We start from the raw sequence: 57671 nt of genomic DNA, 5'->3' as shown, positions 1-57671 counted from the left end.
GAACCCCACCTGCGAGAGGCAGGTCTTGAATATATGGGCAAACGGCATATTTGGGAATTTATTATGAAATTAAGATACCTCTTAGGAGGTATTTTTTTATTTATACAGAGAAATAAAAAGATTAAAAAGGGATTAAAGTATAATTAACCCCTTGTAAATTTTATATCTAATATTATGCAACAAGCATTTTTTCTTTCTTTAAAGTTGACATATGTTTACGCTTATAAAATTTGTATAATCTTTTTTGATAAAGGGAAACATCTTTATCTAAACTTTCGGAAAGATAGACAGCAAATTTATTAGTTGGATTTATTAGTAAAAGTAGCTTGTTTAATAAATTTTTTTTAAATCTTATTTTTCGTCGTAATTTTTTTGTTGTCATCAATTTACACCCCCAATTTATAAAGAATAGATAACTTTATAGTCATATTATAACAAAATTTGGGAGAAAAGAAAGAAATATCATTCTTACTTTTATTACAAGAAGTGTCAGGAAAATAGAAAAAATAAGATATATACCTATAAATAAAAGAATTATATGTAATAAATGATAAAGAAGTGTCGAAAAGTAAACAAAGATTTAAAAAATATAAAATTATAGAAACTAAGATAAGTTGAGTATATAATTAAATAAAGATAAAATATTATTTAATAAAGAAAAAGTGAGGAAGATATAAATGGAAAATATAAAATTATCAGATATACAAACTTTATCAATTGATGAAGTTACAGCTAAAATAAATGAGTTATATAAGAAAAGTAAAGAATCAGGATTATCTGATGAAGAAAAAGAATTACAAGGTGCATTAAGACAAAGATACATAGATGCAGTGAAAGGAAACTTAAAATCACAATTAAGTGGAATAGAATATAATAAGAAAAAATAGGGGGACACTTATATGGCAGTAACTGTAAAGAAATTAATAAAAGATTTTGAACTGGAGACCATAGTTGAAGGAGCAAAAGATGAAATTATAGAGTTAAGTGATATAAATAGACCAGGACTTCAATTATCGGGATTTTATAATTATTTTACTCCAGAGAGAATACAAGTAATAGGAAAAGCAGAGTGGAGTTTTTTAGACGATATGCAAGTAGAGCTTAGAAATAAGCGTATAAAAAAATATTTTAGATTTAATATAAAATGTATAATAATTGCTAGAGGGCTAGAACCACATGAGGAATTTTTAAAATATGCAAGAGAAAAAAAGATATGGGTATTAAGAACTAGTCTAGTTACTACTAAATTTATAAGTAAGCTTACTGTTTATATGTCAGATAAGTTAGCACCAGAAACAAGATTACATGGAGTATTAGTAGATGTATATGGAATAGGTATACTTATTACTGGAGAAAGTGGAATAGGTAAAAGTGAAGTTGCATTAGAGCTTATAAAAAGAGGGCACAGGTTAGTAACAGATGATGCTGTAGATATAAAAGAAATAGATGGAGATCTTATAGGATTTTCACCTAGGATAACTATAGGAATGTTAGAGGTTAGAGGTATAGGAATAATAGATGTATCTTCATTATATGGATTAAGTTCAATACTTCAAGAAAAAGATATAAAACTTATTATGCATTTTGAACATTGGAAAGATGATGGAGATTACGATAGACTTGGAACAAACAATGATTTCATGGATATTTTAGGGGTGCCAGTTAAAAAATTAACTGTACCAATAAGACCAGGAAGAAACATTGCAGTTATTGTTGAAGCGGCAGCAGTAAACTTTAGATATTCGTTAATGTCTAAAGAAACACCGGTAGATATAATAGAGAGCAGAATGAATCAAATTAGTGATAATGTAGATTAGGCTGCTTATTTATATAAAATTAAATTTTAAGGAGGACATATTTCATGGAAAATAAAAATGCTTGGAATAAGTATGATGAAAATGGAATAAAAGAAATATTCTCATTTTGTGATGGATATAAAGAGTTTATGTCAAACTGTAAAACAGAAAGAGAATGTGTTGAAGAATCAATTAAAATAGCAGAAAAGCATGGTTTTATTGATTTACAAAAAGTTATAGAAAAAGGTGAAAGCTTAAAAGCTGGAGATAAGGTTTATGCTAATAATATGGATAAAGCTTTAGCACTTTTTGTAATAGGAGAAGAGCCTCTAGAAAAAGGATTAAAAATATTAGGTGCACACATAGATTCACCTAGATTAGATTTAAAACAAAATCCTTTATATGAAGATTCAGAATTAGCACTTTTAGAAACACATTATTATGGTGGAGTAAAGAAGTATCAATGGGTAACATTACCTTTAGCTATTCATGGAGTAGTTGCTAAAAAAGATGGTAGTAAAATAAATGTAGTAATAGGTGAAGATGAAACTGATCCTGTAGTAGGAATTTCTGATCTTTTAATACATTTATCAGCAGATCAACTTGGAAAAAAAGCAGCAACTGTTATTGAAGGTGAAGACTTAAATGTTCTTGTTGGAAGTATTCCATTAAAAGATGAAGAAAAAGATGCAGTAAAAGCTAATGTATTAAAATTATTAAAAGAAAAATATAACTTTGAAGAAGAAGATTTTTTATCTGCTGAATTAGAAGTAGTTCCAGCTGGTAAAGCTAGAGATTATGGATTAGACAGAAGTATGGTTATGGCTTATGGTCATGATGATAGAGTATGTTCATATGCATCACTTTTAGCATTATTAGAAGTAGAAAAAATAGATAGAACAGCAGTATGCTTATTAGTGGACAAAGAAGAAGTTGGAAGTATTGGAGCAACAGGAATGCATTCAAAATTCTTTGAAAACATGGTAGCAGAAGTTATGGATAGAAAAGAAGATTTCTCAGAATTAAAAATGAGAAGATGCTTAGCTAACTCAAGAATGCTTTCATCAGATGTTAGTGCTGCATTCGATCCTAATTATCCATCAGTTATGGAAAGAAAAAATAGTGCTTTCTTTGGAAAAGGAATAGTATTTAATAAATATACAGGAGCTAGAGGAAAAGGCGGATGTAATGATGCAAATGCTGAATATATGGCAGCTCTTAGAGATATGATGGAAAAACATGATGTTTCATACCAAACAGCAGAACTTGGAAAAGTTGATCAAGGAGGCGGTGGAACTATCGCTTATATCCTAGCTCAATATGGAATGGAAGTTATTGATTGTGGTGTTGCACTTCAAAATATGCATGCACCTTGGGAAATAGCTTCAAAAGTTGATATATTTGAAACTAAAAAAGGGTATGTAGCTTTCTTAAAAGAAGCTTAAAATATAATGAAAACTGGCTTATGCCAGTTTTTTTTCTTTTATCTATAAAAAATAATGGCAAAAGTTTATATATTCATTAGATGGTATAAAGAATTCACAGTTTAAAATATGGATTCATATAATAATATTAAAAGGAGGAATGATATATGAATTTATCGCGTTTTAAAAATTATGGGTTATGGGTATCTATAGCAGCACTTGTACCAATGGTATTGCAGGGGTTTGGATTAAAAGTATTACCAGATAATTATAGTGAAATTGTAACAGCAGTCTTAGGAATTTTAGTTATGGCCGGAATTTTAAATAATCCAACAACAGGAAATAAAGGATATTTAGATGATAAAACACAAGACCAAATAGAAAATACAGGAGAAAATAAATAAAAGCCATAAAATAAGAGAGCATACGAAATGTATGCTCTCTTATTTTGATTATAATGTTATACTTAATGCATTCAAAAAATTTTCTAAATATTCTGTTGGAATAGGCATATCCCCAATATCACCATGTCTATCATCATTTATAAAATCACCATGGCAATCAGAACCACCTGTAATTAAAAGATTATGATTATTAGCAAAGTCCATAAAATAATCTTCATCTTTTTTTGTGTTTTGGAAGTAGACAGCCTCAATTCCATCTAGATTAAAAGGTAAAAATTCAGATACATTAGAATTTTTAATTAAAACTGGGTGAGCTAAAATAGCGATAGCATGGAAGTTATGTAAAATCTTTATTCCTTCCTCAGTTGAAAGTTTATTTGTTGGAACATATGCAGGACGATCTTTACCAATAAAATTGTCAAAGATATAATCAAAAGAGTAATCATAGCCAGCAGCGATAATTTCTTTTGCAATATGAGGTCTTGCAATGATTTCTTTGCCATGTTTTAAAACATTTTCAAAAGAAATATGGATATTACAATTAACTTTAAGTTTTTCTACCATTTCTTTTGCTCTCTCAACCCTACGATTTTTTATACTATTTAAAATATTAATAAATTCTTCTGATTTATAAGAATCATCTTTAAAGAAACCTAGTACGTGAATACTTTCACCTTCAAAATTCGTTGAAAGTTCAATTCCAGGAATAATAGTTAATGAATATTTCTTTGCTTCATCTTGAGCTTCAGAAATACCTGAAATGGTGTCGTGATCAGTTATAGCTAAATAAGATACGCCATTTAAATGAGCTCTCTTTACAACCTCTCTTGGGGATAATATTCCATCGGAAGAACTAGTGTGAACATGAAAATCTGATTTTAACATCAAAAACTCCTCTCTTATATCTCATGATATAATTATATATATTAAAAATATTTTATCATAAAAATACCTTTATTTTAAAATAAAAATATAAGAGAATAGAAATAAGATAAATTTATGAAAAAAAATGAGATAAAAGGGGGAGCAAAATGTTAGTGATGATAGATAATTATGATTCATTTGTTTATAATCTAGTAAGATATTTTAATGAATTAGAAGAAGAAGTTAAAGTTTTTAGAAAAGATAAAATAAGTATAAATGAATTGAAAAAGATAAAGATGAATGGGATTGTTATATCACCTGGACCTAAAGCACCAAAAGATTCAAAAGAAATTATAGAAATTATAGAAGAGTTTAAAGGAAAGGTTCCTATATTAGGCGTATGTTTAGGACATCAATGCATTGGATACGCATTTGGTGGAAAAGTGATAAAAGGGGAAAAACCCATTCATGGGAAAGTATCTAAAATAATTAATAATGGTGAAGGAATATTTAAAAATTCTAAAAAAGAATTTAATGTAACAAGGTATCATTCGTTAATAGTAGATAAGAAAACATTACCAAAGGAACTTATAATTACAGCTGAAACTGTAGATGGGGTTATTATGGGTCTTCAGCATAGAGATTATAAAATCTATGGAGTACAATATCATCCAGAAGCGGTTTTAACTGAGGAAGGACATACAGTGCTTAAAGAGTTTATAAAAGTGTGTAAGGAGGATTAAAATGAATTTTAAGATAAGAAAATTTCAAACAAAATTAACTGAAATTGAAATGTTTGAAGCATTAAAAGATAATAACTCTATTTTTTTAGATAGTTCTAAGGAGGATGAAAGACTTTCGAAATATTCTTATATTGGAATTAATCCTATAGAGAAATTTGAATGCATAGAGGGGAAAGTTTTTATAAATGGAATATTAAAAGAAGAGATGGACCCTTTTGATGAATTAGAAAGAAGAATTGAAAAAAATAAAATTTTATATCCATCTGATTCACCACTTTTAGCAGGATATATTGGCTATATAAGTTATGATACAGGAAGATTGTTAGAAGAATTACCAGATAACAGTTCTTTAGATATTGAGATACCTAATATGAGGTTTTTCTTATATGAAAATATTGTAATAATAGATCTTATAAATAAAAATACTTATATTACAGCTATTGGTAAGGAAGATTTAAATATAAGCATTGATAAAGTAGTAGAAAAAATCTCTAATTATAAAAAGATAGAGATAGAGGAAATAAATGAATCAATAGAGTTTAATAGTAATTTTACAAGAGAAACCTATATAGAAGCAGTAAAAACTATGAGAAACTATATTGAAGAAGGAGACATATATATAGCAAATATGACACAACGATATATATGCCAGACTAAAAAGAAAAGTTTTGATATATACAAGAAACTTAGAGAGATAAACAAAGCACCATTTTCAGCATTTGTAGATTATGGAGATTTTCAAATTATAAGTTCGTCACCAGAAAGGTTCATGCAAATTCAAGATAGAAGAGTTGTTACAAGACCTATAAAAGGAACTAGACCTAGAGGAAATAATTCCAAGGAAGATGATTTTTATAGAAAAGAACTTGAAAATAGTGAAAAAGATAAATCAGAACTTTTAATGATAGTAGATTTAGAAAGAAATGATTTGAGTAAAGTTTGTAAAAAAGGTAGCGTTAATGTAACAGAACTTTTTAAGATTGAAGAATATGAAACAGTATTCCATTTGGTTTCAACTATTGAAGGAGTTTTAAAAGATAATATATCAGCAGTTAAGTGTATAAAAGAATGTTTTCCAGGAGGATCTATAACTGGAGCTCCTAAAATTAGAGCTATGGAAATAATAGAAGAGCTTGAAGGGATAAAAAGAAATTTATATACAGGTTCTATTGGATACTTTGACTTGCGAGGTAATAGTGATTTTAATATTGTAATAAGAACAATATTAAAGAAAGGTGATAAAGCTTATTTGGGTGTTGGAGGGGGAATTACATATGAATCAGATGAAAAAGATGAATATGAAGAAACACTTCAAAAGGCAAAAGCTTTAATGGAAGTCCTAAGATGAGAGAAATAATTATTCAAAATAATAAAATTGAGCAAGATTCAGGAGTCTATTTTGGGCGAGGTGTGTTTGAAACAATACTCATAAAAGAAAAAATAGAATTTTGGGATTTTCATTTAAAAAGATTAAATGAAGGACTAAAAAAAATTGGATTAGAGGAAGTACAAGAGAATTTAAAAGAAATAGTAGAAGAATTAAATTTAAAAAATATTGTTTTGAAAATTATAGTAACAGAAAAGAATGTTATAATTAAAAGTAGAAAAATACCTTATAAAAAAGAGGATTATGAAAAAGGATTTAAATTAACTAGAAGTAAAGTTTTAAGAAATTCAACATCAGTATTAAATAAAATAAAATCTTTAAATTATTTAGAAAATATTTTAGAGCGAGAAAAAGCTATAGGTGAAGGTTTTAATGATTGTCTTTTTATAAATGAAAAAGGAAATATTTGCGAAACATCTACAGCAAATATATTTTTTGTGAAAAAAAATGAAATTTATACACCAGATATAAAAGAAGGATTGCTAAATGGGTGTTTAAGAGAGTTTATAATAAAAAATTTTGATGTGAAAATAAAGAATTTTAAATGGAAAGATTTAAAAGAAATAGATGAAATTTTTATAACTAATAGTATAATAGGTATAATGAAAATAAATTCTATTGATAATTATATGTTCACTAAAGAAAATATTGGGAGTTTAATTAGAAAAGAATATTTAGAAATAGATATAGTAGAAAAAGAATAGATGATTAAACAAAACAATATTTGCATAATTAAATAGAAAATTAGGAACAAAATTTAGAAAAAAACATATAGAGGTATATTGAAGGAAAATAGGATAGTGGGTTGAAAACTTTAAGTTTATTAAAGTAGGTGTTTAGATGGAAAAAGTAAATCAAATTTATAATAATACTGTATATAAAAAGCTTTTAGATGAGTTGGAATATATTGAGAAGGACAGAGTGTTTTGTAAGCATAACTTAGAGCATTTTTTGAATTTTTCAAGAATCGCATACATTAAAGTTTTAGAAGAAAAATTAGATGTTTCTAAGGAAGTTATATATGCTGTTGGGCTTTTGCATGATATAGGACGAGTTAAAGAATATAAAGAAGGAATAGAACATCATAAAGCAAGTATAGAGATAAGTAATGAAATTTTAAAAGAAACCACTTATACAAAAGAAGAAAAAGAATTGATTTGTAAATTAATTTTCTCTCATAGAGAAGTTAAAGACGATAAACTTTTAGAAATAATATATAAAAGTGATAAACTATCTAGAGAGTGCTATAAGTGTAAAGCAGAAAAAGAGTGTTATTGGGAAGATGAGAAAAAAAATAAAACTATAAAATATTAAAATCAAAGGAGAGAATGAAAATGAAAATTGGAAATAAGGAATTTGATTTAAAGAAAAGAACATATATAATGGGGATATTAAATATTACTCCGGATTCTTTTTCAGATGGAGGAGAATACAATAATATTCAGCAAGCAAAAGAACGAGTAAAGGAAATGATTGAACAAGGAGCAGATATTATTGATGTAGGTGGAGAATCAACTAGACCTGGATTTAATGAAGTATCAGCAGAAGAGGAAATTGAAAGAGTTATTCCTGTAATTAGAATGATAAAAGAAAATTTTGATATTCCAGTATCAATAGATACGTATAAGAGTAAAACTGCAGAAAAAGCTATAGAAGCAGGGGCAGACTTAATAAATGATATCTGGGGATTTAAAAGAGACTCTAATATGGCAAATGTATGTGCAAAAACAAAAGTACCATGTATTTTAATGCATAATAGAGAAGAGATTCCATATCAAAATTTAATGAAAGATATAAAAAATGATTTAATTGAATCAATAAATATTGCATTAGATGCGGGAGTCCCAAGAGAAAAAATAATTTTAGATCCAGGAATTGGGTTTGCAAAAACATTAGAAGAAAATCTTGAAACAATGAATCATTTAGAAAAAATAAAGGAATTAGAATTTCCAATGCTACTAGGGACATCAAGAAAATCCATAATAGGATTAACTTTAAATTTACCAAAAGATGAAAGAGTAGAAGGAACATTAGCAACAACTGTTTTAGGAATAACAAAAGGTTGTGAATTTATAAGAGTACATGATGTAAAAGAAAATAAGAGAGTATGTCTGATGGCAGATAGGATTTTAAGAAGTAAATAGGAGAGAAGATGGATAAAATATATTTAAAAGATGTTGAGATATTTGCAAATCATGGAGTATTTAAGGAAGAAAAGGTTTTAGGGCAAAAGTTTATTTTTGATATAGAACTTGAATTAGATCTTTCAAAAGCAGCTAAGGAAAATGATTTAACTGCATCAGTTCATTATGGAGAGTTATGCCATGAAGTGGAAGCAATCTGTATAAAAGAAAGTTTTGATTTAATAGAAACTTTAGGTGAGAAGGTATGTCAACATATTTTAGAAAAATATGAAATAGTAAAAATAGTAAAGGTAAAAGTTAAGAAACCATGGGCGCCTATAGGAAGACATTTAAAATATGCAGCTATAGAAATTGAAAGAAAGAGAAGTATTTCATATTTATCTATCGGTAGTAATATAGGTGATAAAGAAAAGAACTTGAAAACAGCTATAGATTTCATAGAAGAAATCCAAGGCGTAAAAGTTTCGAAGGTAGCTTCTTTTATAAAAACAGAACCATGGGGAGTTGTAGATCAAGAAGAGTTTTTAAATGGTGCTTTAGAAGTTGAAACTATATTAAGACCTAAAGAACTTATGAAAAAGCTTTTAGAAGTAGAACTAAAAATGAAAAGAAAGCGTGAATTAAGATGGGGACCAAGAATTATCGATATAGATATTATATTTTTTGATGATATTATATCAGAAGATGATTTTTGTGTGATTCCACATCCAAGAATGGAAGATAGGGAATTTGTTTTAGAGCCATTAAATGAATTGTGCCCAAATAAAATACATCCATTGCTTAATAAGAGAGTTTTTAGAATTCTAAGCGAGATAAAAAAGTAATAAAATAAATGATAACAATAAAGACCATTTTTAAGATGGTCTTTATTTTTTTTCAAAAATAATAAAAATGAAAAAAATTTTCTTAAACTAAGAATTGTTTTTCAAAAGCTGAATATATTTTATTGTAGGGAGAAACAAATAAATAAAAATTTTTATTTAGAGAGGAGTAAAAAGTAATGGCTAGTTTAACATTAAAGAATGTTTATAAAGTTTATGATAATGATGTCACTGCTGTAAATGATTTCAACATAAATATAGAAGATGAAGAATTTATTGTTTTTGTTGGACCATCAGGATGTGGGAAATCTACAACACTTAGAATGATAGCGGGATTAGAGGAAATATCAAAAGGAGAACTATATATAGATGGAGAGATAATGAATGATGTAGCTCCAAAAGATAGAAATATTGCTATGGTATTTCAAAATTATGCTTTATATCCTCATATGACAGTAAGAGAAAATATGGAATTTGCCTTAAAGCTTAGAAAGTTTAATAAAGAGGAAATGAATAAACGAGTAGAGAGAGCAGCTGAAATATTAAGCTTAGAATCTTATTTAGAAAGAAAGCCTAAAGCTTTATCAGGAGGACAAAGACAAAGGGTAGCTTTAGGTAGGGCTATTGTTAGAGAACCAAAAGTATTTTTAATGGATGAACCATTATCAAATTTAGATGCTAAATTAAGAGTTCAAATGAGAACTGAGATAACAAAATTACATCAAGAATTAAAGACAACTTTTATTTATGTAACTCATGACCAAACTGAAGCTATGACTATGGGAACTAGAATAGTTGTAATGAAAGATGGAGTAGTGCAACAAGTTGATACACCACAAAATATATATGCACATCCTAATAATATCTTTGTAGCAGGTTTCATAGGAAGTCCACAAATGAATTTTTTAGATGCAAGAGTTGAAAGAGATGGAGATAAACTTGTATTTAATACTGGGAATAATAAGTTTATAGTTTCTAAAGAAAAAGAAGAGAAATTAATGAATAAGGGATATATAAATAAAGATATTGTAATAGGAATACGTCCAGAACACATAAGTAATATCCAGAGTTTTGTAGAGAAAAATTTAGAAACTTTATTTGAATCAAATGTTGATTTAGTAGAGCTTATGGGATCAGAAAGTTATATTTACATGAAGCTAGAAGGCAAGAATATAACAGCTAAAATACCAGGAACAAATAAAGTGAAATATGGTGAAAGTGATAGATTTGCACTAGATTCAGAAGAAATATATATGTTTGATAAAGAAACTACTTTAGCTATTTAAAATAAATAATTGAAAAAAAGGGGGACATAATAATGAAAAAAATGAAACTTGTAGGAAGTTTGCTATTGGCATCGACTATAGCATTGGGTACTTTAGCAGGATGTGGTGGAGGAACTACATCGGGGGACAAAGGGGAAGGAAAACAAACAGAAATAACATGGTGGAATTTTCCAAACTTTGAAATGAAAGATGGGCAAGTTGGGAAATATGAGGAAGATTTAATAAAAGCATTTGAAGAAAAAAATCCAGATATAAAAGTAAAAGTTGAGATGGTTTCATTTAATGGTGGTGGAGAAAAAATAAATGCAGCAATAGCATCAAATTCAGCTCCAGATGTATTATATGATGCACCAGGAAGAATTATAGATTATGCAAGACAAGGAGTATTAGCTTCTGTAGATGATATGATTAAAGATTTAAATGGAGATGTATCAGATGCATTACTAGCTGGATGTAAATTAGATAGTACTTATTATATGTATCCATTTAATACAACAAACTTTATGATGGCAGTAAATAAAACTATGTTTGAAGAAGCAGGGCTTTTAGATTTATTACCACTTAATAAGAATGATAGAAATTGGACATTAGAAGAGTTTGAAAAAGCGCTTAAAGGAATAAAGAAAGCTAACCCAGATGTTATACCAGTATCAATGTTTAGTAAAAGTACAGCAGGAGATCAGGGAACTAGAGCATTTATTGCTAATATAACTGGCGGAAGCGTTATGAATAAAGATCAAAGTGCATATACATTTGATAGTCCAGAAATAACAAAGGCAATGGAATGGATTAAAAAAGGAATAGATGAAGGATTTATAGGAAAAGGTAGTGAAGCTTTAGCATCAGGAGATGCAATAGATCTATTCTTACAACAAAAATCAGCATTTACAATTTTATATTCAACAGGCTTAAAGAAGAGCAATGCAGACAAAAAAGTTGGAGAATTTGAAGATATCTTATTACCAATTCCATCACCATCACCAGAAAAGTTAGCATTAGAGCCACTTATAGGTGGGTTATGTATATTTGATAATGGTAATGAAGATAAGATTGAAGCATCTAAAAAGTTTATTGATTTCTTATCAAATGATGCAGAATGGCAAAAGAAAAATTTAGTTGCTACAGGAACTTTTTCTGTTAGAGAATCAGTAAAAGGTTTATATGATGATGCAGAAATGAAGTTTGCAGAAGGTATGGGTGAATATACAGCTGAATATTACAATACAGTTAATGGTTTTGCAGAAATGAGAACACATTGGTTCCCAGCAATCCAAGAAGTTACATTAGGTAAAACTGCACCAAAAGATGCAATGAAAAACTTTAATGATAGAGCAAATGAAACATTAAATAAAAAATAAAAATCTATATAGAGGCCTTTAGTTTAATAGAGTTAAGGCCTCTATTAAAAAATATAATTTAATATATGAAAATGTATGAAATGGAATTATAAAAAGTTAGAATATACTTTATTTAAATTAGGGGGTGTGAAAATGAATAAGAGGGCAACTAAAGGAAAAAAAGGTAGGAGTTTAGCAAAAAAAGAGTGGCTTTGCGCATATCTATTTTTACTTCCAGCAGCTATATTTTTCTTAACATTTGTAATATTACCAATGATAGGCGGAATAGTAATGAGTTTCTTTAACTATACGCCAAGAAATTCGGATTTTATAGGAATACAGAATTATATTACGATTTTTAATGATCCAGTGTTTAAAAAATCACTGTGGAATACTTTGTTTTTAGTTATAGGTAACGTTCCTGTAGTTATGGTGTTTTCATTATTTGTAGCGGTTAACATATATAAGAGATCTTCAAAAGTAAGAACATTCTTTAGATCAGTTTTTTATTTACCAGCTATTGCATCAGTTGTTAGTATTACAGTAGTTTGGGGGTGGATATTCCATCCGAATTATGGAATTTTAAATTATGTTTTAGAGTTATTTGGAGTAGATCCACAAGTGTGGCTTGGAGATCCATCAATAGCAAAATGGGCAATTTTAATAGTATTAGTGACATTGTCAGTGGGACAACCGATTGTTTTATATATGGCATCACTTGGAAATATACCAAAAGATTATTTAGAAGCAGCTGAAATTGATGGAGCTAATTCAAGACAAGTTTTTTGGAATATAACATGGCCACTTTTAAAACCAACTACGTTATATATAGTTATAATAACAACTATTAATTCATTCCAGTGTTTCTCAATAATTCAATTATTAACGGCTGGAGGACCAAACTATTCAACAACGACCATAATGTATCAAGTATATGAGAGATCATTTACTCTTGGACAGTATGGATTAGCATCTTCAATGGGTGTGGTTTTAGCAGTAATAGTTATGGCTATATCAGTAATACAATATAAGTATTTTGGTTCAGACGTTGAATATTAAAGGAGGTAGGTTATGTTCGGAAAGAAGAAAAAAGAAAAAGAACAGTTATATGACTGGAGAAGCCAGTGGACAGTAAAAAATACAATAGCATTTGTTGTGTTATGTATCCTTATGATTTTATTTGTATTTCCTTTTTATTGGATTATAACAGGTTCATTTAAAGACTTAGGAGCTGCAATTGCAGTACCACCAGAATGGTTTCCAAACAATCCTATAATGGATAACTGGATAAGCTTATTTAGACAACCAATAGTAAGATGGACATTTAATAGTTTCTTTATTGCTATTTCAACAACTATATTAGTATGTTTAACTGCATCTCTTGCAGGATATGTTTTAGCAAAAAAAAGATTCCCAGGAAAGAAAATTATCTTTTGGATGCTTATAATAGCAATGGCACTTCCAAAGCAAGTTATAATGGTTCCATTATTTAATATATTAACTAGTTTAGATTGGATAGATAGTTATAAATCATTAATATTACCAGCAGTAGGATGGCCTTTTGGAATTTTCTTAATGAAACAGTTTAGTGAAACCATACCAACGGAGCTATTAGAAGCAGCAAGAATAGATGGATGTAGTGAACTTGGAATATTTTCTAAAATAGTTTTACCAATTGTTAAACCTGGTGTAGCAGCACTTGCAATATTTACGTTTATAACATCATGGAATGATTATTTTATGCAACTTATTTTAATAAGAAGTACAGAAATGCAGACATTACCATTAGGAGTAGCAACTATGCAATTAGAATTTACTACAAATTATGGATTGATGATGGCGGGAGCAGCACTTGCTTCAATTCCAATGATAATTATATTCTTAATCTTCCAAAAATCATTTACACAAGGAATTACAATTGGAGCTGTTAAAGGATAAAACTTAGATATTTTTATAATATAAAAATGAAAAGAACTACATAATATTGGTAGTTCTTTTTAAATATATAGATTTACTACAAAGTAGAATATAAAAAAAGCTGGAATATTTATTACTCCAGCTTATTCTTACATAGGATCTAGTTTTTTACTTATATAATTACAAAGTTTATAAAGGTTAAGGCCTTCTTCAATATTAGTCATATTAATAAAATCACTTTGAATATATCCATCTTCAGGAGAAATATAGATATAATTTTCATTAATTACAGTAATATAATATTTTTGGTCAGTAAACTTTAAAATTATTTCGAAAATCTTATCATTAGAATTTTTATTAATTGGATCTACAAAGTTTTCAGATACTAAAGAATAAAAAAAATCAGGTATAATATGTTTATTTTCTTCAGGCAAAGTGTAGGTTTTATAAAAATTATTATCGAATATCTCTACTTTAAAATCATCATCACTTTTTAGTTTTTCTATTATTTCTTGGGAGTAATGATTTTTATCTTTATTTTCTTTTAAATTTAAATATCTAGCAGGATTTGCATTACAGCCCTGAAGTAGAATGATTATTATGCAAAATGATGATATAAGAAATTTTTTCAAATAAAGCACCTCCTTTATACTTAAATAAATATTCCATAAAAGATAAAAGTAGAACTTTTTTATAGATATTGAATATATTATATTAAGCAAAATCCTGGAGGGATTGATTTGAAAATAGGACTAGATAGTACTAGAAGAGAATTTTCAAAAGGATTAGTTAGAAAACTAGAAGAGGAAAATCTATTTTTAGTAGATATGTATTTAGAAAAGAAACGAAACGAAGGATATGAAGTTTATAAAAAAGCAATGGATGCAAATAAATCAAGATTAGATTTATTTATAGGTGTATATTTAGATGAAAAAGAGTCACAAGAAGAGGAAGTAGCCATATTATATGATTGTAGCTTCATAGGTGAAAAATTTGCAAGTTATATTTATGATTGCTTAAGAGAGGAATATGGAAATGAAAAATTAAGCTTAAGATGTGGAACAGAATTCTATATTCTAAAAGAAATAAAATCACCGGCTTTTTTGATAAAAGGAAACTTGAGTGAAAAAACTAAGGAGATAGAAGAAAGCTTAGAAAAAATAATAAAGAATATTTTTAAGATGGAGATCAAGTGAAAGATATGGAAAATTCTCGGAAAGGCTGTCTATAGATAAAAAAGGCAGCCTAAAATATTTTTAATAGAGGTGAGACTGAATGAAAATAATAGCGACGATAGGTCCAAGCTGTAAAGATGGAAAGATAGTACAAGAGTTTATAGAAAATGGAGTGGATATTTTTAGATTTAACTTTTCACATGGAAGTTTAAAAGAATTTGATAGTTTTCAAAAGATAATTAGGGGAAAAGAAAATAATATACATATAATGGGAGACTTATCAGGAGGAAAGATAAGAGTTTCAGATAAATTACCATATATATATAAAATATATAATGGAGAAGAAGTATTTGTTTGTGGAGAAGATAAATATTTACATCCAACATATGTAGATAAGGATAAAAAAAAGATAATTCCATTAAATATAGAATCAAATAAATTTAAAAATAGTAAAGTAGAAAGCATTTCAATGAAGGATAATACTATGCAATTTAAAATAATTGGATATACTGAAGATGGAATAAGAGCTGTAGTGACAAAAGGCGGTATCATAAGGGAAGGAAAAGGTTGCAATATTATTGGAATAGATAGGGAAGCTGGAATTTTAAATGAAAAAGATAAAATAAATATTGATTGGTGTATAAAAAATAAAGTAGAAATAATATGTCAATCTTTTGTGGAGAATGTAGAGGATATTAAAATAATAAAAAAATATATAAAAGAAAATTCAATAAATTATAATCCGAAAATTTGGGCGAAAATAGAGACTCCTAAAGGAGTAAATAATAGTATGAGCATTTTGGAAAATGTTGATGGAGTTGTAATTGGAAGAGGGGATTTAGTACCTGAAGGAACTATAATAAAAGCACCAATTTATCAAGAGAGAATTATAAAAATTGCAAAAGAATCTAAAAAAAATGATATTATAGTTGGAACACATGTATTAAATAGTATGAGAGACGGAAAACGTCCAGAATTTTCAGAAGTTGATTCTATTTATAATATGATAAATAAAGATGTTACAGGTTTTTTATTATCAGGAGAAACATCTATTGGTAAAGCACCAGTTCAAACTGTTAAATTTTTAAAAGAATTAATTGAAAAATATAAAGAAAAGAAATAGGCACCTTTAATTAGGTGCTTATTTTTAAGTGTTGAAATTATAAAAATATAAATATATAGATATTTTTTTAGTTTTGCAAATAAAGAGAATTTTTTAGGTTGAAAAAAAGAAATATTTAGTATATACTTTTAAATATAGTTATGCTGGTTTGATGGAATGGCAGACATGGAAGACTCAAAATCTTTTGGTGGAGACATCGTGAGGGTTCAAGTCCCTCAATCAGCACCAAATAAAAAGAGCTATTCTTAATAGAATTAAATTCTATTAAGAATAGCTCTTTTTTTACGTATAGAAAAGTATATAAATTTATGTTCTACAAAAGCTTATAGTTAGGGGTTTTACTAAAGTTTTAAAGAGAAGCTATAAGTAAATCTTTTAAATCAATTAATTACAAATTTTAAATTTTAGGAAGAAACTTTTATCGTTGTATGAGAAGGAGACACCTTAAAAGAAGTTGATACAATACCAATAGTTCCAATTAAAGCAAATACTATAAAAGTAGAGAAAAGAATTATTGATAAGGGTTTAAAAATAGTTTTAGTTGAACCATTTCTTTTTCTATAAATATTTAAAGCTAAAAGAACTAAAACAGGGCCTAATAATAAATAAGTGAGTGATATTAGTAAGGAAAATTCAGCTTTAATAGAAGAATTAATTGAATTACTAGCTATAATAAAGCCAAGTAGAGTACTTGTAGTATTACATAATATATGCACTAAAATATCTCCAATTAAGGAATCAGTGTAAGCATACATAAGAGCTAAGATTATTCCTAAAAGTGCTGCAAAAACACCTTGTGATATGTTTCCATGAAGTATCCCAAATGATACAGAAGAAATTATAACAGCAGGCCAAAAAGGAATTCTTCGACGCAAATAATTAAATAGAACTCCTCTAAAAACTAATTCTTCTGTAATAGGAGCAATTAGTATTGTAGCTAAAATAGCAAGTGGAGAATGCATTTCAGAAAATAATGCATGAATCATTTGTATACTTTTATCATTTTTAGCGATGAGCTGAACAAAAAAACTACCCCATATTGAAGCGAGCATAAGGGAGCCCAAAGCTGCAGGTATTAATACTGCTAATTTATTTAATTTAAATGGTTTAATTTTTATATCATTTTGTAAACTCTTTTTAAAAATAAACTTTATTATTAATAGAATTACAATAAAAATAAAAATATCGCCAAAAAATGTTAATATTCCAGCTCTGTTTGCTATGGCTGGAGTGATAGGAGTTGGCTTTTGTAAAATATTTAGTTTGAATTTTAATATACCATACCCTAAAGGGAGTGCAGCTAAAAAGCCACCTATAAATTGGAGTACCCAAAATCCAAAAATACATAAAGCTGCAAAAACAAATCCTTTTATATAATGTTTAAACATGTTTTCTCCTTTCTTAAAATAAAACAATAAATAATTTATTTTAATAATCACGATTATTATCTAATATTAACAAGAAAAAGTTTCCTTTTATTGAATAATATGTTTACATAATATTAAATATTTTTAGATAGAATGGACTTTTTTTATTGGTATTATTATAATGAATTCAAAATTGAAAAATTAAAAAATATATAAATATGCTAAAAAGTATAAAATAATTATATAAATATTAAAAATCTATAAAAAATAGAGAGTTGGGTAAACCAAAAGAGTAAAAAAAATCTTGAAACAACAAAATATACTGAAAATTTTAAAAATAAGGTTGTTTGATTTAAAGACATTTGATAAAATGAGTGTAGGATAAAATTACCCGGTGGGGCAATTTTTGACCTAGATAGAAATATAGGTTTAAAATATAAACCTATTAATCTAATAATAGGGAGGAGAAAAAGAATATGATGTATTCAACAGAAGTTCAAGAAATGTGTGTAATCGCTAAAGGACCTAATCATGGGCCAGCACCAATTCCTGTAGAAGGAAAATGGGTTTTAGCAAAAGAAGTAAAAGATATATCAGGTTTAACTCATGGAGTGGGCTGGTGTGCACCTCAACAAGGAGCTTGTAAACTTACTCTAAATGTTAAAGATGGTATAATAGAGGAAGCATTAGTAGAAACAATAGGATGTTCAGGAATGACTCACTCAGCTGCTATGGCTTCAGAAATATTACCAGGAAAAACTATATTAGAAGCATTAAACACAGACTTAGTTTGTGATGCTATAAACACAGCAATGAGAGAATTATTCTTACAAATCGTATACGGAAGATCTCAAACTGCATTCTCAGAAGGAGGATTACCAATAGGAGCTGGTCTTGAAGACTTAGGAAAAGGATTAAGATCACAAGTTGGTACTATGTATGGAACTTTAGCTAAAGGACCAAGATACTTAGAGATGGCAGAAGGTTACGTAACTAAAATTGCTTTAGACGAAGACAATGAAATCATCGGATACAAGTTTGTACACTTAGGAAAAATGATGGAGTTTGTAGCTAAAGGAATGAGCGCTAACGAAGCTATGGAAAAAGCAGCAGGACAATACGGAAGAGTTGCTGATGCTGTTAGATTAGCAGATCCAAGACACGAATAATTTAAATTAAGATTGTAAGGAGGAATTTAATCATGGCATTATTTGAAAGTTATGAAAGAAGAATAGACCAAATCATACCTGTTCTTAATAAGTACGGGATGGACAAAATAGAAGATGCTAAAGCAATTTGTGATGAAGTAGGGATTGACCCATACACAATAGCTAAAGAAACTCAACCAATCGCATTTGAAAATGCTGGATGGGCTTATACTTTAGGTGCTGCTATAGCAATTAAAAAAGGATGCACAAAAGCTGCTGAAGCTGCTGAAGCAATCGGAGAAGGATTACAAGCATTTTGTATTCCAGGATCAGTTGCTGACGACAGAAAAGTTGGTTTAGGACACGGAAACTTAGGAGCTATGCTTTTAAGAGAAGAAACTAAATGTTTCGCATTCTTAGCAGGACACGAAAGTTTCGCTGCTGCTGAAGGAGCTATTAAAATAGCTGAAAAAGCAAACAAAGTAAGAAAAGAGCCATTAAGAGTAATCTTAAACGGATTAGGAAAAGATGCTGCTCAAATTATATCAAGAATCAATGGATTCACATATGTTCAAACTGACTTTGATTTTTATACTTCAGAATTAAAAGTAGTTAAAGAAAAAGCTTACTCAAATGGAGATAGAGCTAAAGTTAGATGTTACGGTGCTAACGATGTTAGAGAAGGTGTTGCTATAATGCACTCAGAAGGTGTTGACGTATCAATCACTGGTAACTCAACTAACCCAACAAGATTCCAACATCCAGTTGCTGGAACTTACAAAAAAGAATGTGTTAATGAAGGTAAAAGATACTTCTCAGTAGCATCAGGTGGTGGAACAGGAAGAACTCTTCACCCAGACAATATGGCAGCAGGTCCTGCTTCATATGGTATGACTGATACAATGGGAAGAATGCATTCAGATGCACAATTCGCAGGATCATCATCAGTTCCAGCTCACGTTGAAATGATGGGTCTTATCGGAATGGGTAACAACCCAATGGTAGGAGCTACTGTTGCTGTAGCTGTTGCTGTAGAAGAAGCAATGAGCAAATAATTTTATTTGTTATAATAAATCCCTTAGGAATTTTCCTAAGGGATTTTTTTATTATAAGTTTTTACTTAATTCTAAGAATTTTTCTATATCCTCTTCAATTGTTTTTAAAGAATTTCTCCAGAAATCTATTGAAGTTATATCTATATTCATAAGTTTTGTAATATCTGCAAGTTTCATTTTTCCTGTTACACTTAAAAGTTCATCGTAAGCTTTTACAAATTCATCGCCTCTTTTTAAGTATTCAGCATATAAACCTTTAGAGAATAAAAGTCCAAAAGCATATGGGAAGTTATAAAAGTTTGCTTCTGCATAATAATAATGAGGTTTACAAGCCCACATGTAAGGATGTAAAAATTCATTATCTAGACCATCACCATAAGTTTCTTTTTGTGCTTTTATCATTATTTCATTTAGTTCAGAAGCCGATATAGAAGCTTCTTCTCTTTTTTCAAAAACTTCTTTTTCAAATAAGAATCTACTCATAATGTCTACAATTATTTGAGCACAGTCTGAAATTTCAGTTTCTAATATAGCTAAAGCATCTTTAGGAGATGCATTTTTAACAGCAGCTTTCTTTACTATAGTTTCACAGAATGTAGATGCTGTTTCTGCAATAGGCATTGGATAATCAGAATTGATTGAAGTTTGAGTTAAAAGACAATCACCATGATATCCATGACCTAATTCGTGAGCTAAAGTTATAACATCACTTAAAGTTTCTCCAAAGTTTAACATGATACGGCTTTCACCAATCATATGAAGATTTTCACAGAAAGCACCACCAACTTTTCCTTCTTTAGGATATACATCAACCCAATTATTTTCTATAGCAGTTTTTGCAAAGTTTCCAAGTTTATCAGAGAATGAAGAAAAGTTTTCAATTATAAAAGCTTTTGCTTCTTCAAAAGTGAATTTTTGATCTGAATCAACAATAGGAGCAAAAAGATTATAGAAAGGTAAGCCATTTTTATTTCCTAATATTTCTGCTTTTCTTTGGAAATACTTTCTAAAAACAGGATAGCTTTCTTTCATAGCATCTAGCATAGCGTTTAAAGAATCCATATCTAATCTAGAATTTACTACTGTTTCTTCAAGTGGAGTTTTATAACCTCTTAACTTAGAAACAGTTATTACTTCACCTTTAACACCGTTTAAGCAAGCCGCTACAGAATTTTCGATTTTCTTATAACCTTCAAGTTCAGCTTCATAAGCAGCTTTTCTAACCTTTTCACTTGAGTCAAAAGCCATATTTCTTATAACACTTAGAGGTAGAGATTTTCCATCATAATCTATAAGAAGAGATGAAGTTTCTAAATCTTTAAGTTTTGTCCAAGCAGAAGAACCAGAACCTTTCATTTGAGCAATTAATAATTCTTCTTTATCACTTAAAAGATGTGTACTTTGTTCTTTTACTTCATTTAAGTGGAATTCATGTTGTTTTAATAAATCAGAAGAAGAAATCAATTCAGATAAGTTCTTTATACTTCCAATCCATTTATAAAGTTTAGCTTCAGAATCAGCAATAGATGCTAATTTTTGTTCTAAGATTTCTATAGTTTTAAGTCCAACAGAATCTTTAGTGTTAACGCTAATAACTAAGTTTGAGTACATAATTAACTTGTTTCCAAGTTCTTTAAACTCGTTAGTTAATACGATATAGTTTTCAAGACTTTCTTTTGTATTGGGATTAGAGATTAAAGCATCTACAAAATCCTTATATTCATTGATTTTTTTATCAAATAAATTTAAATCAGCCTTAAACTCTTTTGAATCAAATCCAGTATAAAGCTCATTTAAACTCCAGTTTCCATTCATATAGAAACACCTCCTAAAATTTTTGAAATTTAAGATAATTATATCATTAATAACTATCTTAAGTATTAGAGAATTGTGAAGTTTAAATAAATACTATATTGAACATACTAAAATTATATTTAAAGAATTAAAGGAGAGAAAATATGGATATTCTTAATATAATGCCAGAATTAATTTTAATTTTGATTTTAACATGCGTTAATGCATTTTTTTCAGCAGCAGAAATGGCTATAGTATCAGTAAATAAAACTAAAATAAGAATACTAAGTGAAAATGGAGATAAAAAAGCAAAGCTTTTAGAAAAATTAATGCTTGAACCAAGTAATTTTTTCGCAACAATTCAAGTGGGAATAACTCTTGCAAGCTTCTTTTCTAGTGCATCAGCAGCAACAGGTGTATCTAGTGCTATAGGAAATTCTTTAGCAAAATATGATATACCATATGTGCACCAAATTTCTTTAATAGGAGTGACTGTAGTTTTATCATATATAACTTTAGTTTTTGGAGAATTAGTACCAAAAAGAATTGCATTAAAGAAAGCAGAAAAAACAGCAATGGCAACTGTAAGAGTAATTTATATAGTATCAGTTATAGCAAAGCCATTTATAAAAATACTTTCCTTTTCAACTGCTTTTGTTTTAAAGATAACTGGAAATAATCAAACAGGAATAGAAGACAGAGTTTCAGAAGAAGAGATTAGGGCAATGCTCTCTGAGGGAGAAGAATATGGAACAATAAAAGAAGAAGAAAGAGATATGATTGATAATGTATTTGAATTTAATGATAGAATGGCAAAGGAGATTATGACATCTAGAAAAGATGCATCTATGATAGATATAGATGAACCTACAGAAAGTTATTTAGATCAAATTTTGAATCTTCAATATTCACGAATACCTGTTTATGAAGGAGAGATAGATAATATTATAGGAATACTTTATTTAAAAGATATGTTAGTAGAAGCAAAGAGGGCTGGATTTGATAATATGGATATCAGAGGAATTCTACAAGAACCAAAATTTTTCCCGGAAACTAAAAGAACAAATGAACTTTTTAAAGATTTAAAAAAGACAAGAACACATATGGCAATTTTAATAGATGAATATGGTGGAGTGTCAGGAATAGCAACTATGGAAGATTTAATTGAAGAAATAATGGGAGAAATAGAAGACGAGTATGACTTAGAGGAACCTGTAGTAAAAACAATAGATGCAAATCATTATCTATTGAAAGGAACGCTAACTATTAATGAATTTAATGAAAGATTTAATTTAAACTTAATAGAAGGAGATTATGATACTATAAATGGTTATATAGTAACTATTCTTGGGGAAGTACCAGAGGATGATAGAGAAATAGTTATAGAGAAGGATGAATACATACTAGAGGCAATAGAAATTAAAGATAGGCGAATAGAAAAAATAAAGTTGACACTTAAATAAATACGGATATTCTAAGAAGAAAATGAAATATAAATATGTTTTATTTAATTGAATATGAATATTATTAAGAAAATAACGAAAAATATTCGCAGAAATGTAGAAAAAAGACGAAAAATATTATATTATAGTTAAGTAATAAATTTGAAAGAGTGATAAGATGAAAAAGATTTTTAGAAAAAATGGTATGTTGGATAATTACTTTGAAATAAGTAAAAGCGGTTCTAGTACAAAAACAGAAGTTTTAGCTGGAGTAACAACATTTATGACAATGGCATACATCTTAATTGTAAACCCAGCAATTCTTTCAGCAGCTGGAATGAATAGTGGAGCAGTCTTTACATCTACAGCAATAGCTGCAGTTGTAGCAACGTTAATTATGGGGATATATGCAAAACTACCTTTTGCACAAGCACCGGGGATGGGCTTGAATGCATTTTTTGCTTATACGATAGTTCTTCAAATGGGATATTCGTATGAGTTTGCTCTTACAGCAGTTTTTTTAGAAGGAATTATATTTATTCTTTTAACATTATTTAATGTAAGAGAAGCTATAGTAAACTCAATACCTAATTGTATAAAAAATGGAATATCAGTAGGTATTGGGCTTTTTATAGCATTAGTAGGACTTGAGGGAGCTGGAATTGTAATACATCCTAAGGATGGAGGTACTATATTATCTCTTGGAAATGTTATGAAAGGACCAGCATTATTGGCGATTATTGGACTTTTAATAACAGGAATATTATTAGCTAGAAAAATGAAGGGTGCATTGTTTATAGGAATGATTATAACTGCAATAATAGGAATTCCTTTAGGAATAACTAAAGTTCCTACAGCTATAGTTAGTGCACCACCATCTATAGCACATAGTCTTTTTAATTTTCAATGGCATGATATACTTTCATGGAATATGGTAATTGTTTTATTTACATTATTATTTATGGATTTATTTGATACTATTGGTACTTTAGTGGGAGTGGCAACTAAAGCAAAAATGTTAGATGAAAATGGAAATGTGCCAAACATAAAAAAAGCATTATTATCTGATGCCATAGGAACTACTTTTGGAGCTTGCATAGGGACAAGTACAGTAAGTACATTTGTTGAAAGTGCTTCAGGAGTTGCAGAAGGGGGAAGAACAGGTTTAACTGCAGTTACTACAGCAGTCATGTTTATAATAGCTTTATTTTTCTTTCCTATATTTGGTGTTATAACTTCTGCGGTTACAGCATCGACATTAATACTAGTAGGATTATTTATGATAGAACCTATAAAGGAAATTCAATTAGATGATTTTACTGAATCTATTCCAGCTTTTTTAACTATAATAATGATGCCATTTTCTTATAGTATTTCAGATGGAATAATATTTGGAATAATATCATATATAGTTTTAAAAGTAACAACAGGAAAAGTAAAACAGGTTTCATTGACTACAGTAGTAATAGGAGTAATCTTTATATTAAAATTTTTTATAACATAAAAGTTTAGACATAGAAACTTTCAAAAAAGTTCTATGTCTTTTTTTATCTTCTTGTTAATTTAAAATTAAAAAAATTTGATATAATGACAAAGAAAAGAGATGAAAATTAATTTTAACCAGTTAAAAAGATAAAAAACTTCAAATTAGTAAAAAAAAATTATTTTTATTAACAAAATGTTGTCGTTTTATGTAAAAATTGATACAATGAATATATTAATAAATTTGTAATAAAGCAAAGGAAAGTGAGAAGAAAATATGATAGATAATGAAGAAAAGAAATTAAGGTGGTATAATCTTGCATTTATGGCCTTCGTAATGGTTTTTGGATTTGGAAATGTTGTTAATAACTTTGCAAACCAAGGATTAGAAGTTATAGCATCTTGGATTTTAATAATTGCATTGTATTTTATACCATATGCATTAATGGTAGGAGAATTAGGATCAGTATTTAAAGACAGTAAAGGTGGAGTAAGTAGTTGGATCGGTAATACAATGGGAAAAAAACTTGCTTACTTTGCAGGATGGACATACTGGGTTGTACATATACCTTATTTAGCACAAAAACCACAATATGTATTAGTAGCATTAGGTTGGGTATTTAAAGGTGATGGAACTTTCTATAGTAGTATGAATCCTTTAGTTGCACAACTTATTTCACTAGCAATATTCTTATTTTTCTTATGGATTGCATCAAGAGGAATGAACTCATTAAAGAAAATAGGAACTATAGCAGGGACTGCTACATTTATTATGGGAATATTATATATATTATTAATGATTGGAGCTCCATTTATAAGAGGAGTACACGTAGCTACAACAGATATTTCTGTACATAGTATAATGCCAAACTTTAATTTTACTTATTTAACTACTATTTCTATGTTAGTATTTGCAGTTGGAGGAGCAGAAAAAATTTCTCCATATGTAAATAATACGAAGAATCCATCAAAAGAATTCCCAAGAGGAATGATTGTATTAGCTATAATGGTTGGTGTAACAGCAATTTTAGGCTCTGTAGCAATGGGAATGATGTTTGATGCTAATAATATTCCATCAGATTTAATGATGAATGGACAATATTTAGCATTCCAAAAGTTAGGTGAATTTTATGGAGTAGGTAATGTTTTAATGATTATATATGCTATAGCAAATGTTTTAGCACAAGTATCAGCATTGATTTTCTCTATAGATGCACCGCTTAAAGTGTTACTAGCAGATACAGATGACGAGTTTGTACCAAAAGCATTAACTGTAACAAATGAGCATGGAGCACCTATTAAAGGATACTTAATGACTGCGGTGCTAGTTGGAATATTGATTGTAGTTCCAGCACTTGGAATCGGAAATATGAATGAATTATTTACTTGGTTACTAAGACTTAATGCAGTAGTAATGCCATTAAGGTATCTATGGGTATTCTTAGCTTATATGGCAATTAAAAAGGCTACATCAAAATATGATTCAAAATACAAGTTCATTAAAAATCATACTGTTGGTTTTATAATTGGTGCATGGTGTTTTGTATTTACAGCATTTGCATGTATTTTTGGAATGGTACCACAAGGAGTAACTACTTATTCAAGTAGCTGGTGGTTCCAACTTCTATTAAATGTAGCAACACCATTTATATTAGTAGGACTTGGATTTATTTTACCGAAGATAGCGAGAAAGAAAAAACAACAAATGGCATAGATTAAAGAGACAAGGGAAACCTTGTCTTTTTTATTGACAAAAAGAATAAAGAGGTATAGAATAACTTAAAAGATAGTTAAGATAAATCTTTTTAAAATAGTAACTTCTATTAACATATTTTTTATTGTATAATAGAAAGTATAAATTACATAAATAAAGGAATGAGAGTATGAATAAATATAGAGGGATTTTATATACACTAATTACAATATTAATATTAATTATAATTGCAAAATTTATAATCACAGCACTTCCATATGTAATTTTAGCTATATTAATCATATGGGCAGTAGTTAAGATTAGAAAAAAAATATCAAAACCTAAAGAGACGGAAGAAAATCATTATAATAATATAAATTATAGTAAGACTAATGATACTTATGAAGAGCAAGTAGAAGATGATTTTGATACTTCAGGAGCAATTGATGTTGATTATGAAGATGTAAAGGATAAATAAAGGGTGTTGCAAAATGCAATGCCTTATTTTTAATTAATGTAAAGGGAGTGATCTAGGATGAATTTTAGAAAGCTTAGGATTTTTTATGAAACAGCTATGGAACTTAATATGACTAAAGTAGGACGTAAACTATATATAAGTCAGCCTTCTGTAAGCCAAGCAATTCAAGAATTAGAAATGGAATTAGAAGTAAAATTATTTGATAGAATTGGGAAAAGAATAAAGCTAACTAATGAAGGGGAAGTATATTTAAATTATGTAAGAAGAATCCTTAACTTATACGAAGAGGGTGTTGATAAAATTAGGAGTATAAAAGAAAGTCGTAGTGGTGAAATAAAAATAGGTGCTAGTACAACTATAGGTATTTATGTACTTCCAACTATTATTAAAAAATTTAATAATAAATATAGAGATATAAAGATATCTTTAATTATAGATAATACAGAAAATATAGAAAATCTTATATTAAAAAATGAAATTGATTTTGCTTTTGTAGAAGGAAGTATAAGATCTGATGAAATAAATGTTGAAAAGTTTTGGGATGATAATCTAGTTTTTATAGGTGAAAATTCAAGAGGTAAATTGGATGAAATAGAAGGAAATCGAGTTTCGCTTATTATGAGGGAACCAGGAAGTGGAACTAGAGAAATTATAGAAAATACTTTTATTAAAAAAAATTTAGAAATAGATGTAGTAATGGAGCTTGGAAGCACAGAAGCGATAAAAAGAAGCGTAGAAAGTGGGATGGGGATAGGATGTGTATCTGAGAGATGCATAAAGAGAGAACTGAAATATGGGGTTTTAAAGAAATTAAATATTAAAAATATAGAAATTCATAGGGAATTATTATTTATATGTCATAGAGATAAATTTATAAATAATAATATGAATGTATTTATTAAAGAAGCTAAATTATTCCACTAATTTAGCTTCTTTAATTTGTTGGAGTGAATTAATAGAAAAAGAAAGCAGAAGTTATATATTCTGCTTTCTTTTTTATTGTGTATATATATTAATATTTGAGCAAATTGTAAAGGTTGCTCTTATTTTGTAAACTTGAATTTTGGTATATTGAAGAAATAATTAAATATGAAATTAAATAGAATAAATCCTATTATAGCTGTAGTCATAAAAAATTCTATTCCGCAAATCCATTTAACTATCTCGGCATAGTTATGGAATCCAAACTTAGTTAAATAACCATATACTTTTACAGAAGCAACTAAAGCAATTGCAAGTGGGAAGGTATATCCCGCAAAAGCTGGGCTGAATTTTAATGACATAACTCTTGGTAAGTTTAAGTAATCAAAAATTACAGCAGCTACTGATAAAGCAAAGAAGAAACTAACTAAATATACATTTGGATGTGGATATAAAGTTACATAACTTATAGTACAAAGTGATCCTGGAGCAGCAAAAATTCCTATTAAAGGATATTGATGATCAGGAACTTCTACAGTTTTTAGTCTATATATAACTACTGGTAATGAAGTTAATACAGCCATAACTATAAAGTAAAATATTGGTTTAACAAGTGCTTTGGCATGCATTGGTTCACTTGTTACACATGATACAGAAATACCTGCTAAAAGAACATACCAACAAGGTAAAACTGTAGTAATATCAAATTTTATAATAACGTGTCTTATTAAAAAGAATACTACATAAAATACATTTAATAATAAAGCAAAAAGCCAAATTCCATGACCAATTGAATAATTGAATTTTGCAAAATAAACACCAATATTCATTAAAAGCATTGTAGTAGTTGGATATAATGCCATAAAAATAGTATTATTCATTTCTCCCCAAACAACTTTTGGGTACATGATCAATTTTAGTATATAAATAAGTAAAGCAACAGAGCCTACGTAAATGAAAATATCTAAAATCATAGGATACCCATGACTAGAAAAGACATTTGCTAAAGTAGCAGCTCCAAGACAAGTTCCTATAAAGCCTATAGGATAATCTTTTAGTTTTGTTTTTAAAAATCCGTTTTCCAAAAAAATCACCTCAAAAATAATTTAAAGAATATTTACTAAGTAAAGAATACATAATGAAAATATAAAACCGCATATAGCTAAAACTTTTACGGTGGTGCTAGCTTTAGGTCTTTGGTTAATATTACTCAAAAAAAACACGCCCTTTCAATAAAGTGTGATTATAATCACAACTAAATTAACAATCTGTGATTATTATCATATTTGTTATAATTATAACAATTAAAACATGCAATAAATGTGACTTTTATCACAATTAATAATATTTTGTTCAAAAAGGCAGAAAAAAATGTGATTTTTATCACATTTCATAGGATATAATGGTAGTAAGATTAAATTAACATTAATGGATAAACAAAGGAGATGAAGATTATGGAAATAAAACAATCAGCTTGCAATTATTGCGCTACAGGATGTAACTTAAGCTTCACATTAGAAAACGATAAGATTACCTTAATCAGAGGTGCTAAGGAATATCCGGTAAATTCAGGAACAGCATGTATAAAGGGATTAAACTTAGATAAACAATGCACAGAGTATGGTAAGCAAAGACTTCCATTATTAAGAAATGAAAAAGGTGAAATGGAAGAAATAGGATGGGAAGATGCCTTTAGAATATTTGTAGAAAAAATGGATGAAACTAGAGGTAAATATGGAGATAAAAGCGTAGCATATATAAGTACAGGGCAAATACCTATAGAAGAAATGGCATTATTGGGATTAATAGGTAGAGGGTTTATGCAAATGCATGGAGATGGTAATACTAGACTTTGTATGTCTAGTTCAGTAGTTGCATATAAACAAGCATTTGGATTTGATGCACCATCATATACATTAAGGGATTTAGAACTTTCTGATACAATGATATTTATTGGTGCAAATCCAGCAGTAGCACATCCAGTATTATGGGGAAGAATAAGAAAAAATAAAGCCGCTAAAAAAATAGCTATTGATCCTAGAAAATCAGAAACAGTAAAGGGTGTAGATGAATGGTATGATATAAAACCAAAATCAGATTTAATTCTTTTATATACACTGGCAAATATCCTTATAGAAAACGATTGGATAGATAAAGAATATATAGAAAAACATACAGAAGATTTTGAAGGATTTAAAAATCATGTAAAAAAATATACATTAGAAGATGTTGAAGAAAAAACAGGAATGACTAAAGAAAGAGTAGTAGCTTTAGCAGAAACTATTCATAATGGGAAAAAAGTTTCTATTTGGTGGACGATGGGAGTAAATCAAGGATATGAAGCTGTTAGAACAGCACAAGCTATAATAAATATTTGTGTAATGACAGGAAATATAGGAAGAGAAGGAACAGGTCCAAATTCATTAACAGGACAATGTAATGCGATGGGGTCGCGTTTATATAGCAATACAACTTGTCTTTATGCTGGTAGAGACTATGGAAATGAAAATGATAGAAAAGTTGTACGTGAGATATTAGGAGTAGATGATGAAGATATTCCAAAGGCGCCAACACTTCCATATCCAGAAATAGTAAAAGGAGCTTTAAATGGAGAAATTAAAGCCTTATGGATAGTTGCTACAAATCCAATGGATTCATGGATTGATAACAAGGAGTTTAAAAAAGTAGTAGATAATTTAGATTTTTTAGTAGTTCAAGATTTATATAGTGATACAGATACTGCAAAAGTGGCAGACTTGTTTTTACCAGCAATTCCAGCAATTAAAAAAGAGGGTGTATTAATAAATACTGAAAGAAGATTATCAGCATTAGTACCTTTAATAAGTAAAAAAGAAAATGAACTAACTGATTATGAAATATTTTTAGGTATAGGAAAAGCTTTAGGAAGAGAAAAAGAGTTGGAAAAATGGAAAACACCAAAAGATGCATTTGAACTATTAAAGGAATGCTCTAAAGATATGCCTTGTGATATTACTGGAGTAACTTATGAAATGTTAAGAGAAAGTAAGGGAGTACAATGGCCATTTAAAAAAGGTGAAGAATTAATAGATGATGAAAGAAGACTTTTTGAAGATGGAGTATATTATAGACCTAATGGAAAAGTAAAGTTTATGTATGAAGATGTAATGGAAAATACTTTAAAAGAGACTAATGAGTATCCATATATGTTGAATACAGGTAGAGGATCAGTTGGTCAATGGCATACACAAACTAGAACTAGAGAAATTCCAATGGTTAAAAAAATGGTTTCAGAGGAGGCATATATTGAAATAAGTAATATTTTGGCAAGTGATTTAGGAATAGTAAATGATGAAATAATTCAGGTATCATCACCAAATGGTAATAAAGTAAATATAAAAGCAAAAATAAACCCTCAATTAAAAAGGGATCAATTATTTGCACCAATGCATTATTTTGCAACTAATCAATTAACAGAAGAGATATTTGATGCATATTCTAGAGAACCATCTTATAAATTTGCTACAATTAATATAAAGAAAATATAAATAAGGAGATTTTTTATGATAGATTTAGAGAAAGCAAAAGAAATAATATTAGAAAATATAGAAGAAAAAAGTTTTGAAGAAGTTAGCTTATATGATGGATTAAATAGAGTTTTATATGAAGATGTACACTCTAAAATAAATAATCCACCATTCTCTAAATCTCCTTTAGATGGGTATGCTTTAAAAGGAGAAGAATTAGAGAGGTTAGAAAATTATAAAGAGTTCCAGGTTATAGATAAAATTTTTGCAGGTGAGGTATCTCGAAAAATCGTAGGGAAAGGTCAATGTATAAGAATTATGACTGGGGCAAAAATACCAGTAGGTTGCAATTGTGTAGTAAGACAAGAAGATACTGAAGAGATAGAAGGAAAAGTTAGAGTTTTTAAAGAACATAAGGCTTTTGATAACTATATTTATGAAGGAGAAGACTTTAAAAAAGGTGATAAAATAGTAAGTAAAGGCAAAAAGATAACTGCATCTGAAGTAATGGCAATTGCATCTTTAGGTATAGATAAAATAAAAGTATATAAAAAACCTTATATAGGATTAATTAATACAGGTGATGAAATTCAAAATCCAGGTGAAGAATTAAAAGATGGAAAGGTGTATAATTGTAACGGAGGATTTCTTTTATCAAGAATAAAAGAATTAAATTTGAATGGTGAGTTATACTCAAGTCTTTTAGATAATGAGGAAAGTTTAAAGAATGGAATTACCCAGTTAGAGGAAAGATCAGATATTATAATTTCAACTGGAGGAGTTTCGGTTGGAGAAAAAGATATTGTACAAAAAGTAGTAAAAGACTTAGGTTATGAAATTTTATTTTGGAAAGTAGATATAAAACCAGGATCACCACTTTTTGTTGGAAGAAAAAATGGAAAGTTGTATATAGGACTATCAGGAACACCAGTTGCAAGTGCTACGACTTTCGAACTTTTGTGTAGGGACGGATTATTAAAGATGATAAATTGCACAGAAGATATGATAAGGAAAGAAAAAGGAATATTAAAAGATAGTTTTATGAAAAAAGGAAAAAAGAGAAGATTTTTAAGGGCCTTTAAAGATAACAATGGAGATGTATATATTGATAATGTATATCAAAGCCCAGGGCAGGTTCATACTATGCTAAATAGTAACTGTTTATTAGAAATCGGAAAAAATGAAATATTAGAAGAAGGAAAAGAGGTCTTTGTTTTAAGATGATGAAATGTTCAGCTATAATTTTAGCAGGTGGAAAAAGTAGTAGAATGAATTATTCTCCAAAGGCACTATTAGAGTATGAAGAAGAATTTTTTATAGATAGAGAAATAAAAGCATTAAATAATTTTGATGAAATTTTAATATCATGTAATGATAGTAGAATAATTGAAAAAGTTAAAGGATTTACTATTATAGAAGATGAGATAAAGGATATTGGGCCTATTGGTGGAATATATTCTGCGTTGAAAAAAATAAAAAATGAAAAGGGAATAATAGTATCTTGTGATATGCCATTTTTGAATAAAGAAATTTTAGAGATGCTTGGAAAAATAGAATTTGAAGAAGATTGCTTAATTCCTACATTAAATGGAAGATTAGAACCTTTTTGTGGGATATATAAAAAAGAAATAATAGAAAAAATTTATGAAAGTATTAAAGAAAAAGAATATTCATTACGAGGTATGTTCAAAAAACTAAATATTAAAAAAATAGAAATAAAGGATGAAAACAACTTTACAAATATAAATACTGTTGAAGAATATGATAAGTTAGTATTAGGGAATAAATTATGAGTAGAATAATAAATGTTGTTGGAGAATGTTCAAATGTTGGTAAAACAACAGTTGTTGTGGGGATAATAAAGGAATTAAAAAAAAGAGGATTTAAAGTAGGCACAATAAAACATCATAGTCATACTTTAGAATTAGATAAAAAGGGAAAAGATACATATAAGCATAGAGAAGCTGGGGCAGAGGAAATTTGTATAACTTCTATTGGAAGAACCTATATGATGATAGAAAAAGAGCTCGATTTAGATGAAGCTATAAATCTTTTTTCAGAAAAAGATTTTATAATAGTTGAAGGTTATAAAAAAAGTAATTTAAATAAGATTGAAGTTTTTAATTCAAGATTAAGTACTAAAATTATAACACCTGTAGAAAGATTAATATGTGTAGCTTCAGACACAGAGATTGATATAGATAATGTAGAAGTGGTAGATAGAAATGATTATGAGAGACTTGTAGATTTAATATTAAAATTTAAGGAGGAATAATCATGTACACATTAGGAATAATTACAAGTAGTGATTCAGGATATGCAGGGAAAAGAGAGGATTTAAGTGGAAAAGTCATTGAAGAAATAGGGAAAGAAAATGATTTTGAAGTGAAAAAATATATAATGCTACCAGATGATAAAGAAATGCTAAAAGAAGAGATGATAAATATGGCAGATAACTTAAAGGTAGAGTTAATATTGACTACGGGTGGTACAGGATTTAGCCAAAGGGATATAATGCCAGAGGCAACGAAAGAAGTTATAGAAAGAGAAGCACTAGGAATTCCAGAAGCAGTGAGAGCATATAGTCTAACACTAACTAAGCGAGCAATGCTTTCAAGGGCAACAGCAGGAATAAGAGGCGAAACTTTAATTGTAAATATGCCAGGTAGTCCGAAGGCCTGTAGAGAGATTATGGAATATTTAATAAATGAATTGAAACATGGAATTGATATAATGAAGGGGAGAACAGGTGAATGCGCAAGAAAGTAAAATTTCTTGTTCCAATGATAGCTTGTATAGGGGTAATAATAGGCTTAGTTGGATGTGACAAGAAGGGGAATAATAATGAAGAAAAAGAAATTGTAGTATCTATTGCAGCTAGTTTAAAGGAGCCAATGGATATTATAGGAGCTAACTTTACAAAAAAAACAGGAATAAATATAAAATTAAATGCTGGTAGTTCGGGGACACTAGAAAAACAAATCCAAAACGGAGCAGATGTGGATATGTTTTTTTCTGCTAGTAAAACTTATTCAGATCAACTTTTAAATAAAGGATATATTTACAATAATAAAGTAGAAGATATCTTATTAAACTCTTTAGTAGTAATAGGGGATAAGAATATAGAAGATTTAAAAGAATTAGTAAATGTTGAAGGAAAAATAGCTATAGGAGAGCCGAGCACTGTTCCAGCTGGAGCTTATGCAAAAGAAAGTTTAGAATATTATAAGATTTATAGTGCACTTAAAGAAAAACTTGTTTATGGAAAAAGTGTAACGAATGTAAAAGAGTATGTAGAAAGCGGTAATGCAGAATATGGATTTGTTTATAAAACAGATGCAATAAACTTAAAGGACTCAAAGGTAGTTTATAACGTAAATGACGATTCCCACGAAAAAATTCAATATACAGTTGCTGTTTTAAAAGATAGTAAAAATATAAAAGAAACAGAAGAGTTCCTTAATTATTTAAATAGTGATGAAGCTATGAAGGTATTTGAGGAGTATGGATTTGCTAAAAATAAATGATAGGGAATGCATTTTTTATATCTTTTAAAGTTGTAATAATTTCATTATTTATTACACTTTTATTGGGTATAATATTAAATTATATATTAGTTCAAAAGAAAATTAGGGGGAAAAGTTTTATAGAAACATTGATATTACTACCAATGTTTCTGCCACCATCTGCAGTGGGATATTTAATTTTATTAAGTCTTGGAAAAAGAGGGGTAATTGGAAAGTTTTTATATGAAAATTTAAATATTTCTATTATATTTACGATGGTAGGAGCAATTATAGTAGGAATAGTAGTATCTATTCCTATAATGTATGGAAGTATAAAAACGAGCCTTTTAAGCGTACCAGAGGAATTGAAAATGGTTGCGATAGAAATGGGAGCAAATGAAAGATTAGTATATAGAAAAATCAGCCTTCCACTAGCAAGAAAGGGAATAATAACAGGAACTGTTTTATCTATAGCTAGAATATTTGGAGAATTTGGAGCAACAATATTGGTTGCAGGAAATATTCCAGGAGAAACGCAAACTGTTCCAATGGCGTTGTATTACGCAATAGAAAATAGTGATAGTGGAATTGCCACAACTATTTTAATAGTAATAGTTTGTATTTCGATAGCTTTAACTTTAAGTTACAATTTTATACTTAGAAAAATGAAGTGAGGAGAGTAAGATGAAGAAAGTACATGTTAAAGATGCAGTTGGAAATGTTCTTTGTCACGATATAACTAAAATAGTTCCAGGTGAATTTAAAGGAAGAGCATTTAAAAAAGGTCATATAATAAAAGAGGAAGATATAGAAGAACTTTTATCTATTGGAAAAGAACATATTTATGTTTGGGAAGCGAAAGAAGGTATGCTTCATGAAAATGATGCAGCTGAAAGAATAAAAGATTTAGTTTGTGGAGAAGGAATAAAGTTTGGAGAAATTAAAGAAGGAAAAATAAACTTTATTGCAGATAGAGATGGACTTTTAAAAATAGATAAGGAAAAACTTTTTGATATAAATGATTTAGGTGAAATAATAATTGCTATGATACACAATAATACTCCAGTAAAAGAAGGAGAATTATTAGGTGGAACAAGAGTTATTCCTTTAATTATAGAAGAAGAAAAGATAATAGAGGCTGAAAAACTTATAAAGGAAAAGATTATAAGTGTAAAAGAAATAAAAGGTAAAAAAGTTCATATGATAACTACTGGTAGTGAAGTTTTTCATGGAAGAATAAAAGATGCATTTGGACCGGCAGTAAAAAGAAAAATAGAGTATTTTGGATGTGAGCTAGTTAATCAAGCCATAGTTGATGATAAAAAAGAGGATATAATAAAAGAAATCCATAAGGCTTTAGATAATGGTGCAGAATTTATAATTTGTACAGGTGGAATGTCTGTAGATCCTGATGATGTAACGCCAACTGCAATAAAAGAAAGTGGAGCAGAGCTTATAACTTATGGAGCACCAGTACTTCCAGGGGCAATGTTTTTATTAGCATATCATGGAGATATTCCAATAGTAGGACTTCCAGGATGTGTAATGTATTCTAAGAGAACTATATTTGATATAGTGCTTCCAAGAATACTAGCAGATGAAAAATTAAAAAGAAGAGATATTACAGAATTAGGACATGGTGGACAATGTTTAGACTGTAAAGTTTGTACTTTTCCACATTGTTCTTTTGGAAAGGGAATATAAATGGATAATGGATTAACTCATTTTGATAAAGATGGAAATGCTGTAATGGTTGATGTATCGGAGAAAAAAGATACAAATAGAGTAGCAGTTGCAGTGGGAAAAGTATTAGTAAGCCCAGAAACTTTAGAACTTATTAAAAAGGGCGAAATTGGAAAAGGCGATGTTCTAGGAGTAGCTAGAGTAGCAGGTATAATGGGAATGAAAAGAACATCAGATTTGATTCCAATGTGCCATCCTATAATGATAAAAGGATGTTATATAAACTTTAAAATAAACCATGAGGAAAGTGCTATAGAAATAGAAGGAATGGCAAAGCTTACAGATAAAACAGGAGTAGAGATGGAAGCTTTAACAGGAGTATCTATAGCAGCACTTACTATATATGATATGTGTAAAGCAGTAGACAAAAGAATAACTATAACAGATATACATTTAAAAAGTAAAAAAGGTGGGAAAAGCGGGGATTTTTTCTATTAAGTAAGAGGTGAAAATTTTGAAAGATAAATTTGGTAGAACAGTAGATTATATAAGAGTATCATTAACAGATAGATGCAATTTAAGATGTATTTACTGTATGCCTGCTAGAGAAAATAGTTTTTTTGAAGAAGAAGATAAAATAACAAATGAAGAAGTAATAAAAATAATAGATGCAAGTGCAAAATTAGGAATTAGAAAAGTGAGACTTACTGGTGGAGAGCCTTTAGTTAGAAAAGATATAAATGAATTAATTAGAGAAGTAAATAATATAGAAGGAATAGAAGAGATAGCACTAACTACGAATGCTATGTTATTAGAAGAGCGTTTAGAATTTCTCTATGAAAATGGTGTGAAAAGTTTAAACATAAGTTTAGATACGTTAGAGGAAGAAAAGTTTAAAAAAATAACTAGAGGCGGAGATATAAGAAAAGTCTTAAATAGTATAGATAAAGCTCTTAGTTTAGGAATGAAGGTAAAAATAAATACAGTTGTAATAGAAGATTTAAATAAAAATGAAATATTAGATTTAGTCCATTTTACAAAAGATAAAAAAATAGCTTTAAGATTTATAGAACTTATGCCTATAGGAGAAGGAAAAAAATTTAAAGGGGTTTCAAATGAAGAGGTTCTTCATATTATAAAAGAAAGCAATTTAGCTATTAAAGTAATAGAAAGAAATAAAAAGGATGGCCCAGCAAAATACATAAAAATAGAAAACTATATAGGAAAAATAGGCTTTATAAGTGCTATGAGTAATTGTTTCTGTGAAGATTGTAATAGAATAAGAATAACAACTGATGGAATGCTTAAACAATGTTTAAATTGGAAAAGTGATATAAACTTAAAAAAAATTATAAGAAAAGAAGATGATAGTAAACTAATAGATGCCATAAAAAACGGTATATATAATAAACCGGAAAAGTACTTGTTTAATAAAGAAGATGAAAAAGAAGAAATAAGAAACATGAATGAAATTGGAGGATAAAATCATGGGAAGAATAGTTGCAATTTGTAAAAGCGAGAAAAAAGGAACAGTTAAGAAAAGAATACCAGAAATTGATTTAATAGAAAATTTTGGGCTTGAAGGTGATGCTCATGGTGGAAATTGGCATAGACAAGTAAGTCTTTTAGAAGTAAGTAAAATAGATGATTTCAATAAAGAAGGCGGAAATGTAGTTTTTGGAGATTTTGGAGAAAATATTGTAATAGAAGGTATAGAAGTAAATAAATTACCAATAGGAACAAAGCTTAAAATTGGTGATGCTATATTAGAAATAACACAAATAGGTAAAAAATGTCATAGTGAATGTGAAATATTCTATAGAGTTGGAAGATGTATAATGCCAGTTTATGGAACTTTCTCAAAAGTTATAAAAGGCGGACACATTAAAGAAAATGATGTTGTGGAACAAATAGAAGAATAATTAAATTGAAAAAAGGAAAAAATTAACATATAATAATTCTTAAATAAAAAAAGAGAGGGTTATTATATGGGTAAAATTAAAATGAATACTCCATTAGTTGAGATGGATGGAGATGAAATGACTAGAGTCTTATGGAAATCTATAAAGGAAGAACTTATTATTCCATTTGTGGATTTAAAAACAGAGTATTATGATTTAGGACTAAAAAATAGAGATAATACAGAAGATGAAGTGACTATAAAGGCAGCAGAAGCAATAAAAAAATATGGAGTAGGAGTAAAATGTGCAACAATAACTCCTAATGCGCAAAGAGTGGAAGAATATAAATTAAAAAAAATGTGGAAAAGTCCAAATGGGACTATTCGTGCAATTTTAGATGGAACTGTATTTAGAGCACCTATTTTAGTTAGTAATGTACAACCTTATGTTAGAAGTTGGAGTAAGCCAATTACTATAGCGAGACATGCTTATGGAGATATTTATAAAGATGTTGAAATGAAAGTTGAAGAAAAAGGTAAGTGTGAGTTGGTCTTCACAAATGAAAAAGGTGAGGAAACTAGAAGCTTAATTCATAACTTTGATAAAGAAGGTATAGTTTTAGGAATGCATAATTTAAATCACTCTATAGAAAGTTTTGCTAGGAGTTGTTTTAATTATGCATTAGAAAAAAAACAGGACATATGGTTTTCAGCTAAAGATACTATTTCTAAAAAATACGATCATAGCTTTAAAGATATTTTTGAAGAAATTTATTTGAAAGAATATAAAAATAAATTTGAAGAAGAAGGAATAGAGTATTTTTATACATTAATAGATGATGCTGTAGCTAGAATTATAAAATCAGAAGGTGGGATGATTTGGGCTTGTAAAAATTATGATGGAGATGTTATGAGTGATATGATAGGTGCTTCCTTTGGATCTCTTCCAATGATGACATCGGTATTGGTTTCGTCAGAAGGAAACTTTGAGTATGAAGCAGCACATGGAACAGTTCAAAGACATTATTATAGACATTTAAAAGGTGAAGAAACTTCAACTAATTCTATAGCAACCATATTTGCTTGGGCTGGAGCATTAAGGAAAAGAGGAGAATTAGATAATATAAAAGAGTTAATTAAATTCTCTGATTCTTTAGAAAGAGCTTCATTAAAAGTCATAGAAGATGGAAAAATGACTAAAGACATGGCTTTTATAACAGTGATAGAAAATCCACAAATATTAAATAGCTTAGAATTTATAAAAGAAATAAGAGAAGAACTTAAACAAAATATTTAAAAAATAAAAAAATCCCTTTAACTATTAGTAATAATGAAAGTTAAAGGGATTTTTATTATTGTGAGATGAAAATATTTAACATTAAATAGATATAAGTGGTTTATGTAGAGCAAAATGGGTTAAAATACATTAAAATAAAAAAATTCAAAAAAATTCAATAAAAATGTTTACATTGAGATAAAAATATAATAAAATAAAAATGTAAACAAACTGTAACCAAAAAAAGACTTAAAAGTAAATAGAATATTATTTTAAATCAACATATACATAAAAGGAAAATATAATACATTTGTCTAAGAAAAATTAAAAAATATTCATATTACTAAGTTTAGGTTAATATAATTTTAATAAGAAGAATAGAGGAGATGAAAGTATGAATAAAGTATTGGTTTTATCAAAAGGAACAGGACAAGCTAAGGCCTTTGAAAGAGTTGCAGTAGCTCATACAGAAAAAAATAATATTCCAATAGAATGGATTTTTGCATTAGGTACAGAAATGGAAGAAGTACTTTCAAATAAAGATATTGCAGTTGTGATAATAGCGCCAGAATTAATGTTAGTAGAGAAAAAAATTAAAGAAGAATTAGACAGTATAAAAGTACCGTATATAACATTAAAACCAGTAGATTTTGGATTGAAAAATATGGCTAAAATAATGCCACAAATAGAACCACATTTAAAATAAGCATGGGAGATGTTATTTTATCAAGACCAGGAGAAAATGTCTTAAACTTTTTAGATTATGGGATTTATGTAGATGGGAATAAGGTCAATTTTATAAGTGATGATAAAAGGAAAGTTTTAAAACTTGAAGAAGGACATCATGAAATATATATAAAAGTTATTAATGCTAAAAGCAATAATTTAAACATAAATATAAGGAAAAATCAAACTGTTAGATTAGTTTGTGGAATAAAGCTTAAAGGAATAAAAAAATTATTTGCAATGTTTTATCTTTTAAGTGGCAAGCTACTAGAGTTAGATTTTATAAATTAAAAAAAGAATTATAACTATGGTAAAGTTTAAATTTGGTATGTCTGTTTTTCATTCTTTAATCAGGGGTGTGAAAAGAAATGAAAAATATCATATATAAATTAAATATATAAGGGGGAACTAAAATGAAATTTATGGACAAACTAGCTGCAGGCTTAGAAAAATTTCTTATGCCAATTGCAGAAAAGCTAGGAAGACAAAAGCAGTTATCTGCTTTAAGAGACGGATTTATATCAACATTACCGATTGCTATGGCTGGGGCTATGGGATCATTAGTTTTAAACGCACTTGTAAGAGACACATCGGTTTTCGGTGAAAAATTAAACAAAATTGATGCATATGCACAAAATATTCAACCATTTTTAACTAAGTATATTCAACCAATACTTGGAAATATGTGGTGGGGTACTATAGCATTAACTTCTATTTTCTTAGTTATAGCTATTGCTTATGCATATGGAAGAATAGAAGAGGTTGATCCATTTGCAACAGCTTTAGTTTGTTTAGGAGCTTTCCTAACAATGGTACCAGATACTGTTGCAATTAATATTGCTCCAGAAGGTGCAGAAGCAGTAATGTCTGACAGATGGGGAATGATTAGTGTTGGTTCGTTTAACTCAACTGCTATGTTTACTGCTATGCTTGTAGCATTAATTGGTGGATGGATTTTTGTTAAACTTACTAAAAAGGGTATCGTTATTAGAATGCCTGAACAAGTACCACCAGCAGTATCAAAAGCATTTGCAGCTGTTATACCAGCATTAGTTGTAATCGCTTTAGCAGGTTTAGTACACTCATTAAGTATGAACCTTGCAGGTATGGACTTTAAAGCAATTATAGAAAAAACAATTCAAGATCCATTAGTTCAACTTGGACAATCACCATTCACTTATGTTTTCTTAATTTTATTATCGCAATTATTATGGTTCTTTGGATTACATGGATTAAACATGGTAGAACCAGCTTTAAATACAATGTATACACCAGCGTTAAATGCAAACATTGATGCAGTAACAGCTGGAGGAGAAGCAGTAAATACTTTAACAAGAAACTTTGTTGACGTATACGCTATGCCAGGAGGATCTGGAGGAACTTTAGCATTATTAATTGCTATATTCATCTTCTCTAAGAGACAAGAAAATAGAGAGCTTGCTAAATTAGCTATAGCTCCAGGATGCTTCAATATTAATGAACCAGTTATATTCGGTTTACCATTAGTATTAAATCCAATTTACTTTATACCATTCGTATTAACACCATCAGTTTGTATAGTGTTAGCATATCTGGCAACAGAAGCGGGATTGGTATCTAAAATTAGTGCTTCACTTCCATGGGTTACACCACCAGTGTTCCATGCAGTATTAGCAACAAATGGAGATATAAGAGCAGGTATACTTGCAGCAGCATTATTACTTCTTTCAGTATTAATCTGGACTCCATTCGTAATTGCAGCAAACAAAATGGGTATTGAAGACTAATTAAATTAAAAAGAATTTATAGAGGGTGCTTTAGGCATCCTCTTTTTATATGTAGATTAATGATATATTAAATTTAAAGAAGTAATACATGAGGAGAGTTTAGAGAAAAAAGGAAAAATTATAAGAAATAGATTCATTATTATGGTAAAATATATTTATTAAGTTTATATGGGGAGGAAAAAAAAGTGGGATTTAAGAATTCAACAGTTATAGATTATCCAGTAGAAGAGGTTTTTAAAGTTTTTATACGAACAGCAAAAAGGGATTTTCCGAAATTTAATGAAAAAAATCCTATAGGTTGTGGTGTAACAAAAAAGGTTGGTGCATATTCAGCTAAAACTGCAACTATGAGAATAGAGATAACTGATTATAAAGAAAATGAGTTATATCAAATAACAAGTAGTACAGATAAAATGGTATATGTTTCTACATATACATTAGAAAAAATAGATGAATCCTCAACAAAACTAAGCTCAGAAGAAATTCAAGATACTCCAGGAGCTTTTCAATTTATGAATACAATAATTCAAACAGTGTTATTTAAACGTACTGTTAGAAGAAGATTTGGAGTATTTATTGATTCATTAGAAAAGGAAATTGAGGATTATAAAGACAAGGTTTCTAAGGCTCAACCAAAAAATAAAGAAGAGTTAATTGATGAAAAATCAGAAGAAATAGATGATGCTAAAGATGTGAATATAGAAGAGGTTCATGAAGAAAATAAATCAGAAGAATAAAATATTTAAATAATAAAAGATGATTTCTATTAATTTAGAAATCATCTTTTTAATATGAAAAGGTATAGAGATTAACTATTAAAATGCAAAGTTTCCATCTTTAAATACTTGAACTTCTACACCATCATAAGTATATCCAACTATATTTAAGTCTTTAGAACCTACCATAAAGTCAACATGGTTTAATGAATCATTAACTCCGTTTGCTTCAAGTTCTTCATCAGACATAGTTTCTCCACCTTTAATACAACTACCATAAGCTCTTCCAATAGCTAAATGACAAGAAGCATTTTCATCAAATAAAGTATTGTAGAATAAAATATTTGAGTTTGAAATTGGTGAATCATATGGAACTAATGCAACTTCACCTAAGTAATGTGAACCTTCATCAGTTTCGATAAGTTCTTTTAATGCATCATAGCCTTCTTTTGCTGTAAAATCAACAATTCTACCATCTTTAAAAGTAAGAGAGAATTCATTAATTAAAGTTCCATTGTGGTTTAAAGGTTTAGTTGAGTAAACTATTCCATTAACACCAGTTTTTAGTGGTAAAGTGAAGATTTCTTCTGTTGGGATATTTGCTATAAATTCAACACCAGAAGATGTAACATCAGAACCACCACACCAAATATGATCTTTAGGCAATTCGATTTCTAAATCAGTTCCTAAAGAGTTTTTATATTTTAAAGTTTTAAAATTATATTTTTCGAAAAATTTGATGTTTTCTTTTAAGCTGTTTGAATGTTTTGCCCAAGCATCAACAGGGTTTTCTAAATCTACTCTAACTATTTTAAAAATAGTTTCCCATAAAGCATCAACTGCTTCATCTTCTGAAAGAGTTGAGAAAACTTTTCTAGCCCATGCTTTTGATGGTATTGATACTACACACCAAGCATTTTCATTATTCATAACTTTTTCGTAATATTCTTTTAAAGCAATACTTCTACTTGCAGATGCAGCAGAAACTTTTTTTGAATCAATATCTTTTAAAAGTTCAGGATTGCTAGCTGAAATTGAAAGGAATGATGCTCCCTTTCTTTGATAATATAAATATTTTTCTACTTCAAAGCTTGGAACTTCTTGTAATGTTTCAATAGATGCATTTTCAAATTTGATTTTTGAAAAATTCTCATCTCCATAATTTATATAGACATCTTTAGCTCCTATTTTAAAAGCTTTCTCTGAAATCATTCTAGAAAATTCTGCACATTCAATTGGTGAATTTATAAATAAAAGACCATCTTTTTGAATATTAAGTCCTTTTTTTACAATTAGCTCTGCATATTTTTCTAACATTAAGTTAAAATCTTTAATCATAAATTGTACCTCCAAATTTAGTTATTATTACTATTTTAACATATAAGCTATAGACTAGGAGTAGGAAAATTTTAATATATTGAAAACATATTTATTGTATGCATAGATAATAAGTAATATAATAGATTTACTAAAATATAAGGCTAAAAATATAAGGTTAGGGGTGGTACAATTTGAATAAACTATTAAAAGAATTAATAGAAAAGAATAAAGTTTATGGTGAAAAAGGAAATTTAGCATCATATATACCTGCTCTTTTAAAAGCAGATAAAAAAGATTTAGGGATTGCTATAATGAAATTAGATGGAAGAGAATTTTGTGCAGGAGAATGCGATAAATTATTTACTATACAGAGTATTTCAAAAGTAGTAAGTTTGATTTTAGCAATTGAAGATAATGGATATAAGAAAGTATTAGAGAAGGTAAATGTAGAACCAACAGGGGAAGGGTTTAATTCAATAGTAAATTTAGAAACTAAAGATACTAAAAGACCCTATAATCCAATGATTAATGCGGGAGCTATAATGACAACATCATTGATAACTGGAAATGATGAAGAAGAGAAATTTAGAAAAATAATAGAATTTATAAAAAAGGTTACAAATAACAATAACATAACTATAGATGAAGAAGTATACATATCAGAAAAAGAAACTGGGGATAGAAATAGAGCATTAGCATATTTTATGAAAGGAAATGGAATTTTAAATGGTGAAATTGAGGAAGTTCTAGATATTTATTTTAAACAGTGTTCTATACGAGCAACAGCAAGAGATTTAGCAAGGTTTGGAGCAGTTCTTGCTAATGATGGAATATTACCATGGAGTGGGGAGAGAGTTATAGAAAAGGATATATGTAGAGTTGTTAAAACTATAATGGTAACTTGTGGTATGTATGATGCTTCAGGAGAATTTGCTGTAAAAATAGGAATTCCAGCTAAAAGTGGTGTTGGAGGAGGAATATTAGGTGCAGTACCGAAAAGAATGGGTATTGGAGTATATGGACCAGCATTAGATGAAAAGGGAAATAGTATAGCAGGTATAGAGCTTTTAAAAGATATATCTAGAGAGTTAGATTTAACTATATTCTAAGAAGAATTACTAAAAGGTAATTACTAAATTTAGTTATATAATGATATAATTATTAAAAGAGAAAACAATACTGGAGGATAAGATGGAAAGATTATTAATTTTAGATTCAAACGCACTTATGAATAGAGCATTTTTTGCAATTCCACAAACTTTAACTAATAGCGAAGGAATACATACAAATGCTATATATGGTTTTGTAAATATGTTAATTAAAATGAAAGAAGATATAAAGCCAAATTATATAATTGCAACATTTGATAAGAAGGCTCCAACATTTAGACATAAAGAATATAAAGATTATAAGGCTGGAAGAAAAAAGATGGCGCCAGAGCTATATGAACAATTTCCTATTATAAAGGAACTTTTTGAATATTTGGGAATAGATTCTTATGAACTTGAAGGATTTGAAGCAGATGACTTAATTGGAACTATTGCAAAGGAAGCTGCAAGAAATAATATAGAAGTATTTATAGTTACAGGAGATAAGGATGCACTACAATTAGCGGATAAGAACATAAATGTTGTTATAACTAAGAAAGGAGTTTCAGAGGTAGCTATATATAATGAAGAATCTTTTATAGAAGAATTTGGAGTTACACCAACTCAATTTATAGATGTTAAAGGACTTATGGGAGATAAGAGTGATAATATACCAGGAGTCCCAGGAGTAGGAGAAAAAACTGCATTTAAGCTTATAAAAGATTATGGATCAGTTGAAAATGTCCTTGAAAATATTGAAAATATATCGGGAAAAAAACTAAAAGAAAATTTATCTGAAAATAGAGAACAAGCAATATTCAGTAAAAGACTAGCTACTATAGAAGTAAATGTACCTATTACAGGGATAATGGAAGCAGTTCGTGGAGAAAAAGAAAATAATAAAACATTAGCAAAAGAGCTGCTACTGAAACTTGGAATGAATAGAAATACTATAACTAAGTTAGTAGGAGAAGAAGATGTAAAAGAAAAGGAAATAGAGGTAGTTCAATTATTAGAGGAAAAAGAGATAAAGGAATTTTTAAATAGTGAAGAAAAATTCTTTATTTCATATTCAGAAAATCATACTCCATTAAACTCAGAGAGAACTTTAAATAATATTTATTTTGGTAATAAAAATAAAGTTACTAAAATAGATATAAAAGAAGTTGGAATAGAAACTTTAAAAGAATTTTTTGAAAATGAAAATATTGAAAAAATAATTCATGATGGAAAAGCATTAGTGAAAATTCTTAAAATTAAAGGAATCGAAATTAAAGGATTTAACTTCGATACGGCTATAGGAGCATATATTATAGATTCTTCAAGAGGCGATTATGCAATAGATAAGGTTGCAGCATTTACGATATTTGAAGAAGTAAAGGGAGAAAATCCTGAAGAAATACTTTTAAATGGATCAATATATTTAGAAGCTATAGAAAAGAATTTAAAAGAAAAAATAATAAAAGATAATATGGAAGAACTTTATTATAATATAGAACATCCATTAATATTTGTCTTAGCAAATATGGAAAATGAAGGTTTTAGAATAGATAAAGAAGTATTAAATGAATTACAAGTTAAATTTAAAGGCGAATTAGATAGAACAGAAAGTGAAATATATGAGCTTTCTGAAGAAAAATTCAATATAAACTCTCCAAAACAATTAGGAGTAATCCTTTTTGAAAAACTTGATTTAAGAGTAATTAAAAAGACTAAAACAGGATATTCAACAAATGTAGATGTTTTAAATAAGTTAAAAGATGATCATCCAATAATAGAAAAAATAATTTACTATAGACAAATAAGTAAAATATACTCAACTTACGTTGAGGGATTAAAGAACTTAATAGATACTGATGGGAAGATTCATACTAATTTTAATCAAACTGTCACAACAACAGGTAGATTATCTAGTACTGAGCCAAACCTGCAAAATATTCCTATAAGATATGATATGGGAAGAGAAGTAAGAAAGGTATTTATTCCAGAGGTAGAAGGAGATATATTATTATCACTAGATTATTCACAAATAGAGCTTAGAGTTTTAGCACATATAAGTGAAGATGAGAATATGATAGATGCATTTAAGCATCATAGTGATATTCATACAAAAACAGCAGCAGAAGTATTTAACGTTAGTGTTAATGAAGTTACAAGTCTTATGAGATCAAGAGCAAAAGCAGTAAACTTTGGAATAGTTTATGGAATGAGTGATTTTTCACTTGCTCAAGATTTAAAAATAACTAAAAAAGAAGCTAGTGATTATATGGAGATCTACTTTAATAGATATCCTAAAATTAAAGGGTATCTTACAAATGTTGTAGAAGAAGCAAAAGCAACAGGTATATGTAAAACTATATTAAATAGAAAAAGATTTATTCCAGAAATAAAATCATCAAATAGAATAGTAAAAGCATTAGGGGAAAGACTTGCAATGAATGCACCTATTCAGGGAAGTGCAGCAGATATTATAAAACTAGCTATGATAAATGTTGAAAATAAATTAAAAGAAAAAGGTTTAGAAAGTAAACTTATATTACAAGTTCATGATGAACTTATATTAAATGTAAAACAGAGTGAATTAGAAGCTGTTAAGGAATTAGTAAAAGATGAAATGGAAAATGTTTTAGAATTAAAAGTTCCATTAGAAGTTGATTCAAATACTGGATTTACATGGTATAACTTAAAATAAAGAGGTGGATTTGATTGCTTAAGGTAGGGCTTACAGGTGGTATAGGAACAGGAAAATCAACTGTTTCAGGGTTTTTTAGAGAGAATGGTATAAAAATAGTAGATGCAGATACTATTGCAAGAAAGGTTTTAGATGAGTATCCAGAAATTTTAAATAAAGTAAGAAGTGAATTTGGAGAAGGATTCTTTGACTGGAGAGGCGATTTTAGACGTAAAGAATTTGGAAATCATATTTTTAAGTTTCCTAAACAAAGAATAAAATATGAAAGTATCGTAATGCCATATATAAAAGATGAGATATATAAAGAAATTGGAGAATTTAAAAATAGTGGAGAAAAGATAATAATAATAGATGCACCAACTCTTATAGAAACAGGGCTTTATGAGGAAATGGATTATATTATTTTAGTAAGTGCAAATGTGCAAACGCAGATAGCTAGAGTTAAAGCTAGAGATAGGCTTGGGAATAATGATGCGCTAAATAGAATAAATTCACAAATGTCTTTAGAGAAGAAAAAAGAAGTATCAGATATAATAATTGATAATAATGCAGAACTAATGAAAACACAAAAGCAAGTAGAAGATATAGTTATATTTTTAAAAGATAATTTATAAAACTGAGGTATGGGGATGAAGTTTAAAAAAATATTAATAGCAATTATTATAGTAATAATTGCTTTGCTAGTTAGTGGAAGATGGATTTTGAAAAATTATATGTTTCCCTATAAGTACAGTGAAGCAGTAAATACTTATAGTAAGGAATATAAATTAGACCCACTATTTGTACTTTCTCTTATGAAAGCGGAGAGTAAATTTAATCCTAAAGCAAAGTCTAATAGGGATGCAATAGGATTGATGCAAATAACACCATCTACAGGAATATGGATAGCAGAACAAATGGGGAATAAAAATTTTAATGTGGATGACTTGTATGACATAAATACCAATATACAAATGGGATGCTGGTATTTGAATAATTTATCAAAAGAGTTTAACGGAAATAGAGATTTAATAATTTCAGCATATAATGCAGGAAGAGGGAATGTGAATAAATGGCTTAAGAATAGTGAGTATTCTAAAGATGGAAAAAATATTCACACAATTCCTTTTAAGGAAACTAAAAACTACTTAGATAAAATAAATTTATATGAAAAAATTTATAATATTTTATATAGGTAACTTGGGGGAGGCTTAAATGGGTAAAAAAAAGGGATTAAAAATAGGTGTAGGAGTAATACTAGCAGCTATTTTAATTGGCCTTGTTGGAACAAAAATGTTATTACCATATTTTATACCGGTAAAAATCGTTGAAACATGGGGAAGTGGACCACCAACTAGTCGAGAGGAAATTCTATATAATTTTATAGAGAACAATATGATTACACAAAATGGTGGGATAAAAACAAATTATTTGAATGAACAAAATGAAGGTGATATTACAAAAGGGGATTCTGTATTATCAGAATCAGAAGGGCTTATGCTTTTGTATTATATTGAAAGAAATGATGAGGCTGGATTTGAAAAAACATTTGAATATATAAAAAATAATATGCTATTAGATAATGGATTAATCAGTTGGAGAATTGATGGAGATAAAAAATCACAAGTTACAGCTACAATTGATGAACTTAGGATTATAAAAGCTTTAATTATAGGTGGAGAAAAATGGAATAGTATTAAATATAGATATTATGCTATAACTATTGCAAATTCACTTTATAAAAATTTAAGAGAAGAAAATTTATTAGTTGATTTTAATGATGGAAAGACTAATAGTGATATGGTAACACTATGCTATATTGATTTAAGTGCACTTAAATACTTAACAAATATAGATTTTAAGTGGAAGAGTATCTATACAGAATCAGAAAAAATCTTAAATGGTGGATTTATAAGTGATAAAGTTCCATTATATAGAAAAGATTATAATATTAAAACTAGAAAATATGATAATAATGAAAATGTGGAAATGAATCTAAATACTATAATTTTATTGAATAAGGCAGAAGTAGGAGATAATATTAGTAAAAGTGTAGATTGGATTGTTCAAAAGTTTAAGGATGATGGAGCAATATATAGTTTATATAATGCAGAAACTGGGGCACCGGCAACGGATATTCAATCAACAACAATTTATGCAAACTTACTTCAAATAGCTGAAATTGAAAATAATGAAGAGCTTTATAAAATGGCACTTAGAAAATTAAATGCTTATCAAGTTGTAGATAAGGATAGTGTCCTATATGGAGGCTATGGAGATAAAAAAACATTAGAAGTATATTCTTTTGATAATTTGAATGCATTACTTGCATATAGAGATGTAAAATAACTAAAGCTATATTAAATATCCATTTACAGATATTTAATATAGCTTAAAATTTATTCAAAAATAAAATGACTTTAAGTCATTTTTATGCTATAATAAATTTGAAAAAGATAAGGGAGGCATAAAAATAGATGAAAAATATTCTTAAAATATTTAAAAAGGATATAGTGAAAGTATGTACCAATTGGGTAGCATTAGTTGTGGTAATTGGGTTAATAATTCTACCATCGTTATATGCATGGTTTAATATAAAATCTTCGTGGGATCCATATGGAAATACAAAGGGGATAAAGATTGCAATAGTTAATGAAGATAAAGGTGCAGAATATAATAATAAAGAGATAAATGTAGGAAATGAATTAGTAGATGAGTTAAAGAAAAATGATTCATTAGGATGGCAATTTGTAAATGCAAATGAAGCTAAAGTTAAAGTCGAAAGAGGAGAAGTATTTGCAAGTATTGTTATTCCAGATAATTTTTCAAAAGATGCAATTTCATTAACGACTAAAAATATACAAAAGCCAGAACTTATTTATACAGTTAATGAAGGTGCAAATGCAATAGCTCCTAAAATAACAGATAAGGGAGTAGAAACATTAAAACAAAATGTAGATAGTAATCTTGTAAAAACAGTTAATGGAATAATATTTAAGATATTTAATCAAATAGGAATTGAATATGAAAATGAAAGACCTAAGATAAAAGAAGGGGTAAATGTTTTATATGATTTAAATAATAATTCAGATAAAATAGGAAACTTAATAAATGAAGCTTATAATGGAACAATAACTATAAATGAAATGGTCGATAAAATTAATGCTATAGTTCCAAGTTTTGAAAAAACAATCAATAGTGCAGATAGTATATTAAATTCAGGAGAGCAATTTTTAAATAGCTCTAAGGATGCAATAAATAAAGTTGCACCAATGATAAAAGATGACTTAGCATTAAGCAAGAAGCTTATAGATAGCACATTAAGCATTATGGATTCAATAAATGATAATTTAGATAAAGAGGCTACTATAGAGAGCTTAACTAAAATAAAAGATAAATTGCAAGCAGCACAAGGAATAAATAATTCTATAATAAAAATGTTAAGTGCTATAAATAAAGATGGAAACTTAGATAATGTAATAGGTAAATTTAATAATGTAAATGAAAAAATAAATATAGCTGTTTCTGCTATAAATAAAAATATAGATATATTAAATGGAAATGGAAAAATAAGTGCAGAAGATATACAGGCATTGAAAACTAAACTACAAAATATATCAGGTGCATTAGGAGAGATATTAAATAATTATGATTCACAAATAATGCCTGGAATTAATAAAAGTATAGATTCACTTATAACTTTTGCAAATAATGGAGAAGAAACTCTTCAAAAGACTAAAGATGCATTGCCAAAAATAAAAGAAGGATTAGGGGTCTTTAAAAAGGGAGCTACAATCTCTAATGAAAAGCTTAAAACTTTAAAAGATAATTATCCAGAGATACAAAAAACATTAGCAAATTTAGTAGGGAAAATAAAACAAATTGATAATGGAGATAATGTAGATAAGATATTAGATCTTTTAACAAATGATTGGCAAGGGGAAAGTGATTTCTTGGGAAATCCTGTAACTATCCATGAAAATAGATTATACCAAGTACCAAACTATGGATCTGCAATGTCACCTTTCTATACAACATTAGCATTATGGGTTGGTGGACTTATATTAGTATCTATTTTAACGGTTTCTACTAGAGGAATAGATATGGAAAAAGAAAATATAAAACCTTATCAAGTATTCTTTGGAAAATATTTAACTTTCTTAAGTATAGGGATTCTTCAAGGTTTTGTAGTTACAATGGGAGATATATTTATATTAAAAACTTATGTTCTAAATAAAGTAGGATTTGTTTTATTGGGAATGTTTATAAGTATAATATTTATATCTATAATATATAGTACTGTCTCAGCGCTAGGTAATATCGGAAAGGCGGTATGTATAATATTTTTAGTATTACAAGTGGCAGCTTCTGGCGGAACATTCCCAGTTGAAGTTATGTCAGGATTCTTTAAAGCAATAAATCCAATGTTACCTTTTAAATATGCAATAGATGGAATGCGATATTTAGTTGCAGGAGGAGTAAATGATTTATTTATAACTGATATTAGAAACTTAATATTTGTAGGAATTGGATTCCTTATAGTAGGTGTTCTAGTTAAAAAACCATTAAATAAAGCAAGTGCAGGATTTATTAAAAAGCTAGATGAAAGTGAAATAGTAGGTCATTAATATTAGAGTGAAGGAAAAGGAGCTAGTTTATAGTTCCTTTTTTATATGCAAAAAATATAAAATGAATAAAATATTAAAAAAAAATAAATAAAATACGAAGGTAAACTTCACAAATAAAGTAAAATAAAGTAAAATTATTGTGGAGGGAATTATGAGGAAAAGAGGAGACATATCAGATTTAATATATAGTAGAAAAAAAAGCTTCTATAAAGTTGGAATATTATTATTGATAGTTATAAATGTAATTTGTACATTAAGCACTTTAAATATAGATATAGTTATTTTGTTAGAAATATATTATTTAATTATTTCACTTGTAGCATTAATAGTAATTTGTTCAACGGTAGAAGAGAATAATGAAAGCAAGGAATTCTTTTATGAAGCATCAATAATATTTGTTGTAATAAGTCTATTTAATTCATATTCAATCGTATTTAAAGGAACAGAAATACGTGAATATACTTTTGGAAAAGAACTAGAATATTTTGCAATATTGAAATTAATATATATTTTATTAGCATTAGATTTATTGATTAAGAGAATGAATGGAAAGGAAAACTTTAAAAATACAAAAACAAAAGTTTTTATGGCTACAATAATAGGTATTATTTCTATACCTATATGCACATCATTCAAAGAATACAATGGATTTGGACTAGCCATACTTATAATATATTCTTTGAAAATTTTAAAAGATATTCAAAGGACCGAAAAGGATAAAAAAAATGTGAATTATATAAAATTTTATTTAGTAGCATTTACTATTAGAAATAGTATATTACTAGGAATGAATATTTTAAATATAGAAAATATATTTTTAGATTATATTTCTATAGTAATAACATTTGTATCATGTACTATGTTAGTAGTTTATACAATAGGGAAAGTATTAAATTCACCTTATGCAAATATACAAAAAAAATTAATGAAGAGTATAAATGAAATTGAAGATTTAAGTATAGATTTAATGGAAAAAAATAATGAAATAGAATATAGAAGAAGTTTAATAAATGATACAGAAAGAATATTTAAAGATTTTTTCAGAAATATTCCAATGCCTATAGTTATTATAAGTTCTATAAAGGGAAATGTAATTTATGTAAATAAGCCTGGCTTGAAGATATTTGGGGAAGAAAAAATTTCAGATATGTTAAACAGAAATTTATTGGAATTTATAAAGATAGTAGATGATCAAGAGTTTAAAAATATAAGTAATAAAGCTTATATAGGAGAAATAATAAAAAATAATAAAAAAGTAGCTATTGAATGTGATGATAAAAGAATAGAAGAACAAGAGGAGATTATTATTATTACAGATTTAACTCATAAAATTGAGTATACAAATATAGAGAATATAATTAAAGAAAAAGAATCTCAAGAAGAGATGAAAAGCAAGTTTTTATCTAATATAAGCCATGATTTAAAAACACCTATAAATGTATTGTATTCTTCTGCACAAGTTCAGGAAATATTTTTAAAAAATAAAAATATAAAAGAATTAGAGAATCATAAAAATATATCTAAACAAAATTCTTTTTATTTAAAAAGATTTGCAAATAATGTTATTGATATAAGTAAAATTGAGGCAGGTTTTTTAGAGATGGGAAGCTTAGAAAAAGATAATATTGTAATATTTGTAGAGGATATATTTTCAAGTTTAGTTCAATATGCAAAAAATAAAAATATATTAATGATTTTTGACACTCAAGAAGAAGATATTATAGTTAATTTTAATAAAGAATATATGGAAAGAATTATTTTAAATATAATATCGAATTCTATAAAATACAATAAAAAAAATGGAGAGATTTTTTTAGATATAAAACTTCAAGCGGAATTTGTAGACATAGTTATCAAAGATACAGGGATAGGAATGGAAAAGGAATTCTTAAACAATATATTTGAGAGATATTCTAAAGTAATGAGAGAAGATAAGGGGCTTATAAAAAGTTCTGGAATAGGAATGTATGTAGTGAAAAAATTAGTTGAATCACAAAAGGGAAGAATTATAGTAAATAGTATTTACGGAGAAGGAACAGAAGTGATAATAAGGTTTATTAGGGAGATATAACGTGGAGAATTTATTGAAAAAGAAATTTTTTATGGTGGGATTAATTATATTTGGGTTGCAAGCATTATTTTATATTACAGGATATATAAATGGGAATACTATAATATATTTTAAGTTAATTTCAGTTTATTGCGGAACTATTGCAATATCTTTAGCTATTATAACAATATTTCTAAAAAATGGAAGTTTTTATAAATATTTAGGAATTAGTTTTTTAGGAATAGGGCTTTTAGAATACTTGAAAATTATGATGAATGCTATGGTAGATGAAAGTGCGTCTATGAATATAAGGATGATAATTAACTATTCAATAGAAAATTTCGAATATACGTGTTTATTATTAGCAGTAATATATGCAGCTCAAAAAATAAAAAATATAGTAGTAATTATAAAAATTTTAATAGCAGTGACAATAACTGTTTTATATACTAGTTTTTTTCTAGAAAAGTCATATGGAGTATTTATATTTTTAGGAATAGGCAGTATAAGTTTTTTAATTGTTTTAATGATTTTAAGAAGAAAAGGAATTAAGGATTATAAAATATATACATATATGCTTTGTATTCTTGTGGGAAACTTATTGAAAATAATATTTCTGCAAAGAATGACAATATTTATGACAATACCTGTAACATTAAAAATGCTAGCTTATTATAATGTTTACCAAGGCGTAAGTGAGAAGTGTATAGCTTTTGAAATAAATAATATAAAAGAAAAAGTAAAGACAAATAAAAAAGAGAAAAAGCAAATATATAATAAGATAAAAACTAAAAGAAATGTAATAAATGAATTAGAAAATATGAAATTAAGGGGAGAAACATATTATTATAAAATAATTGATGGATTCTCAGATGGAATATTTATTTATGATGAAAATTTAAAGTACTTAAATAAAAGAGCAAAAGAAATTTTATATACAGAGGAAGAGAATATTGAGAATATTAAAGGAATTAGATTTAGAGAAAGAATACATAATATTGAGATAAATGGAAGAGAAGTAGTTTTAATAAAAGATAAATATGGGAAAAAAATAAATATAGAGATATATAAGGTAAGATTAAGTGAAAATATAAAAATTATATATTTTAAAGAAGTAAATGAAATTATTGAATATGAAAAAGCGCTAAGGCGGTATAAAAGGTTCTTAGAATATGAAACTATGAAAAATAAATTTTATGCAAATATATCACATGAATTAAGAACACCTATAAATATAATTACTACAGCCTTAGAATTAAATGAAATAAAGATAAATAATAATGATTTTGAAGGTATACAAGAGAACAATTTAAAAATTAAAAAAAATTGTTTAAGACTTATAAGGACAATAAATAATTTTATAGATGCAAATAAATTTACAGAAGGGTGTGTAAGTTTGCATAAAAAAAATTGGAATATAGTAGAGGTTGTTGAAGAGACGGTTTTTGCAAGTGTGCCGTATATAAGAGAAAAAGGGTTAGAGATTATATTTGATTCTACGGATGAAGAGATAATTATAAATATAGATAGAGATATGATAGAGAGAGTAATTTTAAATCTTTTATCAAATAGCTTAAAATATGGGAAGCAAGAATGTGAGAAAATAGATATTGAGATAGTTAGATTTAAAAAGAAAATATATATAGTTGTATCAAATAATGGAGAAAAAATAAGGAAAACAGATGAAAAGTATATATTTGAAAAATTTAGTAGTATGAGTAATAAATTAAATAGAGAAAATGAGGGAAGTGGATTAGGTTTGTTTTTATGTAGAGAGATAATAAGAGCCCATGGAGGAGAGTTTTACCTAAGTACTGAAAATGAAAGTAAAAATGAATTTGTAATTTTATTGAAAGTAGATGAAGTATTAAGTATAGAAGAGAATCGAAATCATAATATCAATGGATTAGATGAGAAAGTAAAAATTGAATTTGCAGATATAAATTAGAAGAATATTTTTTTGAAAAAACGTATAAAATAATATGTAAGTAATTTTATATAGGAGTAAAAATGAATATTTTAAAAGTGGATGAGAAATTTAAAATAAAACCATTAATACTTGCAATCCTTATACCTTTTGCAGGATCAGCATTAGTAAGTTTTTTAAGTGGAACCGGAAAGGAATTATATCTTAGTATTCAAAGACCACCATTATCACCACCAGGATGGGTATTTGGAGTTGTTTGGCCAATACTATATCTTTTAATGGGAATTGCATCATATCGAATTTATATGAAAGAAGAAATAACTAAAAAAGGTTCAAATAGTATTTTTATTTATGGAATTCAACTTATATTAAATTTTCTTTGGCCCATATTATTTTTTGGATTAAGGTTATATGGAGTGGCATTTTTAGAACTAATCGTATTGTTTATATTTATAGTAATAACTTTTATAAAGTTTTATAAAGTTGATAAAACGGCAGCTTTTTTGATATTGCCATATTTATTATGGACTATATTCGCAGGATATTTAAATTTTGGTGTATGGTTTTTGAATGAAATGTAGTTATATATTTGGAATTTTAAAAGAATAATAGTATAATTTTAAGAAGACCCTCTTAAGTAGAGGGTTTTCTTAAATTTTGCATAGAAGTATGTTAATGAAAAATAATTAGGAGCTGATAATTTGAAAAAAGTTATAATAGCAGAAAAACCATCAGTAGCTAAGAATATTGCAGATGCATATAAAATAAAGGGAAGAAAAGATGGATATTTTGAAGGGGAAGATTACATAATTACTTGGGCATTTGGTCATCTTTTGCAACTTTATGATGCAAAAGATTATGATGAAAATATGCGAGGGTGGAGAATGGAGAAATTTCCATTTATACCTGAGGACTTTAAATATAAAATCAAATCAGATAATGTAAATAGAGGAGTAGAAGATAAAGGCGCTAAAAAACAACTTAATTTAATAAAAACACTTATTGAAAGAGAAGATGTAGATGGGATAATCTCAGCAACAGATTTTGATCGAGAAGGTCAAGTTATTGGAGATGAAATTTTTCTATATTTAAATAAAGAAAAACCAG

General features: G+C 27.9%; 56 protein-coding genes, 1 tRNA gene and 1 other RNA gene (1 of these 58 running past the window's edge). 51 read left to right on the top strand and 7 right to left on the bottom strand.

The window, feature by feature from the left end; translation table 11 throughout:
* Nucleotides 1-61, top strand: a non-coding RNA gene (gene ssrS / locus Q0W06_RS00290) — 6S RNA (it extends 138 nt beyond the left edge of the window).
* 111 nt (nucleotides 62-172) lie between these two features.
* Here ssrS and Q0W06_RS00285 read toward each other — a convergent pair.
* Nucleotides 173-382 (bottom strand): hypothetical protein, encoded by a 210-nt coding sequence (locus tag Q0W06_RS00285; protein WP_297630091.1) that lies wholly within the window; start codon nucleotides 380-382, stop codon nucleotides 173-175.
* Nucleotides 383-677: 295 nt separating this feature from the next.
* On the opposite strand from Q0W06_RS00285, the gene Q0W06_RS00280 reads away from it, so the two are divergent.
* From Q0W06_RS00280 to Q0W06_RS00265, 4 genes are all read left to right on the top strand, one after another.
* Nucleotides 678-887 carry a DUF896 domain-containing protein gene (locus Q0W06_RS00280; protein ID WP_297629727.1) on the top strand — a complete coding sequence of 70 codons (210 nt, stop codon included), beginning with the start codon at nucleotides 678-680 and terminating at the stop codon, nucleotides 885-887.
* A 12-nt stretch (nucleotides 888-899) separates the two neighbouring features.
* The gene (hprK, locus tag Q0W06_RS00275) at nucleotides 900-1817 is read left to right on the top strand and encodes an HPr(Ser) kinase/phosphatase (RefSeq protein WP_297629724.1); all 918 of its coding nucleotides are present in this window, start codon (nucleotides 900-902) and stop codon (nucleotides 1815-1817) included.
* Between the two features lie 44 nt (nucleotides 1818-1861).
* Nucleotides 1862-3241: an aminopeptidase gene (locus Q0W06_RS00270; RefSeq protein WP_297629722.1), complete on the top strand. Its 1380-nt coding sequence runs from the start codon at nucleotides 1862-1864 to the stop codon at nucleotides 3239-3241.
* 146 nt (nucleotides 3242-3387) lie between these two features.
* Nucleotides 3388-3624, top strand: coding sequence for a holin (locus Q0W06_RS00265; protein WP_297629719.1), 237 nt, complete (start codon nucleotides 3388-3390; stop codon nucleotides 3622-3624).
* A gap of 48 nt (nucleotides 3625-3672) precedes the next feature.
* Here Q0W06_RS00265 and Q0W06_RS00260 read toward each other — a convergent pair whose 3' ends face one another.
* Entirely contained in the window at nucleotides 3673-4509 is an 837-nt protein-coding gene (locus Q0W06_RS00260; RefSeq protein ID WP_297629716.1) for a PHP domain-containing protein, read from the bottom strand.
* Between the two features lie 146 nt (nucleotides 4510-4655).
* Here Q0W06_RS00260 and Q0W06_RS00255 point away from each other — a divergent pair, with 146 nt between their 5' ends.
* The 10 genes from Q0W06_RS00255 to Q0W06_RS00210 all read left to right on the top strand — a co-directional run bounded on the left by Q0W06_RS00255 (nucleotide 4656) and on the right by Q0W06_RS00210 (nucleotide 14144).
* On the top strand, nucleotides 4656-5231 hold the full coding sequence (locus Q0W06_RS00255) for an aminodeoxychorismate/anthranilate synthase component II (RefSeq protein ID WP_297629712.1): 576 nt from the start codon (nucleotides 4656-4658) through the stop codon (nucleotides 5229-5231).
* 1 nt (nucleotide 5232) lies between these two features.
* Nucleotides 5233-6579, top strand: a complete 1347-nt coding sequence (gene pabB / locus Q0W06_RS00250; protein WP_297629709.1) for an aminodeoxychorismate synthase component I — start codon at nucleotides 5233-5235, stop codon at nucleotides 6577-6579.
* Nucleotides 6576-7322, top strand: coding sequence for an aminotransferase class IV (locus Q0W06_RS00245; protein WP_297629707.1), 747 nt, complete (start codon nucleotides 6576-6578; stop codon nucleotides 7320-7322). The genes pabB and Q0W06_RS00245 overlap by 4 nt, the downstream gene beginning before the upstream one ends.
* 136 nt (nucleotides 7323-7458) lie before the next feature.
* Nucleotides 7459-7932: an HD domain-containing protein gene (locus Q0W06_RS00240; RefSeq protein ID WP_297629704.1), complete on the top strand. Its 474-nt coding sequence runs from the start codon at nucleotides 7459-7461 to the stop codon at nucleotides 7930-7932.
* Between the two features lie 20 nt (nucleotides 7933-7952).
* Nucleotides 7953-8762, top strand: coding sequence for a dihydropteroate synthase (folP, locus tag Q0W06_RS00235; protein WP_297629702.1), 810 nt, complete (start codon nucleotides 7953-7955; stop codon nucleotides 8760-8762).
* A gap of 8 nt (nucleotides 8763-8770) precedes the next feature.
* Nucleotides 8771-9586, top strand: coding sequence for a 2-amino-4-hydroxy-6-hydroxymethyldihydropteridine diphosphokinase (gene folK, locus Q0W06_RS00230; protein ID WP_297629699.1), 816 nt, complete (start codon nucleotides 8771-8773; stop codon nucleotides 9584-9586).
* A gap of 176 nt (nucleotides 9587-9762) precedes the next feature.
* Complete coding sequence (gene ugpC, locus Q0W06_RS00225) at nucleotides 9763-10869, top strand: sn-glycerol-3-phosphate ABC transporter ATP-binding protein UgpC (protein WP_297629696.1); 1107 nt, start codon at nucleotides 9763-9765, stop codon at nucleotides 10867-10869.
* Nucleotides 10870-10901: 32 nt separating this feature from the next.
* Nucleotides 10902-12227 (top strand): ABC transporter substrate-binding protein, encoded by a 1326-nt coding sequence (locus Q0W06_RS00220; RefSeq protein ID WP_297629693.1) that lies wholly within the window; start codon nucleotides 10902-10904, stop codon nucleotides 12225-12227.
* Between the two features lie 132 nt (nucleotides 12228-12359).
* Nucleotides 12360-13265: a sugar ABC transporter permease gene (locus tag Q0W06_RS00215; RefSeq protein ID WP_297629691.1), complete on the top strand. Its 906-nt coding sequence runs from the start codon at nucleotides 12360-12362 to the stop codon at nucleotides 13263-13265.
* A gap of 12 nt (nucleotides 13266-13277) precedes the next feature.
* Nucleotides 13278-14144: a carbohydrate ABC transporter permease gene (locus tag Q0W06_RS00210; protein ID WP_297629688.1), complete on the top strand. Its 867-nt coding sequence runs from the start codon at nucleotides 13278-13280 to the stop codon at nucleotides 14142-14144.
* Nucleotides 14145-14272: 128 nt separating this feature from the next.
* Here the strand turns inward: Q0W06_RS00210 and Q0W06_RS00205 are convergent, their stop codons facing one another.
* Complete coding sequence (locus tag Q0W06_RS00205; RefSeq protein ID WP_297629686.1) at nucleotides 14273-14755, bottom strand: DUF4883 family protein; 483 nt, start codon at nucleotides 14753-14755, stop codon at nucleotides 14273-14275.
* A 108-nt stretch (nucleotides 14756-14863) separates the two neighbouring features.
* On the opposite strand from Q0W06_RS00205, the gene Q0W06_RS00200 reads away from it, so the two are divergent.
* The 3 genes from Q0W06_RS00200 to Q0W06_RS00190 all read left to right on the top strand — a co-directional run bounded on the left by Q0W06_RS00200 (nucleotide 14864) and on the right by Q0W06_RS00190 (nucleotide 16649).
* Nucleotides 14864-15319 (top strand): N-acetylmuramoyl-L-alanine amidase, encoded by a 456-nt coding sequence (locus Q0W06_RS00200; RefSeq protein ID WP_297629684.1) that lies wholly within the window; start codon nucleotides 14864-14866, stop codon nucleotides 15317-15319.
* Nucleotides 15320-15398: 79 nt separating this feature from the next.
* Nucleotides 15399-16421, top strand: coding sequence for a pyruvate kinase (locus Q0W06_RS00195; RefSeq protein WP_297629681.1), 1023 nt, complete (start codon nucleotides 15399-15401; stop codon nucleotides 16419-16421).
* Between the two features lie 142 nt (nucleotides 16422-16563).
* Nucleotides 16564-16649: transfer RNA gene (locus Q0W06_RS00190), tRNA-Leu, on the top strand.
* Nucleotides 16650-16825: 176 nt separating this feature from the next.
* On the opposite strand, the gene Q0W06_RS00185 is transcribed toward Q0W06_RS00190, so the two are convergent.
* Entirely contained in the window at nucleotides 16826-17809 is a 984-nt protein-coding gene (locus tag Q0W06_RS00185) for a CPBP family intramembrane glutamic endopeptidase (RefSeq protein ID WP_297629678.1), read from the bottom strand.
* Between the two features lie 455 nt (nucleotides 17810-18264).
* Here Q0W06_RS00185 and Q0W06_RS00180 point away from each other — a divergent pair, with 455 nt between their 5' ends.
* Both Q0W06_RS00180 and Q0W06_RS00175 read left to right on the top strand, forming a co-directional pair.
* Complete coding sequence (locus Q0W06_RS00180; RefSeq protein WP_297629675.1) at nucleotides 18265-18957, top strand: hypothetical protein; 693 nt, start codon at nucleotides 18265-18267, stop codon at nucleotides 18955-18957.
* A gap of 32 nt (nucleotides 18958-18989) precedes the next feature.
* On the top strand, nucleotides 18990-19991 hold the full coding sequence (locus Q0W06_RS00175) for a GGGtGRT protein (protein ID WP_297629673.1): 1002 nt from the start codon (nucleotides 18990-18992) through the stop codon (nucleotides 19989-19991).
* A gap of 51 nt (nucleotides 19992-20042) precedes the next feature.
* Here the strand turns inward: Q0W06_RS00175 and Q0W06_RS00170 are convergent, their stop codons facing one another.
* Nucleotides 20043-21806 carry a M3 family oligoendopeptidase gene (locus Q0W06_RS00170; RefSeq protein ID WP_297629671.1) on the bottom strand — a complete coding sequence of 588 codons (1764 nt, stop codon included), beginning with the start codon at nucleotides 21804-21806 and terminating at the stop codon, nucleotides 20043-20045.
* 143 nt (nucleotides 21807-21949) lie between these two features.
* Between Q0W06_RS00170 and Q0W06_RS00165 the strand changes: the two genes are divergently transcribed.
* The 5 genes from Q0W06_RS00165 (at nucleotide 21950) to Q0W06_RS00145 (ending at nucleotide 27804) form a co-directional block, all read left to right on the top strand.
* The gene (locus Q0W06_RS00165; RefSeq protein ID WP_297629668.1) at nucleotides 21950-23248 is read left to right on the top strand and encodes a hemolysin family protein; all 1299 of its coding nucleotides are present in this window, start codon (nucleotides 21950-21952) and stop codon (nucleotides 23246-23248) included.
* A gap of 187 nt (nucleotides 23249-23435) precedes the next feature.
* Nucleotides 23436-24731 (top strand): NCS2 family permease, encoded by a 1296-nt coding sequence (locus Q0W06_RS00160; protein ID WP_297630088.1) that lies wholly within the window; start codon nucleotides 23436-23438, stop codon nucleotides 24729-24731.
* Between the two features lie 255 nt (nucleotides 24732-24986).
* Nucleotides 24987-26423 carry an amino acid permease gene (locus Q0W06_RS00155; RefSeq protein ID WP_297629666.1) on the top strand — a complete coding sequence of 479 codons (1437 nt, stop codon included), beginning with the start codon at nucleotides 24987-24989 and terminating at the stop codon, nucleotides 26421-26423.
* A gap of 169 nt (nucleotides 26424-26592) precedes the next feature.
* Nucleotides 26593-26880, top strand: coding sequence for a hypothetical protein (locus tag Q0W06_RS00150; protein ID WP_297629663.1), 288 nt, complete (start codon nucleotides 26593-26595; stop codon nucleotides 26878-26880).
* Between the two features lie 57 nt (nucleotides 26881-26937).
* Nucleotides 26938-27804, top strand: a complete 867-nt coding sequence (locus tag Q0W06_RS00145; protein WP_297629660.1) for a LysR family transcriptional regulator — start codon at nucleotides 26938-26940, stop codon at nucleotides 27802-27804.
* 119 nt (nucleotides 27805-27923) lie between these two features.
* Here the strand turns inward: Q0W06_RS00145 and Q0W06_RS00140 are convergent, their stop codons facing one another.
* Entirely contained in the window at nucleotides 27924-28886 is a 963-nt protein-coding gene (locus Q0W06_RS00140) for a TDT family transporter (protein WP_297629657.1), read from the bottom strand.
* A gap of 369 nt (nucleotides 28887-29255) precedes the next feature.
* Here Q0W06_RS00140 and Q0W06_RS00135 point away from each other — a divergent pair, with 369 nt between their 5' ends.
* The 16 genes from Q0W06_RS00135 (at nucleotide 29256) to Q0W06_RS00060 (ending at nucleotide 42901) form a co-directional block, all read left to right on the top strand.
* Nucleotides 29256-31328 carry a molybdopterin oxidoreductase family protein gene (locus tag Q0W06_RS00135; RefSeq protein ID WP_297629655.1) on the top strand — a complete coding sequence of 691 codons (2073 nt, stop codon included), beginning with the start codon at nucleotides 29256-29258 and terminating at the stop codon, nucleotides 31326-31328.
* 15 nt (nucleotides 31329-31343) lie between these two features.
* On the top strand, nucleotides 31344-32531 hold the full coding sequence (locus Q0W06_RS00130; protein ID WP_297629653.1) for a molybdopterin molybdotransferase MoeA: 1188 nt from the start codon (nucleotides 31344-31346) through the stop codon (nucleotides 32529-32531).
* Nucleotides 32528-33100: a molybdenum cofactor guanylyltransferase gene (locus Q0W06_RS00125; RefSeq protein WP_297629650.1), complete on the top strand. Its 573-nt coding sequence runs from the start codon at nucleotides 32528-32530 to the stop codon at nucleotides 33098-33100. The genes Q0W06_RS00130 and Q0W06_RS00125 overlap by 4 nt, the downstream gene beginning before the upstream one ends.
* Entirely contained in the window at nucleotides 33097-33582 is a 486-nt protein-coding gene (gene mobB / locus Q0W06_RS00120; RefSeq protein WP_297629648.1) for a molybdopterin-guanine dinucleotide biosynthesis protein B, read from the top strand. Before Q0W06_RS00125 ends, mobB begins: the two co-directional genes overlap by 4 nt.
* Before the next feature lie 2 nt (nucleotides 33583-33584).
* Entirely contained in the window at nucleotides 33585-34076 is a 492-nt protein-coding gene (locus tag Q0W06_RS00115; protein WP_297629645.1) for a MogA/MoaB family molybdenum cofactor biosynthesis protein, read from the top strand.
* Nucleotides 34061-34834 (top strand): molybdate ABC transporter substrate-binding protein, encoded by a 774-nt coding sequence (modA, locus tag Q0W06_RS00110; RefSeq protein WP_297629642.1) that lies wholly within the window; start codon nucleotides 34061-34063, stop codon nucleotides 34832-34834. Before Q0W06_RS00115 ends, modA begins: the two co-directional genes overlap by 16 nt.
* Entirely contained in the window at nucleotides 34831-35487 is a 657-nt protein-coding gene (gene modB / locus Q0W06_RS00105) for a molybdate ABC transporter permease subunit (RefSeq protein WP_297629639.1), read from the top strand. The genes modA and modB overlap by 4 nt, the downstream gene beginning before the upstream one ends.
* A 10-nt stretch (nucleotides 35488-35497) precedes the next feature.
* A complete protein-coding gene (locus tag Q0W06_RS00100; protein WP_297629636.1) occupies nucleotides 35498-36517 on the top strand; it encodes a molybdopterin-binding protein in 1020 nt (339 codons plus the stop codon).
* The gene (gene moaC, locus Q0W06_RS00095) at nucleotides 36518-36994 is read left to right on the top strand and encodes a cyclic pyranopterin monophosphate synthase MoaC (RefSeq protein ID WP_297629635.1); all 477 of its coding nucleotides are present in this window, start codon (nucleotides 36518-36520) and stop codon (nucleotides 36992-36994) included.
* A gap of 16 nt (nucleotides 36995-37010) precedes the next feature.
* A complete protein-coding gene (gene moaA / locus Q0W06_RS00090) occupies nucleotides 37011-37979 on the top strand; it encodes a GTP 3',8-cyclase MoaA (RefSeq protein WP_297629633.1) in 969 nt (322 codons plus the stop codon).
* A 4-nt stretch (nucleotides 37980-37983) separates the two neighbouring features.
* Nucleotides 37984-38418 carry an MOSC domain-containing protein gene (locus tag Q0W06_RS00085; RefSeq protein ID WP_297629630.1) on the top strand — a complete coding sequence of 145 codons (435 nt, stop codon included), beginning with the start codon at nucleotides 37984-37986 and terminating at the stop codon, nucleotides 38416-38418.
* Nucleotides 38419-38484: 66 nt separating this feature from the next.
* On the top strand, nucleotides 38485-39693 hold the full coding sequence (locus Q0W06_RS00080) for an NADP-dependent isocitrate dehydrogenase (RefSeq protein WP_297629627.1): 1209 nt from the start codon (nucleotides 38485-38487) through the stop codon (nucleotides 39691-39693).
* A 373-nt stretch (nucleotides 39694-40066) separates the two neighbouring features.
* A complete protein-coding gene (locus Q0W06_RS00075) occupies nucleotides 40067-40378 on the top strand; it encodes a hypothetical protein (RefSeq protein WP_297629625.1) in 312 nt (103 codons plus the stop codon).
* A 2-nt stretch (nucleotides 40379-40380) separates the two neighbouring features.
* Nucleotides 40381-40689 carry a hypothetical protein gene (locus tag Q0W06_RS00070; RefSeq protein WP_297629622.1) on the top strand — a complete coding sequence of 103 codons (309 nt, stop codon included), beginning with the start codon at nucleotides 40381-40383 and terminating at the stop codon, nucleotides 40687-40689.
* Between the two features lie 122 nt (nucleotides 40690-40811).
* Complete coding sequence (locus tag Q0W06_RS00065) at nucleotides 40812-42164, top strand: PTS transporter subunit EIIC (protein ID WP_297629619.1); 1353 nt, start codon at nucleotides 40812-40814, stop codon at nucleotides 42162-42164.
* A gap of 185 nt (nucleotides 42165-42349) precedes the next feature.
* On the top strand, nucleotides 42350-42901 hold the full coding sequence (locus tag Q0W06_RS00060) for a DUF3284 domain-containing protein (RefSeq protein ID WP_297629616.1): 552 nt from the start codon (nucleotides 42350-42352) through the stop codon (nucleotides 42899-42901).
* A gap of 78 nt (nucleotides 42902-42979) precedes the next feature.
* Here Q0W06_RS00060 and Q0W06_RS00055 read toward each other — a convergent pair whose 3' ends face one another.
* Nucleotides 42980-44218 (bottom strand): aminopeptidase, encoded by a 1239-nt coding sequence (locus Q0W06_RS00055; protein ID WP_297629614.1) that lies wholly within the window; start codon nucleotides 44216-44218, stop codon nucleotides 42980-42982.
* A gap of 173 nt (nucleotides 44219-44391) precedes the next feature.
* Between Q0W06_RS00055 and glsA the strand changes: the two genes are divergently transcribed.
* From glsA to Q0W06_RS00005, 10 genes are all read left to right on the top strand, one after another.
* Complete coding sequence (glsA, locus tag Q0W06_RS00050) at nucleotides 44392-45309, top strand: glutaminase A (RefSeq protein ID WP_297629611.1); 918 nt, start codon at nucleotides 44392-44394, stop codon at nucleotides 45307-45309.
* 82 nt (nucleotides 45310-45391) lie between these two features.
* The gene (gene polA, locus Q0W06_RS00045; RefSeq protein ID WP_297629608.1) at nucleotides 45392-47980 is read left to right on the top strand and encodes a DNA polymerase I; all 2589 of its coding nucleotides are present in this window, start codon (nucleotides 45392-45394) and stop codon (nucleotides 47978-47980) included.
* A gap of 14 nt (nucleotides 47981-47994) precedes the next feature.
* Nucleotides 47995-48594, top strand: coding sequence for a dephospho-CoA kinase (gene coaE, locus Q0W06_RS00040; RefSeq protein ID WP_297629605.1), 600 nt, complete (start codon nucleotides 47995-47997; stop codon nucleotides 48592-48594).
* A 15-nt stretch (nucleotides 48595-48609) separates the two neighbouring features.
* Nucleotides 48610-49158, top strand: coding sequence for a lytic transglycosylase domain-containing protein (locus Q0W06_RS00035; RefSeq protein WP_297629603.1), 549 nt, complete (start codon nucleotides 48610-48612; stop codon nucleotides 49156-49158).
* A 16-nt stretch (nucleotides 49159-49174) separates the two neighbouring features.
* A complete protein-coding gene (locus Q0W06_RS00030) occupies nucleotides 49175-50308 on the top strand; it encodes a glycosyl hydrolase family 8 (RefSeq protein WP_297629600.1) in 1134 nt (377 codons plus the stop codon).
* A gap of 128 nt (nucleotides 50309-50436) precedes the next feature.
* Nucleotides 50437-52587 (top strand): YhgE/Pip domain-containing protein, encoded by a 2151-nt coding sequence (locus tag Q0W06_RS00025; protein ID WP_297629597.1) that lies wholly within the window; start codon nucleotides 50437-50439, stop codon nucleotides 52585-52587.
* A gap of 151 nt (nucleotides 52588-52738) precedes the next feature.
* Entirely contained in the window at nucleotides 52739-54658 is a 1920-nt protein-coding gene (locus Q0W06_RS00020) for an ATP-binding protein (RefSeq protein WP_297629594.1), read from the top strand.
* A gap of 1 nt (nucleotide 54659) precedes the next feature.
* Nucleotides 54660-56585, top strand: a complete 1926-nt coding sequence (locus tag Q0W06_RS00015; RefSeq protein ID WP_297629591.1) for a HAMP domain-containing sensor histidine kinase — start codon at nucleotides 54660-54662, stop codon at nucleotides 56583-56585.
* Nucleotides 56586-56647: 62 nt separating this feature from the next.
* Entirely contained in the window at nucleotides 56648-57145 is a 498-nt protein-coding gene (locus tag Q0W06_RS00010; protein ID WP_297629589.1) for a TspO/MBR family protein, read from the top strand.
* Nucleotides 57146-57265: 120 nt separating this feature from the next.
* The coding region (locus tag Q0W06_RS00005; protein ID WP_297629586.1) for a toprim domain-containing protein at nucleotides 57266-57671 on the top strand (406 nt) is incomplete at its 3' end.

Origin of the sequence: uncultured Clostridium sp. (genome assembly GCF_947072515.1) — a bacterium.
Lineage (GTDB): Bacteria > Bacillota > Clostridia > Clostridiales > Clostridiaceae > Clostridium.
The sequence above is the reverse complement of the archived record's forward strand: the minus strand, read 5'-3'. Positions and strand labels throughout refer to the sequence as shown.

Coding starts and splice junctions, on each gene's coding strand:
- Q0W06_RS00020 (WP_297629594.1), top strand. CDS start 52,739: ATGAGGAAAAGAGGAGACATATCAGATTTAATATATAGTAGAAAAAAA.
- Q0W06_RS00170 (WP_297629671.1), bottom strand. CDS start 21,806: ATGAATGGAAACTGGAGTTTAAATGAGCTTTATACTGGATTTGATTCA.
- Q0W06_RS00010 (WP_297629589.1), top strand. CDS start 56,648: ATGAATATTTTAAAAGTGGATGAGAAATTTAAAATAAAACCATTAATA.
- Q0W06_RS00155 (WP_297629666.1), top strand. CDS start 24,987: ATGATAGATAATGAAGAAAAGAAATTAAGGTGGTATAATCTTGCATTT.
- Q0W06_RS00210 (WP_297629688.1), top strand. CDS start 13,278: ATGTTCGGAAAGAAGAAAAAAGAAAAAGAACAGTTATATGACTGGAGA.
- Q0W06_RS00180 (WP_297629675.1), top strand. CDS start 18,265: ATGATGTATTCAACAGAAGTTCAAGAAATGTGTGTAATCGCTAAAGGA.
- Q0W06_RS00215 (WP_297629691.1), top strand. CDS start 12,360: ATGAATAAGAGGGCAACTAAAGGAAAAAAAGGTAGGAGTTTAGCAAAA.
- polA (WP_297629608.1), top strand. CDS start 45,392: ATGGAAAGATTATTAATTTTAGATTCAAACGCACTTATGAATAGAGCA.
- modB (WP_297629639.1), top strand. CDS start 34,831: ATGATAGGGAATGCATTTTTTATATCTTTTAAAGTTGTAATAATTTCA.
- Q0W06_RS00150 (WP_297629663.1), top strand. CDS start 26,593: ATGAATAAATATAGAGGGATTTTATATACACTAATTACAATATTAATA.
- Q0W06_RS00260 (WP_297629716.1), bottom strand. CDS start 4,509: ATGTTAAAATCAGATTTTCATGTTCACACTAGTTCTTCCGATGGAATA.
- Q0W06_RS00100 (WP_297629636.1), top strand. CDS start 35,498: ATGAAGAAAGTACATGTTAAAGATGCAGTTGGAAATGTTCTTTGTCAC.
- folK (WP_297629699.1), top strand. CDS start 8,771: ATGGATAAAATATATTTAAAAGATGTTGAGATATTTGCAAATCATGGA.
- Q0W06_RS00075 (WP_297629625.1), top strand. CDS start 40,067: ATGAATAAAGTATTGGTTTTATCAAAAGGAACAGGACAAGCTAAGGCC.
- pabB (WP_297629709.1), top strand. CDS start 5,233: ATGAATTTTAAGATAAGAAAATTTCAAACAAAATTAACTGAAATTGAA.
- Q0W06_RS00280 (WP_297629727.1), top strand. CDS start 678: ATGGAAAATATAAAATTATCAGATATACAAACTTTATCAATTGATGAA.
- Q0W06_RS00035 (WP_297629603.1), top strand. CDS start 48,610: ATGAAGTTTAAAAAAATATTAATAGCAATTATTATAGTAATAATTGCT.
- Q0W06_RS00125 (WP_297629650.1), top strand. CDS start 32,528: ATGATGAAATGTTCAGCTATAATTTTAGCAGGTGGAAAAAGTAGTAGA.
- Q0W06_RS00085 (WP_297629630.1), top strand. CDS start 37,984: ATGGGAAGAATAGTTGCAATTTGTAAAAGCGAGAAAAAAGGAACAGTT.
- Q0W06_RS00025 (WP_297629597.1), top strand. CDS start 50,437: ATGAAAAATATTCTTAAAATATTTAAAAAGGATATAGTGAAAGTATGT.
- Q0W06_RS00175 (WP_297629673.1), top strand. CDS start 18,990: ATGGCATTATTTGAAAGTTATGAAAGAAGAATAGACCAAATCATACCT.
- Q0W06_RS00115 (WP_297629645.1), top strand. CDS start 33,585: ATGTACACATTAGGAATAATTACAAGTAGTGATTCAGGATATGCAGGG.
- Q0W06_RS00145 (WP_297629660.1), top strand. CDS start 26,938: ATGAATTTTAGAAAGCTTAGGATTTTTTATGAAACAGCTATGGAACTT.
- ugpC (WP_297629696.1), top strand. CDS start 9,763: ATGGCTAGTTTAACATTAAAGAATGTTTATAAAGTTTATGATAATGAT.
- Q0W06_RS00220 (WP_297629693.1), top strand. CDS start 10,902: ATGAAAAAAATGAAACTTGTAGGAAGTTTGCTATTGGCATCGACTATA.
- Q0W06_RS00255 (WP_297629712.1), top strand. CDS start 4,656: ATGTTAGTGATGATAGATAATTATGATTCATTTGTTTATAATCTAGTA.
- Q0W06_RS00270 (WP_297629722.1), top strand. CDS start 1,862: ATGGAAAATAAAAATGCTTGGAATAAGTATGATGAAAATGGAATAAAA.
- moaC (WP_297629635.1), top strand. CDS start 36,518: ATGGATAATGGATTAACTCATTTTGATAAAGATGGAAATGCTGTAATG.
- Q0W06_RS00165 (WP_297629668.1), top strand. CDS start 21,950: ATGGATATTCTTAATATAATGCCAGAATTAATTTTAATTTTGATTTTA.
- Q0W06_RS00080 (WP_297629627.1), top strand. CDS start 38,485: ATGGGTAAAATTAAAATGAATACTCCATTAGTTGAGATGGATGGAGAT.
- Q0W06_RS00245 (WP_297629707.1), top strand. CDS start 6,576: ATGAGAGAAATAATTATTCAAAATAATAAAATTGAGCAAGATTCAGGA.
- Q0W06_RS00195 (WP_297629681.1), top strand. CDS start 15,399: ATGAAAATAATAGCGACGATAGGTCCAAGCTGTAAAGATGGAAAGATA.
- Q0W06_RS00285 (WP_297630091.1), bottom strand. CDS start 382: ATGACAACAAAAAAATTACGACGAAAAATAAGATTTAAAAAAAATTTA.
- Q0W06_RS00185 (WP_297629678.1), bottom strand. CDS start 17,809: ATGTTTAAACATTATATAAAAGGATTTGTTTTTGCAGCTTTATGTATT.
- hprK (WP_297629724.1), top strand. CDS start 900: ATGGCAGTAACTGTAAAGAAATTAATAAAAGATTTTGAACTGGAGACC.
- modA (WP_297629642.1), top strand. CDS start 34,061: ATGCGCAAGAAAGTAAAATTTCTTGTTCCAATGATAGCTTGTATAGGG.
- Q0W06_RS00065 (WP_297629619.1), top strand. CDS start 40,812: ATGAAATTTATGGACAAACTAGCTGCAGGCTTAGAAAAATTTCTTATG.
- Q0W06_RS00030 (WP_297629600.1), top strand. CDS start 49,175: ATGGGTAAAAAAAAGGGATTAAAAATAGGTGTAGGAGTAATACTAGCA.
- Q0W06_RS00265 (WP_297629719.1), top strand. CDS start 3,388: ATGAATTTATCGCGTTTTAAAAATTATGGGTTATGGGTATCTATAGCA.
- Q0W06_RS00135 (WP_297629655.1), top strand. CDS start 29,256: ATGGAAATAAAACAATCAGCTTGCAATTATTGCGCTACAGGATGTAAC.
- Q0W06_RS00055 (WP_297629614.1), bottom strand. CDS start 44,218: ATGATTAAAGATTTTAACTTAATGTTAGAAAAATATGCAGAGCTAATT.
- Q0W06_RS00070 (WP_297629622.1), top strand. CDS start 40,381: ATGGGAGATGTTATTTTATCAAGACCAGGAGAAAATGTCTTAAACTTT.
- folP (WP_297629702.1), top strand. CDS start 7,953: ATGAAAATTGGAAATAAGGAATTTGATTTAAAGAAAAGAACATATATA.
- Q0W06_RS00130 (WP_297629653.1), top strand. CDS start 31,344: ATGATAGATTTAGAGAAAGCAAAAGAAATAATATTAGAAAATATAGAA.
- mobB (WP_297629648.1), top strand. CDS start 33,097: ATGAGTAGAATAATAAATGTTGTTGGAGAATGTTCAAATGTTGGTAAA.
- Q0W06_RS00240 (WP_297629704.1), top strand. CDS start 7,459: ATGGAAAAAGTAAATCAAATTTATAATAATACTGTATATAAAAAGCTT.